This is a genomic window from Agromyces sp. NPDC029043, assembly GCF_055564615.1.
In genome coordinates this window covers 146090-201917 of record NZ_JBVHVX010000006.1, presented here as the reverse complement: position 1 = coordinate 201917, position 55828 = coordinate 146090, and the positions used below count along the sequence as shown (strand labels likewise).

Annotated in this window: 57 protein-coding genes (2 of these 57 cut by a window edge); 10 read left to right on the top strand and 47 right to left on the bottom strand. The window is 72.3% G+C overall.

What is annotated here, in order from left to right:
* The 5 genes in view from ACZ4TW_RS10440 to ACZ4TW_RS10420 are tightly spaced (each overlapping or abutting the next) and all read right to left on the bottom strand, a layout consistent with a single transcriptional unit that may run on beyond the window.
* A protein-coding gene (locus ACZ4TW_RS10440) for a glycosyltransferase family protein (RefSeq protein ID WP_465542645.1) crosses the window boundary here: on the bottom strand, positions 1–957 show its 5' portion. The gene continues 453 nt to the left of window position 1, outside the view; the window shows 957 of its 1410 coding nt (coding positions 1–957); it begins with the start codon at positions 955–957; its stop codon lies beyond the left edge, outside the window.
* The gene (locus ACZ4TW_RS10435) at positions 954–1550 is read right to left on the bottom strand and encodes a hypothetical protein (RefSeq protein ID WP_465542644.1); all 597 of its coding nucleotides are present in this window, start codon (positions 1548–1550) and stop codon (positions 954–956) included. Before ACZ4TW_RS10435 ends, ACZ4TW_RS10440 begins: the two co-directional genes overlap by 4 nt.
* Positions 1547–2731 (bottom strand): glycosyltransferase, encoded by a 1185-nt coding sequence (locus ACZ4TW_RS10430; protein ID WP_465542643.1) that lies wholly within the window; start codon positions 2729–2731, stop codon positions 1547–1549. The genes ACZ4TW_RS10435 and ACZ4TW_RS10430 overlap by 4 nt, the downstream gene beginning before the upstream one ends.
* A complete protein-coding gene (locus ACZ4TW_RS10425) occupies positions 2728–3726 on the bottom strand; it encodes an NAD-dependent epimerase/dehydratase family protein (protein WP_465542642.1) in 999 nt (332 codons plus the stop codon). The genes ACZ4TW_RS10430 and ACZ4TW_RS10425 overlap by 4 nt, the downstream gene beginning before the upstream one ends.
* A complete protein-coding gene (locus ACZ4TW_RS10420; RefSeq protein WP_465542641.1) occupies positions 3719–5128 on the bottom strand; it encodes a F390 synthetase-related protein in 1410 nt (469 codons plus the stop codon). The genes ACZ4TW_RS10425 and ACZ4TW_RS10420 overlap by 8 nt, the downstream gene beginning before the upstream one ends.
* A 535-nt stretch (positions 5129–5663) precedes the next feature.
* Between ACZ4TW_RS10420 and ACZ4TW_RS10415 the strand changes: the two genes are divergently transcribed.
* Positions 5664–6554, top strand: a complete 891-nt coding sequence (locus tag ACZ4TW_RS10415) for a DUF559 domain-containing protein (RefSeq protein ID WP_465542640.1) — start codon at positions 5664–5666, stop codon at positions 6552–6554.
* A gap of 459 nt (positions 6555–7013) precedes the next feature.
* Here ACZ4TW_RS10415 and ACZ4TW_RS10410 read toward each other — a convergent pair whose 3' ends face one another.
* Complete coding sequence (locus ACZ4TW_RS10410) at positions 7014–8093, bottom strand: glycerophosphodiester phosphodiesterase family protein (RefSeq protein WP_465542639.1); 1080 nt, start codon at positions 8091–8093, stop codon at positions 7014–7016.
* 159 nt (positions 8094–8252) lie between these two features.
* Here ACZ4TW_RS10410 and ACZ4TW_RS10405 point away from each other — a divergent pair, with 159 nt between their 5' ends.
* Complete coding sequence (locus ACZ4TW_RS10405; protein ID WP_465542638.1) at positions 8253–9059, top strand: Bax inhibitor-1/YccA family protein; 807 nt, start codon at positions 8253–8255, stop codon at positions 9057–9059.
* A 60-nt stretch (positions 9060–9119) separates the two neighbouring features.
* Here the strand turns inward: ACZ4TW_RS10405 and ACZ4TW_RS10400 are convergent, their stop codons facing one another.
* The 9 genes from ACZ4TW_RS10400 to ACZ4TW_RS10360 all read right to left on the bottom strand — a co-directional run bounded on the left by ACZ4TW_RS10400 (position 9120) and on the right by ACZ4TW_RS10360 (position 18999).
* On the bottom strand, positions 9120–10421 hold the full coding sequence (locus ACZ4TW_RS10400; protein WP_465542637.1) for an RNA polymerase sigma factor: 1302 nt from the start codon (positions 10419–10421) through the stop codon (positions 9120–9122).
* A gap of 10 nt (positions 10422–10431) precedes the next feature.
* Positions 10432–10887 (bottom strand): YciI family protein, encoded by a 456-nt coding sequence (locus tag ACZ4TW_RS10395; protein WP_465542636.1) that lies wholly within the window; start codon positions 10885–10887, stop codon positions 10432–10434.
* 138 nt (positions 10888–11025) lie between these two features.
* Positions 11026–11970: an L-lactate dehydrogenase gene (locus ACZ4TW_RS10390; protein ID WP_465542635.1), complete on the bottom strand. Its 945-nt coding sequence runs from the start codon at positions 11968–11970 to the stop codon at positions 11026–11028.
* An 18-nt stretch (positions 11971–11988) separates the two neighbouring features.
* Positions 11989–13563, bottom strand: coding sequence for a glutamine-hydrolyzing GMP synthase (guaA, locus tag ACZ4TW_RS10385; protein ID WP_465542634.1), 1575 nt, complete (start codon positions 13561–13563; stop codon positions 11989–11991).
* Complete coding sequence (locus tag ACZ4TW_RS10380; protein WP_465542633.1) at positions 13560–14048, bottom strand: DUF3817 domain-containing protein; 489 nt, start codon at positions 14046–14048, stop codon at positions 13560–13562. Before ACZ4TW_RS10380 ends, guaA begins: the two co-directional genes overlap by 4 nt.
* A 63-nt stretch (positions 14049–14111) precedes the next feature.
* Positions 14112–15083 (bottom strand): S1C family serine protease, encoded by a 972-nt coding sequence (locus tag ACZ4TW_RS10375; protein WP_465542632.1) that lies wholly within the window; start codon positions 15081–15083, stop codon positions 14112–14114.
* 62 nt (positions 15084–15145) lie between these two features.
* Positions 15146–15967, bottom strand: coding sequence for an SURF1 family protein (locus ACZ4TW_RS10370; protein WP_465542631.1), 822 nt, complete (start codon positions 15965–15967; stop codon positions 15146–15148).
* Between the two features lie 68 nt (positions 15968–16035).
* Positions 16036–17766: a glycerol-3-phosphate dehydrogenase/oxidase gene (locus ACZ4TW_RS10365; protein ID WP_465542630.1), complete on the bottom strand. Its 1731-nt coding sequence runs from the start codon at positions 17764–17766 to the stop codon at positions 16036–16038.
* A gap of 108 nt (positions 17767–17874) precedes the next feature.
* Positions 17875–18999 carry a GuaB3 family IMP dehydrogenase-related protein gene (locus ACZ4TW_RS10360; protein ID WP_465542629.1) on the bottom strand — a complete coding sequence of 375 codons (1125 nt, stop codon included), beginning with the start codon at positions 18997–18999 and terminating at the stop codon, positions 17875–17877.
* A gap of 87 nt (positions 19000–19086) precedes the next feature.
* Here ACZ4TW_RS10360 and ACZ4TW_RS10355 point away from each other — a divergent pair, with 87 nt between their 5' ends.
* The gene (locus ACZ4TW_RS10355; RefSeq protein WP_465542628.1) at positions 19087–20250 is read left to right on the top strand and encodes a MalY/PatB family protein; all 1164 of its coding nucleotides are present in this window, start codon (positions 19087–19089) and stop codon (positions 20248–20250) included.
* A gap of 30 nt (positions 20251–20280) precedes the next feature.
* Here the strand turns inward: ACZ4TW_RS10355 and guaB are convergent, their stop codons facing one another.
* Positions 20281–21783 carry an IMP dehydrogenase gene (guaB, locus tag ACZ4TW_RS10350; RefSeq protein ID WP_465542627.1) on the bottom strand — a complete coding sequence of 501 codons (1503 nt, stop codon included), beginning with the start codon at positions 21781–21783 and terminating at the stop codon, positions 20281–20283.
* A gap of 247 nt (positions 21784–22030) precedes the next feature.
* Here guaB and ACZ4TW_RS10345 point away from each other — a divergent pair, with 247 nt between their 5' ends.
* Genes ACZ4TW_RS10345 through ACZ4TW_RS10330 form a run of 4 tightly spaced genes read left to right on the top strand, consistent with a single transcriptional unit; the run spans position 22031 to position 26028 of the window.
* Complete coding sequence (locus ACZ4TW_RS10345) at positions 22031–23356, top strand: branched-chain amino acid ABC transporter permease (RefSeq protein ID WP_465542626.1); 1326 nt, start codon at positions 22031–22033, stop codon at positions 23354–23356.
* Between the two features lie 15 nt (positions 23357–23371).
* On the top strand, positions 23372–24352 hold the full coding sequence (locus ACZ4TW_RS10340) for a branched-chain amino acid ABC transporter permease (RefSeq protein ID WP_465542672.1): 981 nt from the start codon (positions 23372–23374) through the stop codon (positions 24350–24352).
* Positions 24342–25256: an ABC transporter ATP-binding protein gene (locus ACZ4TW_RS10335; RefSeq protein WP_465542625.1), complete on the top strand. Its 915-nt coding sequence runs from the start codon at positions 24342–24344 to the stop codon at positions 25254–25256. The genes ACZ4TW_RS10340 and ACZ4TW_RS10335 overlap by 11 nt, the downstream gene beginning before the upstream one ends.
* A complete protein-coding gene (locus ACZ4TW_RS10330; RefSeq protein WP_465542624.1) occupies positions 25243–26028 on the top strand; it encodes an ABC transporter ATP-binding protein in 786 nt (261 codons plus the stop codon). The genes ACZ4TW_RS10335 and ACZ4TW_RS10330 overlap by 14 nt, the downstream gene beginning before the upstream one ends.
* A 435-nt stretch (positions 26029–26463) precedes the next feature.
* On the opposite strand, the gene ACZ4TW_RS10325 is transcribed toward ACZ4TW_RS10330, so the two are convergent.
* The 3 genes from ACZ4TW_RS10325 to groES form a co-directional block, all read right to left on the bottom strand.
* The gene (locus ACZ4TW_RS10325) at positions 26464–27759 is read right to left on the bottom strand and encodes an ABC transporter substrate-binding protein (protein ID WP_465542623.1); all 1296 of its coding nucleotides are present in this window, start codon (positions 27757–27759) and stop codon (positions 26464–26466) included.
* A 274-nt stretch (positions 27760–28033) separates the two neighbouring features.
* The gene (gene rarD, locus ACZ4TW_RS10320) at positions 28034–28987 is read right to left on the bottom strand and encodes an EamA family transporter RarD (RefSeq protein ID WP_465542622.1); all 954 of its coding nucleotides are present in this window, start codon (positions 28985–28987) and stop codon (positions 28034–28036) included.
* 164 nt (positions 28988–29151) lie between these two features.
* Positions 29152–29448 carry a co-chaperone GroES gene (groES, locus tag ACZ4TW_RS10315; protein ID WP_465542621.1) on the bottom strand — a complete coding sequence of 99 codons (297 nt, stop codon included), beginning with the start codon at positions 29446–29448 and terminating at the stop codon, positions 29152–29154.
* Between the two features lie 129 nt (positions 29449–29577).
* Here groES and ACZ4TW_RS10310 point away from each other — a divergent pair, with 129 nt between their 5' ends.
* Complete coding sequence (locus ACZ4TW_RS10310; RefSeq protein ID WP_465542620.1) at positions 29578–30765, top strand: class I SAM-dependent methyltransferase; 1188 nt, start codon at positions 29578–29580, stop codon at positions 30763–30765.
* A gap of 51 nt (positions 30766–30816) precedes the next feature.
* Here ACZ4TW_RS10310 and ACZ4TW_RS10305 read toward each other — a convergent pair whose 3' ends face one another.
* From ACZ4TW_RS10305 to glmS, 10 genes are all read right to left on the bottom strand, one after another.
* Positions 30817–31374 (bottom strand): hypothetical protein, encoded by a 558-nt coding sequence (locus ACZ4TW_RS10305; RefSeq protein WP_465542619.1) that lies wholly within the window; start codon positions 31372–31374, stop codon positions 30817–30819.
* Positions 31375–31384: 10 nt separating this feature from the next.
* Positions 31385–32134: a DUF4190 domain-containing protein gene (locus ACZ4TW_RS10300; RefSeq protein WP_465542618.1), complete on the bottom strand. Its 750-nt coding sequence runs from the start codon at positions 32132–32134 to the stop codon at positions 31385–31387.
* 28 nt (positions 32135–32162) lie between these two features.
* A complete protein-coding gene (locus ACZ4TW_RS10295) occupies positions 32163–32537 on the bottom strand; it encodes a DUF4190 domain-containing protein (RefSeq protein WP_465542617.1) in 375 nt (124 codons plus the stop codon).
* Between the two features lie 187 nt (positions 32538–32724).
* Entirely contained in the window at positions 32725–33774 is a 1050-nt protein-coding gene (tsaD, locus tag ACZ4TW_RS10290; RefSeq protein ID WP_465542616.1) for a tRNA (adenosine(37)-N6)-threonylcarbamoyltransferase complex transferase subunit TsaD, read from the bottom strand.
* The gene (rimI, locus tag ACZ4TW_RS10285; protein ID WP_465542615.1) at positions 33771–34301 is read right to left on the bottom strand and encodes a ribosomal protein S18-alanine N-acetyltransferase; all 531 of its coding nucleotides are present in this window, start codon (positions 34299–34301) and stop codon (positions 33771–33773) included. Before rimI ends, tsaD begins: the two co-directional genes overlap by 4 nt.
* Positions 34298–34921, bottom strand: a complete 624-nt coding sequence (gene tsaB / locus ACZ4TW_RS10280) for a tRNA (adenosine(37)-N6)-threonylcarbamoyltransferase complex dimerization subunit type 1 TsaB (RefSeq protein WP_465542614.1) — start codon at positions 34919–34921, stop codon at positions 34298–34300. Before tsaB ends, rimI begins: the two co-directional genes overlap by 4 nt.
* Before the next feature lie 53 nt (positions 34922–34974).
* Entirely contained in the window at positions 34975–35496 is a 522-nt protein-coding gene (gene tsaE / locus ACZ4TW_RS10275) for a tRNA (adenosine(37)-N6)-threonylcarbamoyltransferase complex ATPase subunit type 1 TsaE (RefSeq protein ID WP_465542613.1), read from the bottom strand.
* The gene (alr, locus tag ACZ4TW_RS10270) at positions 35496–36620 is read right to left on the bottom strand and encodes an alanine racemase (protein WP_465542671.1); all 1125 of its coding nucleotides are present in this window, start codon (positions 36618–36620) and stop codon (positions 35496–35498) included. Before alr ends, tsaE begins: the two co-directional genes overlap by 1 nt.
* Before the next feature lie 11 nt (positions 36621–36631).
* The gene (locus ACZ4TW_RS10265; protein ID WP_465542670.1) at positions 36632–37045 is read right to left on the bottom strand and encodes a holo-ACP synthase; all 414 of its coding nucleotides are present in this window, start codon (positions 37043–37045) and stop codon (positions 36632–36634) included.
* Positions 37046–37118: 73 nt separating this feature from the next.
* Entirely contained in the window at positions 37119–38969 is a 1851-nt protein-coding gene (gene glmS / locus ACZ4TW_RS10260; RefSeq protein WP_465542612.1) for a glutamine--fructose-6-phosphate transaminase (isomerizing), read from the bottom strand.
* Positions 38970–39037: 68 nt separating this feature from the next.
* On the opposite strand from glmS, the gene coaA reads away from it, so the two are divergent.
* Complete coding sequence (coaA, locus tag ACZ4TW_RS10255; protein ID WP_465542611.1) at positions 39038–39994, top strand: type I pantothenate kinase; 957 nt, start codon at positions 39038–39040, stop codon at positions 39992–39994.
* Between the two features lie 64 nt (positions 39995–40058).
* Here coaA and glmM read toward each other — a convergent pair whose 3' ends face one another.
* The 16 genes from glmM to ACZ4TW_RS10175 form a co-directional block, all read right to left on the bottom strand.
* Positions 40059–41420 (bottom strand): phosphoglucosamine mutase, encoded by a 1362-nt coding sequence (gene glmM, locus ACZ4TW_RS10250; protein ID WP_465542610.1) that lies wholly within the window; start codon positions 41418–41420, stop codon positions 40059–40061.
* Between the two features lie 17 nt (positions 41421–41437).
* Complete coding sequence (gene rpsI / locus ACZ4TW_RS10245) at positions 41438–41923, bottom strand: 30S ribosomal protein S9 (protein WP_465542609.1); 486 nt, start codon at positions 41921–41923, stop codon at positions 41438–41440.
* Between the two features lie 38 nt (positions 41924–41961).
* Entirely contained in the window at positions 41962–42408 is a 447-nt protein-coding gene (gene rplM, locus ACZ4TW_RS10240) for a 50S ribosomal protein L13 (RefSeq protein WP_465542608.1), read from the bottom strand.
* A gap of 137 nt (positions 42409–42545) precedes the next feature.
* Entirely contained in the window at positions 42546–43478 is a 933-nt protein-coding gene (locus ACZ4TW_RS10235) for a tRNA pseudouridine synthase A (protein WP_465542669.1), read from the bottom strand.
* Between the two features lie 84 nt (positions 43479–43562).
* On the bottom strand, positions 43563–44114 hold the full coding sequence (rplQ, locus tag ACZ4TW_RS10230) for a 50S ribosomal protein L17 (protein WP_465542607.1): 552 nt from the start codon (positions 44112–44114) through the stop codon (positions 43563–43565).
* Positions 44115–44160: 46 nt separating this feature from the next.
* Positions 44161–45147: a DNA-directed RNA polymerase subunit alpha gene (locus ACZ4TW_RS10225; RefSeq protein ID WP_465542606.1), complete on the bottom strand. Its 987-nt coding sequence runs from the start codon at positions 45145–45147 to the stop codon at positions 44161–44163.
* Positions 45148–45322: 175 nt separating this feature from the next.
* The gene (gene rpsK, locus ACZ4TW_RS10220; RefSeq protein WP_092668574.1) at positions 45323–45721 is read right to left on the bottom strand and encodes a 30S ribosomal protein S11; all 399 of its coding nucleotides are present in this window, start codon (positions 45719–45721) and stop codon (positions 45323–45325) included.
* 32 nt (positions 45722–45753) lie between these two features.
* Entirely contained in the window at positions 45754–46134 is a 381-nt protein-coding gene (rpsM, locus tag ACZ4TW_RS10215; RefSeq protein ID WP_465542605.1) for a 30S ribosomal protein S13, read from the bottom strand.
* A gap of 136 nt (positions 46135–46270) precedes the next feature.
* Entirely contained in the window at positions 46271–46384 is a 114-nt protein-coding gene (rpmJ, locus tag ACZ4TW_RS10210) for a 50S ribosomal protein L36 (protein WP_056734976.1), read from the bottom strand.
* A 70-nt stretch (positions 46385–46454) separates the two neighbouring features.
* A complete protein-coding gene (gene infA / locus ACZ4TW_RS10205) occupies positions 46455–46676 on the bottom strand; it encodes a translation initiation factor IF-1 (protein ID WP_011186713.1) in 222 nt (73 codons plus the stop codon).
* A 150-nt stretch (positions 46677–46826) separates the two neighbouring features.
* A complete protein-coding gene (locus ACZ4TW_RS10200) occupies positions 46827–47975 on the bottom strand; it encodes a mannitol-1-phosphate 5-dehydrogenase (RefSeq protein WP_465542602.1) in 1149 nt (382 codons plus the stop codon).
* On the bottom strand, positions 47972–48412 hold the full coding sequence (locus ACZ4TW_RS10195) for a PTS mannitol transporter subunit IIA (protein ID WP_465542600.1): 441 nt from the start codon (positions 48410–48412) through the stop codon (positions 47972–47974). The genes ACZ4TW_RS10200 and ACZ4TW_RS10195 overlap by 4 nt, the downstream gene beginning before the upstream one ends.
* A gap of 130 nt (positions 48413–48542) precedes the next feature.
* Positions 48543–50096 (bottom strand): PTS mannitol transporter subunit IIBC, encoded by a 1554-nt coding sequence (locus ACZ4TW_RS10190; RefSeq protein ID WP_465542598.1) that lies wholly within the window; start codon positions 50094–50096, stop codon positions 48543–48545.
* 18 nt (positions 50097–50114) lie between these two features.
* Positions 50115–51797: a phosphoenolpyruvate--protein phosphotransferase gene (gene ptsP, locus ACZ4TW_RS10185; protein ID WP_465542596.1), complete on the bottom strand. Its 1683-nt coding sequence runs from the start codon at positions 51795–51797 to the stop codon at positions 50115–50117.
* A 45-nt stretch (positions 51798–51842) separates the two neighbouring features.
* Positions 51843–52109: an HPr family phosphocarrier protein gene (locus ACZ4TW_RS10180; protein WP_465542594.1), complete on the bottom strand. Its 267-nt coding sequence runs from the start codon at positions 52107–52109 to the stop codon at positions 51843–51845.
* A 91-nt stretch (positions 52110–52200) separates the two neighbouring features.
* Entirely contained in the window at positions 52201–52509 is a 309-nt protein-coding gene (locus ACZ4TW_RS10175) for a PTS sugar transporter subunit IIB (protein ID WP_465542592.1), read from the bottom strand.
* Positions 52510–52740: 231 nt separating this feature from the next.
* Here ACZ4TW_RS10175 and ACZ4TW_RS10170 point away from each other — a divergent pair, with 231 nt between their 5' ends.
* A complete protein-coding gene (locus tag ACZ4TW_RS10170) occupies positions 52741–54621 on the top strand; it encodes a BglG family transcription antiterminator (RefSeq protein ID WP_465542590.1) in 1881 nt (626 codons plus the stop codon).
* A 12-nt stretch (positions 54622–54633) separates the two neighbouring features.
* Here the strand turns inward: ACZ4TW_RS10170 and map are convergent, their stop codons facing one another.
* Positions 54634–55461 (bottom strand): type I methionyl aminopeptidase, encoded by an 828-nt coding sequence (gene map, locus ACZ4TW_RS10165; RefSeq protein WP_465542588.1) that lies wholly within the window; start codon positions 55459–55461, stop codon positions 54634–54636.
* Positions 55462–55472: 11 nt separating this feature from the next.
* Positions 55473–55828 carry the 3' portion of an adenylate kinase gene (locus ACZ4TW_RS10160; protein WP_465542586.1) on the bottom strand. 277 nt of this gene lie beyond the right edge of the window, so the window shows 356 of its 633 coding nt (coding positions 278–633); its start codon lies beyond the right edge, outside the window — the gene reads right to left on this strand; it ends in the stop codon at positions 55473–55475.

Below are 55828 nucleotides of genomic sequence, written 5' to 3'. Positions count from 1 at the left end.
CAGGGAGAGGTCGAGCGCCACGTCGGGGAGGCGCTCGCCGAGCGCGGCCAGCAGGTCGACGAGGCGCGCCTTCTCGGGCGCGAGGTGGGTGCCGAACGCGACGAGCACGCGCGGGTGCGGGCGCGCATCGGGGTGGGCGTGGGTTCGCGGCTCGGCGTCGCTTCGCGACCGCGCGCCATCCGACCCCGCACCGACCACCGGATGCCGCCCCGCATCGACGCCCCACGCTCCGGGCCGTCCGGGCGGCGAGTACCGCACCGGACCGACGAACCGCACGGCGGACGGCCAGGAACGCGGCAGCTCGAGCTCGGGGAGGCCGAGCGCGAGGATCGTGTCAGGCGAGTACGCCTGCTCGGTGCCGTCGGCGCGGAAGGCGCCCGTGAAGCCCAGCTCTCGCAGGGGGCGGGCGTTGAGCGCGACGACGCCGCGCTTGAAGGCGCGCACGCTCGCGCGGGCGAGCGCGTCGCGGGCGTGACCGGCCGGCCCGCGCGGCGGGAGCAGGCCGCCGCAGTACGACGGCGTGCCATCCGTCGACCCGATCGCGGCCGGCGACGGCATCGCGGTGAACCACCGCGCGCCGTGGCGGACGGCCGCGACGCCGGCGACCGGCAGCGTGAAGTCGGCCGCGACCACCGCGGGCGGGTCGGCCGCGAAGCGCGCGTCGAGCTCGTCGCGGATGGCGCCCAGCACGCCGAGGGTCGCGCGGAACTGGCGGTGCAACCGCACGGGATGTCGACCGATGCGTTCGACGGGGTCGGCGATCGCCGTGACCGTCGCGTCGTCGGCCGACGCGAGGATCTCGGCCTCGAGGCCCGACGCCTCGATGCGCGCCCGCGCGGCGGCGGTGCTCACGACCCGCACCGGGATGCCGCGCCGCGCGAGTTCCACCCCGATGCCGAGCATGGGGTGCAGGTGCCCGGCGAACGGCGGCGCGACGAGCGCGACGTGCCCGCTCACGGCGCGGGCTCCGATGCGGCGGAGAGGGGGTGCAGCGCGTCGGCTTCGCGCAGCCGAGCGACCGCGTGCACCGCGATGGCGCGGAACTGGGTTGAGCGGAGGTAGTCGAGATGCCCCGCGTCGATCACGTGGTCGGGGTGCCGGGCCGACCGCCGAGCGAGGCGGTCGCGGCGCCCCACCACCGTCTCGACGCTCGCGTGCGGGCGCGACCGCGCGACCGGCCCGTAGGCGAGCACGTGCACGCCGGCGAGCGCGCCCTCGGGAAGGCGCAGGTTCGCGAGCAGCTCGAGACCGCAGCTGCCCGCCAGCACGAGCGTGCGGTCGGCCCGCGCGAGCACCTCGCGGACGGCGTCGCCGTGACGGCGCGCGAACGCGGCCCGCCGCGACGCGACGAAGTCGCGGGCGTTGCGCACGCTCGCGAGCGGCAGCGGCGTGCGCCGCCACCCCGCGCTCGCGGCGGCGTACGGGAAGTTGACGTCGAGGCGCTCGTGACCGCTGAGTGGGAGCGCGTCGAGGAAGGCCCGCTGATCGGGCGAGAGCGCCGTGCTCGACGGATCGCTGCGTCCCGTGAGGAAGCACACGAGGAGGCTCATCGGGTCGCCTCCTCGAACCGGTCGTCGGCGTGCACGACGTACCGGCTCGCACGCCAGACGATCCGGCGGTCGACGAGCGCACCAGCGAACTGCACCGGCAGCGCGAGCTCGGCGGCGAGCGACCGCGCCGGATCGTGGCGAACGCGGCCCGCCAGGGCGCGCTGCGCCCCCGCGATCACGCCCGAACGGACGGCCGCGACCGCGAGGGCGACGGCGACGCGCGGCAGGGTCGGCCGGGCGGCGGCGAGCGCGAGGACCGCGGCGAGCAGTGCCGACGGCAGCGCGTACGCGGAGACGAGCGCGGCGCGCCATCCGCTCGGCTCGGCTCGCAGCGCCAGCCGCGCGAAGACCATCCACCGATGCATCAGCTCGCGGTAGCGTCGCCCGTCGGGCACCGTCGTCGAGACGACCTGCGGCACCTCGGTCTGGTCGATGACGCCGCCCGCGGTGCGCACCGCCGTCGCGATCGCGAGGTCGTCGGCGAGCCGGCGCTGCAACGGCGCGAAGCCGCCCAGCCGGGTGAGCGTGCTGCGGCGCATGGCCCACGTCATGCCGTTGACCGCTCGGGCAGATCCGAACGCCGCGATCGGCAGGTAGGTGAGGATCGCCTGGTCGTTCACGAACTGCGCCACGAGCCGCGACCATCTTCCCGGCCCCGCGTCGTAGGCCGGCAGGCCCGTGCTGAGGTCGGCGATGCGCAGCCCGTCGAGCAGCGCCGCGACGCCCGCCGCGGTCACGCGAGTGTCGTCGTCGACCACGGCGAACGCCTCGGTGTCGAGGTGGTCCTCGGCGAGCGCGAGCTTGAACGCCTTCGGCGCGGCGCCGGGCGGGCATGGCGGGCAGTCGACGAGGTCGACCGCGGCGAGCGGATGGCGCGCCCGCGCGGCCTCGGCGGCTCGACGCCCCTCCAGGTCGCGCGCGTCGACGAGCCACAGCACGCGCGACCGCGGACAGGCCTCGAGCGTCGCGGCGAGTGCGTCCTCGAGCTGCGGGTCGCCCGAGAGGATCGGCTGCACGATCGTGAGCTCCTCGGGCGGGATCGGCGCGATCCCCGCCGCCGTCGCGGCCCGGAGCCGGGCGCGGCGACGTCGGACCGCGACCGCGGCGAGGATGGCCTTGGCCGCGAGCACGCCGACGTAGGCCATCCCGGCCCCGGTCGCGACGCGGTCGGCGGTCCTCATCGAGCCCGCCCCGCGATCGGGCTGCGGCGCCGGGCCGCCGCGATCGTGCGCTCGATCGCCTCGTCCATGCCGATCGCGGGCGCGCCGAACAGCCCGCGCGCGAGCGACACGTCGAACGTCTTCGACGACGCCAGCAACCACACGGCGTATCGGGTGAGCGGCGGTTCGCCCCTCAGCCGGCCGAGCCGCCACGCGCCCTCCGCGGCCGCGGCCAGCGCGAGCGCCGCGCCCCGGCCCAGGGTGCGGCGCGGCTCGGGCAGGCCGAGCTCGCGGAGGATGCGCGCGATCGTGGGCATGATCGGCACGGGCTCGCCGCTCGCGAGGTTCACCTCGGTGCGCGCGAGCCCGGGTGCGAGCGCCGCCGCGATCAGCTGGTCGACGAGCACGTCGATGTAGACGAGGTCGCCGACGGCCGGATCGTCGGGGTCGCCGAGGAACGGGAGGCGGCCGCTCGCCGCGGCCTCCACGATCCTGGGCAGCAGCGTCGTGTCGCCGGGGCCGAAGACCGCACGCGGGCGCACGATGACCCAGTCGCCCGGATGGCGCCGCACGAGCTCCTCGCTCTCGTGCTTCGTGCGCGCGTACTCGTTCAGGAAGCGCGGACCGATCGGGCTCGCCTCGCTGATCCCGAACTGGTCGGCGGGCCGATAGAAGACCGAGCTCGACGAGACGTGGACGACGCGTGTCGTGCCGGCCCGGCGGGCGAGGTCGAGCACGTTCGCCGTGGCCTCCACGTTCTGCGCGCGGTACTCGGCGCGCGTGCCCCACTGCGTCGCCCGTGCGGCGGCGTGCACGATCACGTCGGGACGGAACGCCGGGCCGAACGGCAGCTCGACCGGGCGCGACAGGTCGAGGCTCGCGACATCCGGCGCATCGACCCGGCGGCGGCCGATGCCGCGCACCTCGACATCGTCGCGACCGCGCAGCGCGCGCAGGAGCGCACCGCCGACGAAACCGGTCGCGCCGGTCACGAGTACCGTGGTGCGCTCAGGCATGCGCGGCCTCGGCCTCGCTCAACGTCGCGAGCGATGCGACGGGCTCGGCGGGCCGGGCGGCCTCGGCGCGCCGGATCCTGACGAGCTTGTCGCCGGGCGCCGGCGGCGTCCACGCCCCGAAGCGCAGTTCCGGATGTCGCGCCCCCACGGCGTCGAACAGCTCGCCGAGGCTCCGGCTCACGGCCGCCTCGAGCGCGCCATCCCGTTGCGCGTCGCCCGTGCGCCGTACCGCGACGTCGAGCCGGCCGGCCGACCAGCGGATCGCCCAGTCCGCGCCCACGGTGCCGGCGGCGCCGGCGACGCCGGCCGTGAGCGCCATGGCCATCGCCCGGCGGAGGGTGTCGGGGAAGATCCGGATGGCGCGACCGTCGGCGCCGACCACCTCGACGACCTCGTCGGCGCGGCCCTCCACCGCCTCGATCCACCGCGCCGGGTCGCCGCACGCGCACGGCGTCACCTCCGGCGGGAGCCGGAGCACGTCGTCGAGCCGGTATCGCACGACGAGTTGCGTGCGCCGCTCGAGGTCGGTCACGATCGGCGTGAACCGCGTCCGGGCGGCGTCGAGCCATTCGGGTTCGAAGACCGCGCCGTGCTCGTTCAGGTGCAGTCGCCCGTGCGCGCAGTCGATCCCGAGCAGGCCCTCGGTCGCCTGGTAGACGCGGCGCGGGCGCGTCCCCCACGTGCGCTCGACGAGACGCGCGTCGGCATCGTCGAGCACCTCGGCCACGGCGACCACCACGCGCGGCGCGACCGCGAGCTCGCCGCGCTCGGCGGCACGCGCGAGCTCGGCGAGCACGGTCGACGGTGCGACGAGCACGTCGGGCCGGGCGGCCGCGACGGCCGCGAGCACCTGAGCGAACGGGGCCACGAGGTCGACGAACGAGAACGCGAGACGTCGGCTCGCGACCGACTCGTACAGGGTGCTGTTCGCGCGCAGGCAGAACGCGATCCGCAGCGGCGGCCGCCAGGGCGTCACGAGCTGCACGAGGCTCCGCCGGTCGAGCAGGCGGCCGAGCACCGTGCCCGCCCACGCCAGGCGCTCGCGCTCGTCGACGAGGAACACGCCGGGCCGCCCCGACGTGCCGCTCGAGAGCCCGATCGTGAGGCCGCCCGGGAGCAGCCCCGAGAAGTCGCGCGAGCGCTCGGCGGTGCGTGCCGCGGCGAGCGCCGTCTCGAGGTCGATGCCGTGCACGTTGAAGCCCGCGAAGTCGGCGAGCACGGTCGCCTTGTCGACGACCGGCAGGTCGCCGAGCGCCGCGTACCCCGTCGCATACCGAGCCGCCCGCGGCATCCGCTCGCGCAGCAGTCGACGGATGGCTCGGCGCCGGTGTCGCGCGAGACCGCCGGGCGTCTGCAGCCGGACGCCCCAGCGTGCCCGCGCGAACGAGGTCACCGCGCCCATCCGTCCCCCGTCCGCCCGTCGGCGCCGCGGGCGTTCCCGCGCGCTGCTGGATCCTATCGAGCCCCCACCCCCGCCCTCCATCGCGCCCCGCGTGTTTCCGCGGGTCCGTTCCCACCTCTCTCGCGAATCCCGCGTTTCTGCGGGTCCACCCGCACGAACCCGGAACTCGCGAGGCACCACCCGCCCGAGGCGTCGCGTCGGCCTCCCCGCCGGCCTCCCCGCCCCCTCTCCCCTACCGCCTCCTTCGCGAATCCCGCGTTTCTGCGGGTCGACCCGCATCAACTCGGAACTCGCGAGGCACCAATCCGCTCGGAGCGTCGCGGCCGCCTCCCCGCCGCCCTCGCCCCCGCCTCCGCCTCCCCCTACCGCCTCTTTCGCGAATCCCGCGTTTGGGCGGGTTCACCCGCGCAAACGCGGGATTCGCGCGAGGGGTCCTACCGCGACTCGTCCTGCACACGCACATACCCGGTCGACGAAATCCCCGCTTTGGCCGTCCGGACACCAGGGCAGGTGGACGTCCGGGATCGTCGTTGACATGGTGCGCCGCGCTTTCCTCCCCCTCGAGTTCCGCATCGCGCCCTTCCACATCAGCGAAGCCGCCGGCCGGGGCGTTCAGCCGTCACGACTCCGGGCCGCCGACCTCGTGCGCCCCTACCGCGGCGTCCGCGCGATCTCTCCGCCCGCGACGCTGCGGGAACGATGCGACGCCTACCTGAGGCGGATGCCGGGCGAGCACTGGTTCAGCCACGCCACCGCGGCGCAGCTCTGGGGCATGCCGCTCCCGCGTCGCGTCGAGCAGGACCCGCGTCTGCACGTCGGCTCGGCTCGCCGGGAGCCGCAGGCCGTGGGTGTCGTCGGCCACCGTGCGAAGCGGCGCCCCGAGGTGCGCCGACACCTCGGGCTGCCCGTCCTCGCGCCGGCTGAGGCCTGGTGCCAGCTCGGCAGCCTGCTCGCGCTCGACGAACTCGTGGAGGCGGGCGACCGCCTGCTCGGCTGGCCGACCCCGCTGTGCTCGCCTGACGAGTTGGATGCCGCCATCGCGCGGTTCGGGTCGCGCCGCGGCGCGAAGAAGGTCCGGGCGGCGCGGGAACGCCTCCGCGCCGGGTCCGCGTCGCCGCGCGAGACCCGGCTGCGCGAACTGCTCGTCGTCGCCGGCCTGCCCGAGCCGGCGCTGAACCAGCCGATCCGGCTGGCCGACGGCAGCTCGACGCCGGGCGATCTCGTCTACGCGGAGTATCGCGTCGTCGTCGAGTACGACGGCGAGCAGCACCGCGAGGACCCCGCCCAGTTCGGCCGCGACGTCGATCGGCTCAACGCCCTCTCGGTGGCCGGCTGGGTCGTGGTGCGGATCCGGAAGGACATGAGCGATTCGACGGTGGTGGCCTTGGTCACGGCTGCGCTCCAGTCCCGCGGATGGCGCGCCTGACCAGTCGCGCCGGCCCTCTCGGGTGCTCGCCTGCGCACCGCCGACGTGCGCGAATCCCGGGTTTCCGCGGGTGCACCCGCACGAACTCGGTACTCGGGGGAAGACGAGGTGGCTCGAACGCGCCGCCCTCGCGTGCTCGCCTGCGCGGGCCGACGTGCGCGAATCCCGGGTTTCCGCGGGTGCACCCGCACGAACGCGGAACTCGCGGGAGAACGAGGTGACGAGTACCACGCTCCCCACGCGCGAATCCCGAGTTGCTGCGGGTGCACCCGCACGAACGCGGAACTCGCGGGAGAACGAGGTGGCGAGCACCACGCTCCCCCGCGCGAATCCCGAGTTGCTGCGGGTGCACCCGCGCGAACTCGGTACTCGCGGGAGAACGGGGTGGCGCGAACGCGCCGGGATTTGGGAAGCGAGGGTCGCGAGCGAAGGAGCGGACACGCGGGCGGCGACGGCGCGTCACGCGCCGGCGAGCGCGCGACGCGCCTCGATCCCGAGATCGGGGTGGTCGAGGAAGACCCCGTCGACGCCAGTGGACATGATGCGCGTGAATTCGCCGATCCAGTCGCCCCAGGCGCCGCGCGACGCCCCGCGACGGTAGGGCTGCGCGAGGAAGCGGTTCTCGGGGCGCAGGGTCCACGTGAAGACGGCCAGGCCCGCGGCGTGCGCCGCATCGACGAGCTCGGAGCCCCGCAGCGGTGCGCCGGGCGCGACCCGACGGGCGGCCGACGCGACATCCGTCGACGAACGCGGCCCGCCGACGAGGCGACGCTTTCCCACGCTGACCCCGTCGACCACGCCGGCCAGTCCGAGCAGGCCCTCCTCGGTGACGAACGAGTCGTACGTGCGCGCCCGGCCACCGGATGTCGCGGCCGCGGCGACGAGGTCGGCGGGAGCACCGGCATCCTCGACGAGCAGGACCTTGGCGCCCCCGATGCCCCGGTCGCGCAGGCGCTCGAGCAGGGTCGGCTCGAACGACTCGGAGATGAGCCGGTCGTCGCCGCGGCCCCACCCGCCCGCGGCGAGCTCGGCCGCGAACAGCTCGTCGAGCGGCAGTCCGAGCGCGGCGAAGTGGGTCGCGTGCTTGAACTCGGCCACGAGTCCGATCGCGCGGCCCGACTCGTCGGATGCGCCGTCGAGCAGGCCGAGCAGGTCGCGGAACCGGATCACCGGATACCGCCGATCGAACGTCGCGCCGTGCTGTCGCACGGCGCCGAGCCGCTCGGTCGCACGCAGCGTCGCCAGTTCGGCCCACGTGAAGTCCTCGGTGAACCAGCCCGTGAGCGCGGTGCCGTCGACCTCGCGCGTGGTGCGCTTGGACGCGAACTCGGCGCGGGAGGCGACATCCGTCGTACCCGAGATCTCATTCTCGTGCCGAAGCACCAGCACGCCGTCGCGCGTCGCGACGAGGTCGGGTTCGACCGCGTCGGCGCCGAGCGCGAACGCCAGGCGATACGACGCCTCGGTGTGCTCGGGACGGTACCCCGGCGCGCCGCGGTGCCCGATGACCAAGGGACGCTCGGCAGGGCCTGGCAGCATCCCCCCAGCGTAGCCACGGGTGCACGGGCACCCGCGGAATGTCGCGGGAATTCACGGCGTTGACACGGATGAACCCGGTAGGTTGGAGGGACGCGACCAGATCGGTCCGCGTGATTCCCCTCCACCCGACGGAAAGCCGAAAGCAGAGGAACCACAGCAATGGCTCTCAACAACCCCGCCTTCTCACGTAACGAGGCGTTCTCCAACCAGGGGGCGGTGGCTGTCGCACAGGACATGTCCGCCCAGCAACTGCGTGACATGTACAACCAGCCCGCCACGCTCCCCGACCGCGAGGTCATGACGATCGAGGACTCGATCGCCAAGGCGGCCGCGTCGTTCGGCGTGCTGCTCGTCGGCGCGGCGATCGGCTGGCTCACGGTGCAGACGGTGCCGTTCCTCTGGATCGGCGCGGGCATCGCCGGCTTCGTCCTCGCCCTCGTCAACATCTTCAAGAAGGAGCCGTCGCCGGCCCTCGTCCTCGCGTACGCGGGCGTCCAGGGCATCTTCGTCGGCGGCATCTCGGCGTGGTACGAGCTCGCCTACGGCGGCGGCATCGTCGCGCAGGCGGTCATCGCCACGCTCGTCGTCGTCGGCGTGACGCTCGCGCTGTTCGCGTCGGGCAAGATCCGTGCGTCGGCTCGTGCCACGAAGATCTTCCTGATCGCGATGGTCGGGTACGTCGTGTTCTCGCTCGTGAACTTCGGCCTGATCCTGTTCGGCGTGACCGATGATCCCTGGGGCCTCCGGGGAGCCGAGATCATGGGCATCCCGCTGGGCCTCGTCATCGGCGTGCTGGTCGTGATCATGGCCGCCTACTCGCTCGTGCTCGACTTCGACTTCATCCAGCAGGGCGTGCGCAACCGCATCCCGAAGAAGTACGCGTGGACCGGCGCCTTCGGCATCATGGTCACGGTCATCTGGCTGTACCTCGAGATCCTGCGCATCCTCGCGATCACGCGCGACTAGCCCGCGCCGCATCACGCATCGCGAACGGGCCGTCCCTCCGGGGGCGGCCCGTTCCGCGTCTCAGTGCGCGTCCGGCCGCGCGGCCCGCGCGAGCAGCACCGCCCGCTCGCGCTCGTTCGCGGTGAGGCGCGCCGCCTCCGCGAACGCCTCGCGCGCGTCATCCGCCCGCCCGAGCCGCTCGAGCAGCTCGGCCCGCACCGCCTGCAGCGGGTGGTACCGCGCGAGCCGTCCGTCGGCCGCGAGCCCGTCGACGATCGCGAGCCCCGCCCCCGCGCCATCCGCCATCGCGACGGCCACCGCACGGTTCAGGTCGACGACCGGTGACGGCGCCACCTGCCCCAGCGCCTCGTAGAGCGCCACGATGGTCGGCCAGTCGGTGTCGTCGACGGATGCCGCGACGTCGTGCTGCTCGGCGATCGCCGCCTGCAGCGCATAGGGCCCGCGACCGCGCCCGATCGCGTCGGCGCGCGCGAGCGCCGCCCGCCCGCGCGTGATCGCCGAGCGATCCCACCGGCGCCGGTCCTGGTCGGCGAGCAGTACGGGGTCGCCGTGCGGGTCGAGCCGCGCGGGGAATCGTGCTGCGGTGAGCTCCATGAGCGCGACCAGCCCGTGCACCTCGGGCTCGCGGGGCACCAGGCCCGCCAGGACGCGCGCGAGCCTGAGCGCCTCGCGACTGAGCTCGGGCCGCATGAGGTCGGACCCCGCCGACGCCGAGTGCCCCTCGTTGAAGATCAGGTACAGCACGCCGAGCACCGTGCCGAGCCGGGCCGGGAACTCCGAACGCGGCGGCACCTCGAACGGCACCCCGGCGTCGCCGAGCGTCTTCTTGGCGCGCACGATGCGCTGCTGCACCGTCGACACGGGCGTGAGGAACGCCCGCGCGATCTCCTCCGTCGTGAGTCCGCCGACCACGCGCAGCGTGAGCGCGACGCGCGCCTCGCGCGAGAGCACCGGATGGCACGACACGAACACGAGGCGGAGCACGTCGTCGTCGATCGCGTCGGGGTCGTACGGCAGGTCGCCCGTGGCATCCGCCGCCTCGGCCTGCTCGCGTTCGAGGTCGTGCGCGATGGCGGCCAGCCGCTCGTCGTAGCGCTCGCGGCGGCGCCATCCGTCGATCGCCCGGCGCTTGGCGACCGCGGTCAGCCACGCCCCTGGGTTGGCCGGGATGCCCGAGGCGGGCCACTGCGCGAGCGCTTCGGCGAGCGCGTCCTGCGCCAGGTCCTCGGCGAGCGCGAAGTCGCCGACCATGCGGGTGAGCGTCGCGACGATGCGCGCGGACTCGATGCGCCACACCGCCGCGACGGCCCGCCGGGCGGACTCGGGGTCCGCGGGGCGGGCCGTCGCGGCATCCGTCGTCACGGCCGGGGACTCAGGCCTTCGCGGCCGCGCGGCGGGCCTCCTCGGCCAGGCGCTCGGCCTGCTCGGCGCGCCAGCCGACCTCCTTCTGGATCCACTCGTTGTCCTGCGGGAAGTCCTCGATCTCGGACACGCGACGCACCTCGAGCTTCGCGCCGGGACCGAGCGGGCAGCGCTTGGCCCACTCCGCGGCCTCCTCGGCGCTGGAGACGTCGAGGATCCAGAAGCCGTTGAACAGCTCCTTCGTCTCGCCGTAGGGGCCGTCGGTGACGAGCGGCGGCTCGGCCGAGAAGTCGACGACGAAGCCCTCGCTCGCATCGGTCAGGCCCTCGCCGGCGAGCATCACGCCCGCCTTCATCAGCTCCTCGTTGTACCGGCCCATCGCCTCGATGACCTGGTCGAAGGGGATGTCCTGGTAGGCCTCGACGGCTTCGTCGGTGGCCCGCATGATCAGCATGTACCTCGCCATGGTGGTTCGCTCCTCGCGTGTTCGGGTCGCCCTTCGACCCTCTCATTCCTGACGTCGAACGGGAAGGCGCCGGATCGACACGCTCGCGAACATTTCGGCGGATCGGACAAGCGGATGGTGCATCGGCCGGCGACCGCCTCAGATGCCGAGGGTCGCGCCCGCCGCTCTGATCGCGTCGGCGGATGCCGCGAGCAGCCCCTCCTCGTCGGCCGACATCGGCGTCTCGGCGAGCACCGCGGCGCCGTCGCCGCCGACCACGCTCGGGAGCGATAGAGCGACGCCCTCGAGACCGCGCACGCTCGACAGGACGGTGCTCACGGGCAGCACCGCGCGCTCGTCGCGCAGCACGGCCTCGACGATGCGCGCGCCGGTCAGACCGATGGCGTAGTTCGTGGCCCCCTTGCCGCGGATGACCGTGTACGCGGCGTTGCGCACCTCGTGCGCGATGCCGTCGAGCTCGTCGCGCGTGAACGGCTCGCCGCCGCGCCAGTCGAGGATCGGCACCGGCCCGATGCGCGCGTTCGACCACAGCGGGAACTCGGTGTCGCCGTGCTCGCCGACGATGTCGGCATGCACGCTCGCGGTGGCGACCCCGGCCCGGGCGGCGAGCAGCCAGCGCAGGCGGGAGGTGTCGAGCACGGTGCCGGATCCGAACACACGCTCGGGCGGCAGTCCGCTGATGCGCTGCGCGGCGAGCGTCAGCACGTCGACGGGATTCGTGACCAGCACGTAGACCGCGTCGGGCGCGCGCTCGAGCAGGCCAGGCAGCAGCCGCTCGAGGATGCCGACGTTGGTGCCCGCGAGCTCCATCCGGCTCTGCCCGGGCTGCTGCTTCGCGCCGGCGGTGATCACGACGACGTGCGAGCCCGCCACCGCGTCGAGGTCGGCCCCGCCACTCACGCGCGATCGCGTGAACTGGGTGCCGTGCGCGAGGTCGAGCACCTCGGCGTCGACCTTCTCACGGGCGATGTCGTAGAGCGCGACCTCTGATGCGGACTCGCGGATGAGCGCGGCGTACGCGAGGCTCGTGCCCACGCTCCCCGCCCCGACGACCGACAGCTTCGAGTTCTCGACGACGCCCATGCGGCTCAGGCTAGCGAATCACTCCCACTCGATGGTGCCCGGCGGCTTCGACGTGACGTCGAGCACGACGCGGTTGACCTCGCGCACCTCGTTGGTGATGCGGTTCGAGATCTTCGCGAGCACGTCGTAGGGCAGGCGCGTCCAGTCGGCGGTCATCGCGTCTTCCGACGAGACCGGGCGCAGCACGATGGGATGGCCGTAGGTGCGGCCGTCGCCCTGCACGCCCACCGAGCGCACGTCGGCGAGGAGCACGACCGGGCACTGCCAGATCTCCTGGTCGAGGCCCGCCGCGGTGAGCTCGGCGCGCGCGATGGCGTCGGCCTCGCGCAGCACCTCGAGCCGGTCGCGCGTGACCTCGCCGACGATGCGGATGCCGAGGCCGGGCCCGGGGAACGGCTGGCGGCCGACGATGGCCTCGGGCAGGCCGAGCTCGCGGCCGATGGCGCGCACCTCGTCCTTGAAGAGGGCGCGCAGCGGCTCGACGAGCTCGAACTGCAGGTCTTCCGGCAGGCCGCCGACGTTGTGGTGGCTCTTGATGTTCGCGGTCCCGGTGCCGCCGCCCGACTCGACCACGTCGGGGTAGAGCGTGCCCTGCACGAGGAAGCGGATCGGCTCGCCGTCGGCCTCGGCCTCGGCGACCAGGTCTCGCTCGGCGCGCTCGAACGCCCTGATGAACTCGCGGCCGATGATCTTGCGCTTCTCCTCGGGGTCGCTGACCCCGGCGAGCGCGTCGAGGAACGTGTCCCGCGCGTCGACCGTGACGAGGCGGATGCCGGTCGCGGCGACGTAGTCGACCTCGACCTGCTTGCGCTCGTCCTTCCGGAGCAGGCCGTGGTCGACGAACACGCATACGAGCTGGTCGCCGACGGCCTCGTGCACGATCGCGGCGGCGACCGCGGAGTCGACGCCGCCCGAGAGGCCCGCGATGACGCGGCCCGAGCCGACCTGCTCCCGGATGCGCGCGACCTGCTCGGCGATGACGTTGCCGGAGTTCCAGTCGGCGGGGATGCCCGCGGCCTTGTGCAGGAAGTTCTCGATGACATCCTGGCCGAACGGCGAGTGCTTCACCTCGGGGTGCCACTGCACGCCGTAGAAGCCCTGCTCGTCGTTCGCGAACGCCGCGACGGGCGTCGTGGCGGTCGATGCGAGCACCTCGAAGCCGTCGGGCGCGACCGCGACGGAGTCGCCGTGGCTCATCCACACGGTCTGGTGCTCGGGCTGCCCGCCGAGCAGCGCGTTGCCGTCGACGCGGACGGTCGCCGCCGTCGACCCGTACTCGCGGTAGCCGGTGTGCGCGACCTCGCCGCCGAGCTGCTGCGCCATGACCTGGAACCCGTAGCAGATGCCGAGCGTGGGCACGCCCAGCTCGAGGATGCCGGGGTCGAGCGCGGGCGCCCCCTCCTCGTACACCGACGACGGCCCACCCGAGAGCACGATGCCGATCGGGTCCTTCGCGGCCACCTCCTCGGCCGAGATGGTGTGCGGCACGATCTCGGAGTAGACGGATGCCTCGCGCACGCGTCGCGCGATCAGCTGCGCGTACTGCGCGCCGAAGTCGACGACGAGCACCGGGCGCTGCTGGGTCTCGCTCACTGGGCGGCCTCCACGGACTCGGACTCGGACTCAGGGCGCGGGGCCGCGGCATCCGCTTCACGCTCGGCCAGGTACGCGCGCACCTCGCGCCCGATGCGGGCCTCGAGGAAGAAGGACAGGAACGGCACGATGCCGCCGGAGGCCAGGAGGAGCAGGCGCCAGAACGGCCAGCGCATCAGGCTCCACAGCCGGAAGTTGCTGAACAGGTACACGACGTAGAACCAGCCGTGCGCGATGAGGATGCCGGTCGAGAGGTTGACGCCCTGGCCGGTGGACTCGAGGCCCTCGGCGGTCTCGACGACGGGCTCGAACGAGAGCAGGCCGTTCGGGCCGAACGCGTAGAGCTCGAGGTGCCACACGTACTTCAGGAGCATCTCGGCGCACAGCAGCAGCAGCATGACGCCCGTGATGTTCGACGCGATCATGTAGAACTTCAGGGCCCCGCGGATACGCGGGAAATCGGCCGGTTTGGGCTCGAGGGGCATGACGTCCAGTCTACGGGGCGGTGGACTGGGCGATTCCCGAGTCGGATCGCGCGGGGGCGCCGATCAGGCGCCCGAGAGCTCGCGCGGCACCACGAACACGTCCACGAGCGCGCCGCCGCGCCACACGGTCATCTCCACCTCGCGGTCGATCGCGTCCTCGACCATGAGGCGCTGGATCGACGTCGCGGTCACGATGTCGGTGCCGTCGAGGCTCACGGCGATGTCGCCGGGGCGGATGTTCGCGGCCTCCGCCGGGCTCCCCGTCACGACCGCCGTCACCTGCAGCCCGGTGGGCGATCCGATGCGCTCGGCGAGGGCCGGGGCGAGGCGCACCTGCGCGCCGGCGATGCCGAGCCACGCGCGCCGGACGCGGCCGTGCGCGACGAGCGCGTCGATGATCGCGCGCGTCGCCGGGTTGATGGGCACCGCGAGTCCCAGGCCGATGCCGGCGACGGCCGTGTTGACCCCGACCATGCGGCCCTGTCCGTCGGCGAGCGCGCCGCCGCTGTTGCCGGGGTTCAGCGCGGCATCCGTCTGGATCACCTCGTCGACCACCCGGCCCGCGGCCGTCGGCAGGGAGCGGCCGAGGTTCGACACGATGCCCGCGGTCACGCTGCCGGCGAAGCCGAGCGGCGTGCCGAGGGCGACCACGAGCTGGCCGACGCGCAGCTCGCGTGCGTCGCCGAGCGGCACCGGCGCGGGCACGGCACCGTGCGCCCGCAGCACCGCGAGGTCGGAGAGGGGGTCGCGGCCGATCACGTCGGCGGTCATCGCGGTGCCGTCGCCGAACGCCGCCTCCGCGCGGTCGGCGCCCGCGACGACGTGCGCGCTCGTCAGGAGCACGCCGTCGGCGGAGACCACGCTCGCACTGCCGGTGCCCTGCCCGCGCCGCGAGCGCACGGCGAGGCTCGCCATGCTCGGCAGCAGCTCCCGGGCCACGCGGGTGACAACGCGCGAGTACGCGTCGAGGGGGTCCTCGGCGCGGGCGTCGGCGCCGTCCCGGGGGTCGGGTCGCTCGGTCGGATCGTCGCTCACACCGGCATCCTCGCCCCGCGAGCGGATGTCGCGGCCCGAGTTCGCCGCAGGCGGAATGCCGCTCAGCCGTGCGTCGGGTCGCCGCCCGCGCCGGCGCCCGCAGCGGCCGCCGCCTGCTCGGCCTCGAGCTCGGCCTCCTCGCGTTCGCGATGGACCGCGTCCTTCACGAGCCGGTACCAGAGGTACACCGCGAAGCCCGCGAAGACGACCCACTCGATCGCGTAGAAGACGTTGAGCCAGTTCAGCTGGGCCTCCTGCTCCGGCGCGGGCGACGAGATCGCCTCGAGGCCCGCAACGGGGTCGGCTGCGGTGACGTAGCCGAAGTACACGGGGCGATCGTCGTAGTCGGCCCAGATGTTGATGAGGTGGGCGACGGCGACCGTCGTCATCGCGTTCGGGTCGCCGTCGTGATCGGGTGCGACGGGCGCCTCGCTGGGCAGGAAGCGGCCGACGACCTCGACCTCTCCCCCGCCCCGTGCGTCGGCGTCGACCTCGGCGAGCGCGTCGCGCGCCGCCTGCTCGTCGGGCGCCCAGCCGAGCGCGACGGGAAGGCCGCCCGGCGCGGCATCCGTCACCTCGAGGTGGGCGACCACCCACCATCCGGTCACGCCGTCGTTGAGCCGGCCCTGCACGAGCACGGTGTCGCCCGGCACGAGCTCGCCGCGCACCGACACGCGCTGCCCCGTCGCGGCCTGCTCGGTCGGGCCGTCGGGCTGGGCGACGTCGCCGAGCGGGCGCACCTCCTCGGTGGGCCGTTCGACGACGGTGGCCTCGTCGACGGCGCGGCCGACCTGCCACTGCGCGAGGATCGCGAAGCCCGCCGCGACGCCGAGGGCGGCGAGCAGGGCGAGCACCCACCGCGGGCGCAGCATCATCCGGAGCATGTCCCGTGGATTCTATCCGCGCGGGCCGCGCGCTCCCTGCGAGCCCCGGCGCCCGGCCGGGGCCGGAGTCAGTCGACCTTCACGATGTCGGGCGCCTCGAGCCGCACCCGGTCGGCCGACTCGTCGTCGGGCTGCTGCTGCGACGCGCGCTCGGCTGCGACGCGCTGGAGGTAGCGTTCGACCTCGAGCGCCTCGCGATCGGCGTCCCAGCCGAGCACGCCGGCCATGAGCCGCGCCGCGACGGGCGCTGCCGAGACCCCGCGGTCCCAGGCCTCGATCGAGATGCGCGTGCGGCGTGCGAGGACGTCGTCGAGGTGCAGTGCACCCTCGTGCGAAGCCGCGTACACGACCTCGGCGCCGAGGTAGTCGTCGGCGCCCGGCAGCGGCTCGCCGAGCTCGGGCGTCTCCCTGATGAGGTCGAGCAGCTCGTCGGTCAGCGTGCCGTAGCGGTTCAGAAGGTGCTCGATGCGCACCTTGTGCACGCCGAACGCGCGCGCGATCTTGCCTCGCTTGTTCCACGCCGCCTGGTAGCCCTCGGCGCCGAGCAGGGGGATGTCCTGGGTGGTCGAGGGCGGGACCCGGCCGTCGAGCGCGTCGGCGGCCGCGTCGATCGCGTCCTTCGCCATCACGCGGTACGTGGTCCACTTGCCGCCCGCGACGACGACCAGGCCGGGTACGGTGTGCGCGACCACGTGCTCCCGCGAGAGCTTCGAGGTCGACTCGCTCTCGCCCGCGAGCAGCGGCCGCAGGCCGGCGAACACGCCCTCCACGTCCTCCCTCGTGAGCGGGATCGCCATGACGGCGTTGACGTGCTCGAGCAGGTAGTCGATGTCGGCCGCCGTGGCGGCGGGATGCGCCTTGTCGAGGTTCCAGTCGGTGTCGGTCGTGCCGATCAGCCAGTGCCGGCCCCACGGGATGACGAAGAGCACGCTCTTCTCGGTGCGGAAGATCATGCCCATGGCCGACTGGATGCGGTCGCGGGGCACGACGAGGTGGATGCCCTTCGAGGCGCGCACCTTGAACGTGCCGCGCTCGCCGACCATGCGCTGGGTGTCGTCGGTCCACACGCCGGTCGCGTTCACGACCTGCTTCGCGCGGATCTCGAAGTGCTCGTCGGTCTGCAGGTCGTGCGCCTTCACGCCGACCACGCGCTCGCCGACCTTCACGAAGCCCTCGACCTTCACGCGGCTCGCGACGTGCGCGCCGTAGAACGACGCGGTCCGGGCGAGCGACGCCACGTAGCGGGCGTCGTCGACCTGGGCGTCGTAGTAGGTGAGCCCGCCGACGAGCGCGTCGGGCGACAGCGACGGGATGGCGCGGAGCACCTGGCGCTTCGACAGGTGCCGGTGGTGCGGCACGCCCGGCGGCCGACCGCCCGTGTAGCTGAAGATGTCGTAGAGGAGCATGCCCGCGCCGACGTAGAACCGCTCGAACACGCGCTTCTGCAGCGGGTAGAGGAACCGCACGGGCTTCACGAGGTGCGGCGCGATGCGCTGCAGCAGCAGGCCGCGCTCGATGAGCGCCTCGCGCACGAGGCGGAAGTCGAGCTGCTCGAGGTAGCGGATGCCGCCGTGCACGAGCTTCGACGACCGGCTCGAGGTGCCCGACGCCCAGTCCCGGGCCTCGAGGAGCCCGGTCGAGAGCCCGCGGGTGACGGCGTCGAGGGCCGCGCCCGTGCCCACGATGCCGCCGCCGACGACGAGGAGGTCGAGCTCCTTCTCCTTCAGCCGGGCGATCGCCGCCGCTCGTTCCTCGGGTCCGAGCTTGTTCGAACGCGTCACCGACTTCAGTCTCGCCATCGTCGCTCCCCATCCCCGGGCGGACCGCAGCGGAACCGCCCGTCGGCCTCCACGCTACCCGAGCCCCGCGCGCGGGCACCATGGAACCCGCTGGGGGTCCACGGGGAATCAGGCGGACCGGTACGGCGCGACGACGACCTCGACGCGCTGGAACTCCTTGAGGTCGGAGTAGCCGGTGGTGGCCATCGACTTGCGCAGCGCGCCGATGAGGTTCGCGGTGCCGTCGGCCGCGGGCGCGGGCCCGTAGAAGATCTCCTCGAGCGGCGCGACCTGGCCGACCTGGACGCGCTGCCCCCGGGGCAGCTTCGGATGGTGCGCCTCGGCGCCCCAGTGCCATCCGCCCCCGGGCGCATCGGTCGCGCGGGCGAGCGCCGCACCCAGCATGACCGCATCGGCGCCGCAGGCGACCGCCTTGACGATGTCGCCCGACTTGCCGACGCCGCCGTCGGCGATGACGTGAACGTACCGGCCGCCGGACTCGTCGAGGTAGTCGCGGCGTGCGCCCGCGACATCGGCCACCGCCGTGGCCATGGGCGCATGGATGCCGAGCGTGGCGCGCGTGGTCGAGGCCGCGCCGCCGCCGAAGCCGACGAGCACGCCCGCCGCGCCCGTGCGCATGAGGTGCAGCGCTGCGGTGTAGGTGGCCGCGCCGCCAACGATGACCGGCACGTCGAGCTCGTAGATGAACTTCTTGAGGTTCAGCGGCTCGACGCCCTTCGACACGTGCTCGGCCGACACGGTGGTGCCGCGGATGACGAACAGGTCGACGCCGGCCGCGACCACGGTCTCGTACAGCTCCTGCGTGCGCTGCGGCGACAACGCGCCGGCGACCGTGACGCCCGCCGCGCGAATCTCGGCGATGCGCGCCGTGACCAGGTCGGGCTTGATCGGCTCGGCGTACAGCTCCTGCATGCGGGCCGTCGCGCGGTCGTCGTCGAGGTTGCGGATCTCGGCGAGCACGGGCTCGGGGTCTTCGTAGCGGGTCCAGAGGCCCTCGAGGTCGAGCACGCCGAGGCCGCCGAGCTGGCCCATCATGATCGCCGTGCGCGGCGAGACGACCGAGTCCATGGGCGCCGCGAGGAACGGGATGTCGAACTGGTACGCGTCGATCGACCAGCCGACCGAGACGTCTTCCGGGTCGCGCGTGCGCCGGCTCGGCACGATCGCGATGTCGTCGAACGCGTAGACGCGGCGTCCCCGCTTGGAACGGCCGATCTCGATCTCCTGGGTCACCCGTCAACCCTACCGAGCGCGCGCGACACGCGCCTCGTCCGGCTCGAACCGCTGTCGCCGCACGCCGCGGTGGGGCAGGCTGGACCCATGCACCGCGTCGCCGCCGACCCGCTCGACCTGCTCCGCACCCGCACGAGCGCCAAGTGGCGCGCGTACGACGCCGACGTGCTGCCGCTGCCCGTCGCCGAGATGGACTATCCGCTCGCCGAGCCGATCGCGGAGGCGCTGCACGCCGCCGTGCGCCGGTCCGACACGGGCTACAACCCGGGCAGCCGGCCCGTCGCCGACGCGTTCGCCGACTTCGCCGCTGCGCGCCTCGGCTGGGAGCCCGATCCCGCACGCGTCACCTGCACCGCCGACGTGAGCATGGGCATCGTCGAGGTGCTCCGTCGGGTCGTGGAGCCGGGCGAGGGCGTCATCATCAACCCGCCGATCTACCCGCCGTTCTTCGACCTGGTCACCGAGGCGGGCGGCGTCGTGGTCGAGGTGCCGCTCGCCGGCGGCATCGACGAGGGCTGGTCGCTCGACCTGCCGGGCATCGAGTCCGCGTTGGCGACGGGCGCTCGTGCGATGGTGCTCTGCAACCCGCACAACCCCGTCGGACACGTGCACGCCCGCGACGACCTCGCCGCGCTCGCCGAGCTCGCGGCCCGATTCGACGTCACCATCGTCTCCGACGAGGTGCACGGCCCGCTGTCGCAGCCCGAGACGCCGTACACGCCCTTCCTCACCGTGTCGGATGCCGCGCGGGAGCACGGCGTTACCGTCACCGCCGCCTCCAAGGCGTTCAACCTCGCCGGGCTGAAGGCCGCGCTGATGCTGACGGCGAGCGAGCGCGGCGACGCCGTGCGCGCCGGCATGCCCTACGAGGTCGAATGGCGGATGGGACAGTTCGGGTCGATCGCGTCGGTCGCCGCATTCCGGCACGGCGGGTACTGGCTCGACGGCGTGCTCGCCTCGATCGACGACAACCGCCGCCTGCTCGGCGACCTCCTCGCCGACCTGCTCCCCGACGTGCGATACCGGATGCCGCAGGCGAGCTACCTCGCCTGGCTCGACCTCTCCGCGCTCGGGTGGGGCGAGGACCCCGCCGAACGTGCCCTCCACGAGGCGCGCGTGGCGCTCGCCCCGGGGCCGGGATTCGGCCGAGAGGTCGGACGCGGGCACGCCCGGCTCAACCTCGCGTGCTCGCCCGAGGTCCTCTCCGAGGCGATCGCGCGCATCGCCGACGCCCGCTCACCTGTGGAGTAGCACCGGCCGCAGCCCGTTGCGTACCGAGACCTACCGCGTGTAGTTCGGCGCCTCCACGACGAACTGCACGTCGTGCGGGTGCGACTCCTTGAGCCCGGCCGGCGTGATCCGCACGAAGCGGCCCTTGGCCTTGAGCTCGGCCACGGTGCGCGCGCCGACGTAGAACATCGACTGGCGCAGGCCGCCCACGAGCTGGTAGGCCACGGCCGACACCGGGCCGCGATAGGGCACCTGGCCCTCGATGCCCTCGGGGATCAGCTTCTCATCGCTGGGCACGTCGGCCTGGAAGTAGCGATCCTTCGAGTACGAGGTCTTCTTGCCGCGGGTCTGCAGCGCGCCCAGCGAGCCCATGCCGCGGTAGGCCTTGTACTGCTTGCCGTTCTGGAAGACCAGGTCGCCGGGGCTCTCGGCCGTGCCGGCGAGCAGCGAGCCGAGCATGACGGTGTCGGCGCCCGCGACGAGCGCCTTCGCGATGTCGCCCGAGTACTGCAGCCCGCCATCGGCGATGAGCGGAACGCCCGCCGGCCTCGTGGCCTTGGACGCCTCGTACACGGCGGTGACCTGCGGCACGCCCACGCCCGCGACGACGCGCGTGGTGCAGATCGAACCGGGGCCCACGCCGACCTTGACCGCGTCGGCGCCCGCCTCGACAAGCGCCTTCGCGCCCTCGTACGTGGCCACGTTGCCGCCGATCACGTCGATGTGCGCGAACGTCGGGTCGGCCTTGATGCGGCGGATGATGCCCAGCACGCCCGCGGACTCGCCGTTGGCCGTGTCGACCACGAGCACGTCGACGCCCGCGTCGCGCAGCGCCTCGGCCCGCTCCCATGCGTCGCCGAAGAAGCCCATCGCCGCGCCGACGCGCAGGCGGCCCTCGGCATCCTTCGTCGCGTTCGGGTACTGCTCGGACTTGTCGAAGTCCTTGACGGTGATGAGGCCGGTCAGGCGCCCCTCGTCGTCGACGAGCGGCAGCTTCTCGACCTTGTGCTGCGCGAAGATCGCGACGGCCTCGTCGGGGTCCATGCCGACCCGGCCCGTGATGAGCGGCATCTTGGTCATGACATCCGCGACCCTGGTGGCCGGCTTCTCGAAGTCGGAGACGAAGCGCATGTCGCGATTCGTGATGATGCCGACCAGGATGCCGTCGGCGTCGACCACCGGGAGACCCGAGACGCGGTACGTCGCGCAGAGCTGGTCGACCTCGGCGACCGTGGCATCGGGCGTCGTCGTCACCGGGTTCGAGACCATGCCCGACTCGCTGCGCTTGACGCGGTCGACCATCTCGGCCTGCTCGGCGATCGACAGGTTGCGGTGCAGGATGCCGATGCCGCCCTGTCGCGCCATCGCGATGGCCATGCGCGCCTCGGTGACGGTGTCCATCGCGGCGGAGAGGAGGGGCGTGGCCACCGTGATGCGGCGGGTCAGGCGCGAACTGGTGTCGGCCTCGCTCGGGATCACGTCGGTGTGCCCCGGCAGCAGCAGGACGTCGTCGTAGGTGAGTCCCGTGAATCCGAACGGATCGGCGTGATCCATGTCGCCCCTTCGTTTCGAGTCGTGCTCGAACGCGCCGCGCACCGCGGATCACGGGCACGACGCGTCGACGCGGTGGTACACCGAGTTTAAGCGAGTTTGCGCGCCCGGCATTCCCCGGATAACAATCGAGGGCCGTTTGTGAGCCCAGGTGAAACACTTGGGACATAATCGGCACGTACTGTCGACGACGTCGTCGTCAGGAAGCCGGACCCGATCGCAACCCCCGGTCGGGATCTTTGGAGGTGCAGTGGAACCCACGCGAACAGTCCCCACACGATCTCGCGGGAGGTGGCTCCTCCTCTTCGGACTCCTCGTCTCCGCACTCACTCTGTCCGGCATCGCAGCGTCCCCTGCGTTGGCGGACGAAGGGGGTACGGACACGGCGGCCGAAGAGGAGTTCGAGTACTTCCTCAGCGGCAACGTGCAGTTCGAGAACGAGCCCCTGGAGGGCGTCGAGATCGCGGTCGAGGGCAACGGATACGAGGCGTCGACCGAGACCGACGCCGACGGGCGCTGGACGATCGGCGTGCCCGAGAAGGCCGAGTACGAGGTCACGCTCAACGAGGACACGCTCCCCGAGGGCGTCGTCGTCGAGGACGGCCAGTCGACGGTCACGGCCGAGTTCGGGCTCACGAATCGGAAGGCCGTGAACTTCTTCCTCGGCGAAGGGCAGCGCGTCACGACCGACATCGGCGCCCAGGTGCTGATCCGCGTGGTGAACGGCCTGAACTTCGGCCTGCTGCTCGCCCTCGCGGCGATCGGCCTGTCGCTCATCTTCGGAACGACCGGGCTCTCGAACTTCGCCCACGCCGAGATGGTCACGTTCGGTGCGCTCATGATGCTGACCTTCGGCGTCGACCTGGCGCTCCCGGTGTGGCTGGCGCTCATCATCGCGCTCGTGCTGTCGGCCGCCCTCGGGTGGACCCTCGACGCCGCGATCTGGAAGCCGTTGCGACGGCGCGGGGTCGCGTTGATCCCGCTCATGATCGTCAGCATCGGCCTGTCGCTCGCGATCCGGTACACGTACCAGTTCTTCTACGGCGGCGCGACCCGCCAGCTGCCGGGCGCCACGCTCCCCTCCGACATCCGCATCGGGCCGATCGCCCTCTCGTGGATCGACGTGGTCAGCATGGTCACCTCGATCGTGGTGCTCCTCGCCGTCGCCTACTTCCTGCTCCGCACCCGGATCGGCAAGGCGACGCGCGCGGTGTCCGACAACGCCCCGCTCGCGGCCGCGAGCGGCATCGACGTCGACCGCGTCATCCGCATCGTCTGGGTGGTGGGCGGCACGCTCGCCGGCCTCTCCGGCATCCTCTGGGCGTACTTCCGCCCGGGCGTGAGCTGGGACATGGGCTTCCAGATCCTGCTGCTCATCTTCGCCGCGGTCACGCTGGGCGGTCTCGGGACCGCGTTCGGAGCGCTCGTCGGCTCACTGATCGTGGGCCTGTTCGTGGAGCTCTCGACGCTCTGGATCCCGAGCGACATGAAGTACGTCGGCGCGCTCGTCGTGCTCATCCTCGTGCTGCTGTTCCGACCGCAGGGCATCCTCGGTCGCCGCGAGAGAATCGGTTAAGGAGCGACGACCATGATCGACTGGATTGCGATCCTCTCCAACGCGGCGCAGGAGGTCATCAGCCCCACGACCGCCGCGTACGCCCTCGCCGCGCTCGGCCTGGCGATCCACTTCGGCTACACCGGCCTGCTGAACTTCGGCCAGGCGGGCTTCATGGCCCTCGGCGCCTACGGGTACGCGATCTCCACGCTGAGCTTCGGCTTCCCGGTGTGGGCCGCGGTGCTCGTCGGCGTCGCCGCCTCCGTGGTGTTCGCGCTGATCCTCGGCATCCCGACCCTGCGGTTGCGTGCCGACTACCTGGCCATCGTGACGATCGCGGCCGCGGAGATCCTGCGGCTGGTGTTCACCACGAACACGTTCGAGGATGTCACCGGCTCCGCGAGCGGCCTCCAGGGCTACAAGGGCGGGTTCGCCGCGCTGAACCCGATCCCCGACGGCACGTACGGCTTCGGCCCGTTCACGTACAACGCCTACGACTGGTGGATCCGGATCGTCGGCTGGACCGTGGTGATCCTCGCGGCGCTGTTCACGTGGCTGCTCATGCGCAGCCCGTGGGGCCGCGTGATCAAGGGCATCCGCGAAGACGAGGACGCCGTGCGCGCGCTCGGCAAGAACGTCTACTCGTACAAGATGCAGAGCCTCATCCTGGGCGGTGTGTTCGGCACGCTCGCCGGCATGATCTTCATCATGCCGCGCGCGGTGGTGCCGGCGAACTACCAGACGTCGCTGACCTTCTTCATCTACGCGATCCTGCTGCTCGGCGGCGCCGCGACGATCTTCGGGCCCATCATCGGCTCGATGATCTTCTGGGTGCTGCTCTCCTTCTTCTCGGGGTTCATCGCCCGAGGCGTGGAGGCCGGCTGGTTCCCGTTCATGACCCAGGTCCAGGCGGGCCAGCTGCGGTTCATCCTCGTCGGCATCGCCATCATGCTCCTCGTGGTCTTCAGGCCACAGGGCATCTTCGGAAACAAGAAGGAGCTGGCTTTTGTCCGATAGCGTCATTCCCACGGCCAAGCCGGTCAAGTCCACCGGACTCCACGTCGGCGAAGCGGGCCCCGGCTGCAAGAAGGTCGACCCGATCCTCATCGCCGACGGCGTCAAGCGCACGTTCGGCGGCCTCACGGCCGTCGACGTCGCCCACGTCGAGATCCCTCGCGGCGCCATCACGGCGCTCATCGGCCCGAACGGCGCCGGCAAGACCACGTTCTTCAACCTGCTCACGGGCTTCGACAAGCCCGATGAGGGCAAGTGGGAGTTCGACGGTCGCTCGCTGGCGCACGTCCCAGCCTACCGGGTCGCCCGCATGGGCCTCATCCGCACCTTCCAGCTGACGAAGGCCCTCGGCCTGCTCACCGTGCTCGACAACATGAAGCTCGGCGCGAAGAGCCAGACCGGGGAGAACATCTTCCGATCGATCCTGCCCTTCCTGTGGCGCAAGCAGGAGGACGACATCGAGGCCAAGGCGAAGGAGCTGCTCACGCGGTTCAAGCTCGATGCCAAGCAGGAGGACTACGCGGCGAGCCTCTCGGGCGGCCAGCGCAAGCTGCTCGAGATGGCGCGGGCGCTCATGAGCGACCCGACGCTGGTCATGCTCGACGAGCCGATGGCGGGCGTCAACCCGGCGCTCACCCAGTCGCTGCTCGACCACATCCTCGACCTCAAGTCGCAGGGCATGACGGTGCTGTTCGTCGAGCACGACATGCACATGGTGCGCCACATCGCCGACTGGGTCGTCGTGATGGCCGAGGGCAAGATCGTCGCCGAGGGCGACCCGCACACGGTCATGCAGGACCAGGCCGTGATCGACGCGTACCTCGGTGCGCACCACGACACCGATCTCGGCGCGACCGACACCGGCCACGTCGAAGCGCTGAAGGAGCTCATCGATGACGAACAGTGAATCGGCCGCGGCCCCCGAGGCCGCGGGGAGTGCGACGATCGCCCCGCCGGCCGACGCGGTCGTCGAGGTGCGTTCGGTCACGGCGGGATACCTCCCCGGCGTGAACATCCTGAACGCCTGCTCGCTCGTCGCCCGGCAGGGCGAGCTGATCGGCATCATCGGCCCGAACGGCGCCGGCAAGTCGACGCTCCTGAAGTCGATCTTCGGGCTCGTGCGGGTCCGAGAGGGCGGCATCTTCCTCCAGGGCGAGGAGATCACCAACCTGAAGGCGAACAAGCTCGTGGCGAAGGGCGTCGGGTTCGTCCCCCAGACGAACAACGTGTTCCCGTCGCTCACGATCCAGGAGAACCTCGAGATGGGCATCTTCCAGAAGCCCAAGGGCCTCAAGGAGCGTCTCGAGTTCGTCACCGAGATCTTCCCGGAGCTCGGCAAGCGGCTCGCGCAGCGTGCGGGCTCGCTCTCTGGGGGTGAGCGCCAGATGGTGGCGATGTCGCGTGCGCTCATGATGGGCCCGCACGTGCTGCTGCTCGACGAGCCCTCGGCCGGCCTCTCGCCGGTCCGACAGGACGAGGCGTTCCTCCGGGTCAAGGAGATCAACCGCGCGGGCGTCACGACCATCATGGTCGAGCAGAACGCCCGCCGGTGCCTGCAGATCTGCGACCGCGGCTACGTGCTCGACCAGGGCCGCGACGCCTACGAGGGCCCCGGTCGCGACCTGCTGAACGACCCCAAGGTCATCGGCCTGTACCTCGGGACGCTCGGCCAGGACTGAGCCGGTCGCCCGCGAAGGGGGTGGATGCCGCGGCATCCACCCCCTTCGTCATGCCCCGGCCGGCGTCAGGCCGCCGTGTGGCGCGACGGCGGGGCGCAGACGAGGGATGGACCACGCGACCGACCGAGGACTGCCGAGAGGCGCTCCTGCGGATGACGGGTCGGCGCGGCAGACGTCCTGTCGGCGTCGTCGCTTCCGGGTCGACGAGCGGCTGCCGGCGCCCGAGCCGCGCTCTGCAGGAGACGCCGCGATGTGCCGGAGCATCTGCCGGATCCGCTCCTGCGAATCGGGGCGTCTCCTGCGCATCGTGCAGGGAAGCGCGGGCCGCGCCGCGCCGGGCACGGTGCGCGGCCGCGCCGGGCGCGGCGAGCGCCTCCCGCCGGGCACGCGAAAGGGCCCCGGCCGGAGCCGGGGCCCTTCCGTGCGCGTCAGCGACTAGCCGATGCGCGAGTAGGTGTTGTCGTCGGCGTACTCGTAGATGCCGATGGTGGCCTCGGTCGGGTCACCGTTCTCGTCGAGCGTGATCGGACCCGACGCACCGTCGAAGTCGATCTGCTCGCCCTCGGCGAGGAGCGCCGTCGCGTCGGCGAAGGACGTGACCGTCTCGCCGTCGCCCGAACCGCCCGAGACCTGCTGGAGGTACGCGGCGATGTCGGTGCCCTCGACGCTGTTCGCCGCGTAGGCGGCCAGCGCGATGAGCATCAGGGCGTCGTACGACTCGGGCCCGTAGCTGAAGCTGTCGAGTGCCGGGTCGACGCCGAGCAGGCGCTCCTGGAAGTCCTCGTCCAGCTCCGGGCCGGGCAGCGTGCCCTTCGCACCGGCGATGAGGCCGGGCGCGAAGTCCGCGCTGTAGTCGGCCAGGTTGCCGTCGACGAAGTACAGCTGGTCGCCGGGGTAGCCCGAGCCGACGAGCGCCGGCACGACGACCTTGGCCTCGTCGAACGTGATGACCGCGACCGCGTCGGGGTTCGCGGCGTTGATCGCCGAGAGCTGCGCATCAAAGTTGGAGTCACCCGTGTTGAAGAGCTCCTCGGCGACGACCTCGCCGCCCGCCGCCTCGAAGTTCTCCTTCAGCGAGGCCGCGAGGCCGGTGCCGTAGGGGTCGTTCAGGACGAGCATGCCGAGCGTCGACTTGCCCTCCTCGGCGATCAGGTTGCCGAGCACCTCGCCCTGGAGGAGGTCGGACGGAGCGGTGCGGAAGTACAGCCCGTTGTCGTCGTAGTCCGTGAAGTCGGGCGACGTGTTCGCCGGCGAGAAGTGGACGACGCCGGCCGCCGTGATCTGGTCGATGACGGTGAACGACACGCCCGAGGACGCCGCACCGATGATCGCCGAGACATCCTGCGAGAGGAGGTCGGTGACCGAGACGGTCGCGATGTCGGTCGTGGTGTCGCCGGAGTCGCGGTAGACGACCTCGACCTGGATGCCGGCGTCGGCCTCGTTGATCTCCTGCGCGGCCAGCGCGACACCGGCCTCCTCGGGCGGGCCGAGGAAGGCGAGGGTGCCCGACTGCGGCAGGATGGTGCCGACCTTCAGGGTGAGGTCGCGCTCGCCTGCTTCGATGGGCTGGGCGTCACCGGTCTCGGCCGGCTCTTCCGTATCGGCCGGTTCGGTGTCGCCGCCGCCCGTCGCACACGCGGTGAGGAGGAGGGCGGAGACGCCAGCGATGGCGATGCCCGTCCAGGTCGCGCGGGCGGAGCGCGAGGCCTTGGCCTTCGCGAATACGCTCATGTTGCTCCTTGGGACTGAAGGATCGGTACACAATTGCAGCGTCTGACGACGCCGGTGGTTTGACAGTATTGCCCGGGTACAGCCGAAACAAGGGATCCCGATCACAACCCGGTAACGCCGTCCGAATCGTTACCGGCGCGACTCGTGGCGGCCTCGTCGCGCACGAAATCGGCGTCGACCGGCATTTCCGCGCACGGTTCGGGCGTCGGCCCCACGCGCGCTCGAGGCGCCGTGACCCCCGATCACGGGGTGCCCCGGGAGGCGCCCGCCGGGTTCAGAGCGCGGCGAGCGCGGCACGGCGGGCGCTGCGTGCACCGCGGACGAGGTCGAACGTGAGGACCACCAGCGCCAGCCACACGAGCCCGAATCCGATCCATCGCTCGAGGGGCATGCTCTCGCCCAGCACCACCACGCCGACGATGAACTGGATGAACGGCGCGAAGTACTGGATGAAGCCCATGTAGATCAGGGGCAGCCGTCGCGACGCCGCCGCGAACAGCAACAGCGGGATGGCGGTGACGGCGCCGGCGGCGAGCAGCAGCACGGTGTGCCACGCGCCCAGGCTCCCCATCGTGAGCCCGCCCGTCGCGCCGACGACCACGAGCAGGAGGGCGGCGATCGGCGCGAGCCAGGCGGTCTCGAGCGTCAGGCCCGACACGGCGTCGACGCGGGGTCCGACGCGCTTCTTGATGAGCCCGTAGAAGCCGAAGCTGAACGCCAGGACGAGCGCGATCCACGGCAGCTGACCGTACCCGACGGCGAGCACCACCACCGCGACGATCGAGATGCCCACGGCCGTCCACTGCACGGCGTTGAGCCGCTCGCGCAGCACGAGCACCCCCAGGAACACCGTGACGATCGGATTGATGAAGTACCCGAGGGCGGCCTCGACGACCTGCCCCGACGTCGCGGCGTAGACGTACGTGAGCCAGTTGACGAAGATGAGCGCGCCCGCCACGCCCATGACGAGCACGACGCGCCGGTCGCGCAGCAGCGCGCGGAACGGGCGCCACGTGCGCGTCGCGGCGATGAGCACCCCGCAGAACACGAGCGAGAGCAGGATGCGCCACGCGACGATCTCGACGGGACCGGTCGGCGCGAGCGCGATGAAGTAGATCGGGAGGAACCCCCACAGGGCGTACGCGGAGACCGCGTAGGCGAGCCCCGCTCGGTTCACCCCGGCACGCGGGGCGCGCACGGGCGCAGCGGTCGGCGAAGCGGATGGCACCGGATCAGCCTACGCGCGACCTCCGACCGGGAGCCCGCGAGAGCCTGCCGTCCACCGTCGACATCCCGCCGCGCGTCGCCGCGACATCCGCCCCTCGATGCCGCAGACGACGACGCGGCCCGGATGCCGTGGGGCATCCGGGCCGCGGGCGATGTCGGTGTCGACTAGCGGACGACGACCGCGAGCACGTCGCGGGCCGACAGCACGAGGTACTCCTCGCCGCCGAACTTGACCTCGGTGCCGCCGTACTTGGAGTAGATCACCTTGTCGCCGACGGCCACGTCGAGCGGGATGCGGTTGCCGTTGTCGTCGATGCGGCCCGGGCCGACCGCCACGACCTCGCCCTCCTGGGGCTTCTCCTTGGCGGTGTCGGGGATGACCAGGCCCGATGCGGTGGTCTGCTCGGCCTCGACCTGCTTGATGACGATGCGATCCTCGAGCGGCTTGATGGAAACCGACACGGTTGACCTCTTTCTTGACGAAGACTGGGGTTAGCAGCCTCTGAGTGAGAGTGCTAACGAGAGTCTAGGGGGGTTCTGGCACTCGTGCAACGTGAGTGCCAGCGGATGTCGCGGTGCTAGCGTGGCGGCGTGGAACGCGACGAGCTGGTGCAGCTGCTCTCCGCCGAGGGGCTCGACCTGCTCGACTCGCTGCCCGCCTGGACGAGCAGCGACGACATCGTCAAGACGGTCGCCGACCTCCGCCGGCGCGGTCACTCGCCCGGCCTGGTCGCCGCGGTGCTCAGCCAGTCCAAGCTGCGCTCGAAGGCGCGCCCGAAATTCGGCGAGTTCGCCGACCGCATGCTCTTCACCGAGTCCGGCCTCGAGCAGGCCACGCGCCTCCGCGTGGCCGCCCTGCACGCGGGCCGGTACGCTCGCGCCGGACTCCGCCACGTCGCCGACCTCGGCTGCGGCATCGGCGGCGACGCCCTCGCGTTCGCCGCGATCGACCTCGAGGTGACCGCCGCCGAGGCCGATGAGGTCACGGCCGCGATCGCCGCCTTCAACCTCACGCCGTTCCCGCGCGTCCACGTGCTGCACGCGCGGGCCGAGGAGGTGCCGCTCGCGGGCATCGACGCCGCCTGGCTCGACCCCGCGCGTCGCACGACCGCCGGCGGCACCACCACGCGCCTGGCCGACGTCGCCGACTACACGCCGTCGCTCGACTTCGCGTTCGGCCTGGCCGAGCGCATGCCGGTCGGCGTGAAGCTCGGCCCCGGCACCGATCGCGGCGTCATCCCCGCGGGCGCCGAGGCGCAGTGGGTCTCGGTCGACGGCGACGTCGTCGAGCTCGCCGTGTGGACGGGCGCGCTGGCCCGCTCGGGCATCGGACGCGCCGCGCTCGTGATCCGCGGCGACGCCGCCCACGAGCTGGTCGCGCCCGCCGACAGCGAGGATGCGCCGGTCGGGCCGCTCGGCGACTACCTCTACGAGCCCGACGGCGCCGTGATCAGGGCCCGCCTCATCGGCGACCTCGCCCGATCGAACGGCGCATGGATGCTCAGCGAGGGCATCGCCTACTTCACGGGCGACCGACCCGTCGACAGCCCCTTCGCGCGCGGGTTCCGCGTGCTCGAGCGGCTGCCGGCCGACGAGCGGCACCTGCGGCAGGCGCTCCAGGCCCGTGGGGTGGGCGCGCTCGAGATCAAGAAGCGCGGCGTCGACGTCGATCCCGCGGCGCTGCGCACGCGCCTGAAGCTCAGGGGCGACGGATCGGCGACGATCGTGCTCACGCGCGAGGAGGGCCGCCACGTCGCGCTGCTCGTCGAGCGGTTGTGACGCGGGCCGCGTCGCCTGCCGTCACGGTGACGGCGGGCGGATGCCACGGGGTCAGCGCGGCAGGGCGCCGAAGACGATCGCGTAGTAGCCGATCCACACGCACGAGAAGACGAGGCCCGCGATGCCGGCGCCGATGCCGATGAACGCCGGGATGCGACCGTGTTCCTCGCGCCGGAGCCCGAGCACGCCGAAGACGATGGCCGCGATGCAGACGGGCAGCATCCAGCCGACGAAGAGCGAGGCGCCCGCTCCGATCACGCCGAGCACGGCGGCGACGTAGCTGTAGAGCCGGCGCCGTTCCTCCTCCTCCAGCTCGTACGCCGGCGTCTCGGGCTCGGGCCGACCCACCGCGAGCAGCTGGCCGGTCGGCAGCCCGTGCAGCTCCCCCGTGTCGAAGGGCCGGTCGAGCTCGCGCACCGGCGCCGCGGAGGGTCGCCGCTCCGCTCCCTCGTCGTCGACCGGGGCGGCCGGCGGCGGCTCGAGGGCCGTGTGGGGACCGATCGGCGTGGGCGCCGTGTGCGTCGGCACGCCGTGCGGCGCGATCGGGTCGCGCCCGCCGGCCGTGCCGGCGTCGGCGCGGAGCTCCGGAGGCCTCCGGTCGTCGATCACAGGTCGCCGATCAGTACGTGAAGTCGCCGCTGTAGGTGTTGCCGATCGCGAACAGCACGCCCCAGAGGATGAACGAGAGCACGGCGAGCGCGAGGCCGATGAAGCCGAGCACGATGCCCGTGAGCCACATGCCCTTCGCGGCCGGCTCCTTCTTGCGCCCGATGAAGCCCAGGATGACCGCCGCAGCCGGGACGAACAGGCCGAGCACGCCGCCGACGAACGGCACGAACAGGATCGGCGAGCCGACGATGCCGATGATGCCCGCGATCAGCGAGATGAGGCTGAACACCGGCGTCGGCTTCGACGGCGCGGGTGCGTAGGCGCCTGCCGTCGCGGGCGCCGCGCCGTACGCCGGAGGCGCCGCGGGTGGCGCGCCGTAGGCGGTCGGGGCGGTGCCGTACGCCGGCGGAGTGGCGTCGGTCGGTGCGCCGAACGGCGACGACGGAGTGCCGGCCGAGTACGACGGCGGCGCGGGAGGTGCGGACGGCACCGGCGGGGCGGGCGCGGCGGGCGGCGCCGGCGGGCCCGGCGCCTCGGGCACCTCGAGCGGATGGAACGGCTCGGGCGCCTCCGGACCCGGCTCGGCCGGGATCGACGGTTCGCCGGGCTCAGCCGGGATCGTCGGTTCGCCCGGCTCGGCCGGGATCGTCGGTTCGACCGGCTCCGCGGGCACGGGGGGCTCGACGGGTTCCGCGGGGACCGTCGGCTCGGACGGCGTGACCGGCTCGACCGGCTCGTCGGGGTTCCTGGGATCGCTCATGTCGAGCCCCTTCCGTGCTGCGGGTGGATCAGTAGGTGGTGACGGTGCCGCTGTTGATCGCGGCGCCGATGATCGCGAACCAGACGATCGCGAAGATGATGCCGAGCACCAGGCCCACGTAGCCGATGATCAGGCCGGCGATCGCTAGGCCGCGGCCCTGCTCGCCGGTCTTCTTGATCTGGCTGAGCGCGATGTGGCCGGTGATGATGCCGACGATCGAGATGAAGAACGACGACACGAGCGAGACGATCGCGAGGACGTTCGTCTTCTGCGTGGCGGGAGCCCCGTACGAGGGCGTGGTCGCGTTGTAGGCGGGTGCGCCGGTGCCGTACGAGGGCGCGGGCTGAGCGGGCGGAGCCGGAGGAACGTTCGGGACGTTCCGGTCGGCGTTGGGGTCGGTCATGTGAGTTGCTCCCTCAGGTGTGTGCATGGACTGGGCCATGCTGGCAGCGCCGCGGCACGGTGTCAACGACCCGCGGCGCGGGTCGGCACCCCGCATTCGCGGGGTTCTCCGGTCACCATATCGCCCCGCGACATCCCGCCGCATGGGGCAGAAGTCCCCCTCCGCATGCCGGCCCGTCGGGCGTTCGTCAGGTCTGGATCTCGGTGACGGGAAGCGTGGAGTCCGCGCCGAAGTCGAGCGTCGAGGCCGGGTGCCCGGCCATGATGAGGCGCGCCCCGAGCGCGGCGATCATCGCGCCGTTGTCGGTGCAGAGCGAGAGCGGCGGGATGCGCAGCGCGATGCCCGCGGCATCCGCCCGCGCTTCAGCCACCTCGCGGAGGCGCCGGTTGGCGACGACGCCGCCGCCGAGCAGCAGCCTGGGCACGCCGAGGTCGGTGCACGCCGCGATCGCCTTCGACACGAGCACGTCGACGACCGCCTCGCGGAAGCTCGCGGCGACGTCGGCGAGCGGCACCGGCTCGCTCGCGGCCTCGCGCTGTTCGACCCAGCGCGCCACCGCCGTCTTCAGGCCCGAGAACGAGAAGTCGTAGCGGTGGCGTTCGAGGTCCTTCGGACGCGTGAGCCCGCGCGGGAAGCGGATGGCGTCGGGGTCGCCGCCGACCGCGGCCCGGTCGATCTCGGGCCCGCCCGGGTAGGGCAGCCCGAGCAGGCGCGCCACCTTGTCGAACGCCTCGCCGGCGGCGTCGTCGATGGTCTCGCCGAGCAGCTCGACGTCGGAGTCGAGGTCGCGCACGAGCAGCAGCGAGGTGTGCCCGCCGGAGACGAGCAGGGCGACGCTCGGCGTCTCGAGCGGCCGGTCGCCGAGCAGGTCGGCGCCCACATGGCCGACCAGGTGGTTGACCGCGTAGATCGGCTTCTCGAGCGAGAGCGCGAGCGCCTTGGCCGCGCCGACGCCCACCATGAGCGCACCCGCGAGACCCGGACCGCTCGTCACGGCGACGGCGTCGAGATCGGCCAGGTCGACGGATGCCTCGTCGAGCGCGGCCCGGATGGTCGGGCCGAGCGCCTCGAGGTGGGCCCGCGCGGCGACCTCGGGCACGACGCCGCCGTAGCGCGCGTGCTCCTCCATGGACGACGCGATCGCGTTGGCGAGCAGCTCGGTGCCGCGGACGATCCCGACGCCGGTCTCGTCGCACGAGGTCTCGATGCCGAGCACGAGGGGGGCGTCGCGGTTCACGATGTGCCTCCGGCGGGTTCGACGGGTGCGATGACGGCGTCGGATGCCGCGGGCCGGGCGATCGCGGGCGGCACGTCGAGTCGCATCGCGATCGCGTCGACGCCGTCGGGCTGGTAGTAGCCCCGGCGCACGCCGATCTCGGTGAAGCCGAGCGACGCGTAGAGGGTGCGCGCGACGGGGTTGTCGGCGCGCACCTCGAGGAAGAGCTCGGTCGCGCCGCGGCGCCGCGCCTCGTCGATGAGCGCATGCATGAGCGCGCGCCCGAGGCCGCGACCGCGGGCCGCGTCGTCGACCGCGATGGTCTGGATGTCGCCCTGACCCGACCCGCGGGGCGCGAGCAGCCCGGCGTACGCGACGGCCACCTCGGGTCGGGCGTCGTCGACCACGACGAGGTAGTAGGTGTGGGCGTGCTCGAGCTCGGCACGCATGGCGTGCTCGGGCCACGCGTCGCTGGTGAACGTGGCGCGCTCGATCGCCATGATCGCGTCGAGGTCGGCGAGGTGCGCGCGGCGCAGCATGAAGCTCATCCGAGCACCCGCTTCGGCCCGGCCGACGGGGTCACGTCGGGCGCGCGCAGGTAGAGCGGCTCGTCGTCGGCCACGGGCAGTCGGCCGGTCGCGCGGGCCTGCTCGGCGAGCAGGCCGAGGGAACCGGCCGAGACGGTGTCGGCGTCGAAGCGGATGCCGCGCGGCTCGGGAACCGCGTCGCGGGGCTCGAGCCTGGGCGGTGCGAGCCGGACGGGGAGGCCGTCGGCGTCGAGTCCCTCGTAGTCGGACACCGCCGACTCCCGGCGCCGGGCGTCGGTGACGACCTGCAGCCCGCCGCTCCCGCCGCGCGTGTACCACGCGAGGGCGACCGCGTCGTGGCTCACGACGGGCACGACCGGCCGCCCGATGCCGAGCGCGAAGGCGCGGGCGGCCGCGATCCCGACGCGCAATCCGGTGAACGGGCCGGGCCCCATGCCGGCCGCGACCGCCGACAGGTCGGCCGCGCGGAGGCCGGCGCGTTCGAGCACCTCGCGGATGCCGCCGCCGATGGCCTCGGCATGCCGCATCGTGTCGCGGGTGACGCTCTCGGCCAGGATCCCGCCGTCTCGGTCGACCACGGCGACGCTCGTGCCGGTGGAGGTGTCGATCGCGAGGAGCATGCCCCCAAGCCTAGACTCGCGCGCCCGGCGGCCCGCCGCGCCGGGGCCCGGCCTCAGGCTCCCAGTGCGGGCGTCGCCGCGTACGGGCTGGCGGCCCAGCGCGGGCCGTGCCCGACGAGGTCGACCGTTCGCGGCTCGTCGGCGTCGAGGTCGTCGTCCGCTCCGGCGGGCTCCTCGTCGTCGGCCGACTCGTCGCCCCGGCGGCGGGCGATCACGACCTCGAGCCACGAGTCGGCGACGCCGTCGAGCAGTCCCGCGCCCCATTCGACGACGACGACCGAGCGGTCGAAGTCCAGGTCGAGGTCCTCGAGCTCGGCGGCGCCCGAGAGCCGGTACGCGTCCACGTGCACGAGCGGCGCCGCCCCGACGAGGGTGGGGTGCGTGCGCGCGAGCACGAAGGTCGGGCTCTGGACGGGCCCGCGCACCCCGAGGCCCTCGCCGATGCCGCGCGTGAGCGTCGTCTTGCCCGCTCCGAGCGGGCCGGTGAGCACGACGAGGTCGCCCGCGCGCAGCTGCGCTCCGAGCTCCCGGCCGAGCGCCTCCATCGCCTCAGTGTCGGGCACCAAGCGCCGCATCACGGCGACTCCGCGTACGTCCTCGGCACGCGCGGGCCGATCCTCGTGACGATCTCGTACGCGATCGTGTCGGCCGCATCGCCCCAGTCGTCGGCCGAGGGCGCGCCCTCGACCGGGTCGCCGAACAGCACCACCTCGTCGCCCACCGCGATGTCGGCGTCGCCGACGTCGACGAGGAACTGGTCCATCGCGATACGGCCGGCGACGCGGTGCCGCGCGCCCGCGATCGTCACCTCGGCTCGGCCGGAGGCCTGCCTCGGGATGCCGTCGGCGTACCCGAGCGGCACGAGCGCGAGCGTCGTCGGGCGGTCGGCCCGCCAGGCGTAGCCGTACGACGCGCCGGTGCCCGGCTCCACGCGACGCACGGCCGCGACGCGCCCGCGCAGCGTCATCGCCGGGCGCAGCCCGAGCTCGGCCGCGGTCGTCCCGTCGCCGTACGGCGGGATGCCGTAGAGCCCGATCCCGATGCGCACCATGTCGAGGCGCGCCTCGGGGAGGCGGATGGCCGCGGCCGTCGACGCGAGGTGACGCAGCTCGGGCGCGAGCCCCGCACCCTCGGCCGCCGCGACGCCCCGGAGGAACGCCTCCAGCTGCGCGGCATCCTCTTCGGGCGAGGTGTTCGAGAGGTGGCTGAAGACGCCGCGCACGTGCACGCGCCCGTCGCGCTCGAGTTCCGCGGCGCGGGCGACGGCGGCGGGCCAGTCGGACTCGGCGATGCCGTTGCGGCTGAGGCCGGTGTCGAGCTTGAGGTGCACGTTCGCGACCCGCCTGACGGCGGCCGCGGCATCCGACATCGCCTCGAGCTGCGCGATCGAGGAGACCCCGAGGTCGACGCCGCGCGCGATGGCGGGGCCGAATCGTGCGGCGGGGTCGTGCAGCCACGCGACCAGCGGTGCGTCGATGCCGGCCCCGCGCAGCGCGATCGCCTCGTCGAGGTCGGCGACGCCGAGCCATCCGGCCCCGCCCTCGAGCGCCGCGCGCGCGACGGCCTCGGCACCGTGGCCGTAGGCGTCGGCTTTCACGACCGCCATGACGCGGGCCGGGGCGACGATCCCCGCGAGGTGCCGGACGTTGTGCCGGACCGCATCGAGGTCGACGACGGCCTCGCGGAAGGGCGCGAGCATGTGGCGCGAGTTCACCGGGCCTCCTCCTCGCCCGGCTGAGCGAGCAGTTCGCGCGAGGACGACGCGCCACCGACGCCGCGCTCGAGCACGACGAAGGCGCTCGCGATGCCCGCGTCGTGGCTCATGGAGAGGTGCACGCGGTCGATGCCGAGCCGCGCGACGTGCGCCGACAGCGCCCCGGACAGGGCGAAGTCGGGGTTGCCGTCGTCATCCTGCACGATGCGCATGTCGTGCCAGCGTATGACGGCGTGGCCGCCGAGCGCCTTGATGAGCGCCTCCTTCGCGGCGAACCTCGCGGCGAGTGAGCGCGCGGGCCGGTGGCGTTCGCTCTCGGCGAACAATCGGTCGCGCAGCGACGGCGTGCGCTCGAGCGAACGCTCGAACCGAGCGATGTCGACCACGTCGATGCCGATGCCCGCGATCACGCGCTCCTCCACGAATCCACGTCTCGAGTCTCCCCCATCGGGCCCGCCCCGGCACCGGGCGGACCGAGCGGACTCACTCGACGGTGACCGACTTCGCCAGGTTCCTCGGCTGGTCGACGTCGAGGCCCTTGGCCTGCGAGAGCTCCATCGCGAAGATCTGCAGGGGCACGACCGCGAGCAGCGGCTCGAACAGCGGGCCGGCGAGCGGGATGCGGATCACCTCGTCGGCGAACGGCAGCACCGCGGCATCCCCCGCCTCGGCGATCGCGATGACGCGGGCACCGCGCGCGCGGATCTCCTGGATGTTCGAGACGACCTTCGGGTGCAGCGCCGCGGAACCGCGCGGGCTCGGCACCACGACGAACACGGGCTGGCCGGGCTCGATGAGTGCGATCGGGCCGTGCTTCAGCTCGCCCGCCGCGAATCCCTCGGCGTGGATGTAGGCGAGCTCCTTGAGCTTCAACGCTCCCTCGAGCGCGATCGGGTAGCCGACGTGACGGCCGAGGAACAGCACCGAGCGGGTGTCGGACATCCAGTGCGCGAGCTCGCCCACTCGCTCGCCCTGCTCGAGGACCGTCGCGATCTTCTCGGGGACCGCCTGGAGCTCGGCCACCTGCGCCGCGAGCTCGGCGTCGGAGAGCGTGCCGCGCACCCGGGCGAGGTGCAGGCCGAAGAGGTAGAGCGCCGTGATCTGCGCCACGAAGGCCTTGGTCGAGGCGACCGCCACCTCGGGCCCCGCGTGCGTGTAGACCGCCGCGTCGGACTCGCGCGGGATCGTGGACCCCTGCGTGTTGCACACCGAGATCGCCTTCGCGCCCTGCTCGCGCGCGTACTTCACGGCCATGAGCGTGTCCATGGTCTCGCCGGACTGGCTGATCGAGACGACGAGCGTGCCGTCGTCGAGCACCGGCTCGCGGTAGCGGAACTCGTGGCTGAGCTCGACCTCGACGGGGATGCGCGCCCACTGCTCGATCGCGTACTTGGCGACCATGCCCGCGTAAGCCGCGGTGCCGCACGCGATGACCGTGATACGGCGGATGGCGCGCAGCGCCTCGTCGCCGAAGGCATCGAGCTCGGGCACCGAGACGCTGCCGTCGACGATGCGACCGCGGAGCGTGTTCGCCACCGCGTCGGGCTGCTCGGCGACCTCCTTCGCCATGAACGAGGACCAGCCGCCCTTCTCGGCCGCGGACGCATCCCACGCGACGTCGAACGGCTCGACGTCGACGGCGTTGCCGTCGAAGTCGGTCACCGTGACCCCGTCGGCGGTGATCGCGACGATCTGGTCCTGGCCGATCGCGACCGCGCGCTTGGTGAACTCGACGAAGGCCGCCACATCGGACCCCAGGAAGTTCTCGTTCTCGCCGAGCCCGATCACGAGCGGCGAGTTGCGGCGTGCGCCGACCACGAGGCCCGGCTCGTCCTTGTGGACTGCCAGGAGCGTGAACGCGCCCTCGAGGCGGCTGACCGCGCGGCGGAACGCCTCGCGCAGGTCGCCGACCTCGCGGTACTCCTTGCCCAGCAGCACCGCGGCGACCTCGGTGTCGGTCTCGCTGCGGAACGGGAAGCCCTCGGCGACGAGCTCGGCCTTCAGCTCGGCGAAGTTCTCGATGATGCCGTTGTGGATCAGCGCGAGCTTGTCGTCGTCGGCGAGGTGCGGGTGCGCGTTGCGGTCGGTCGGGCCGCCGTGCGTCGCCCAGCGCGTGTGCCCGATGCCCGTGCCACCGCGGTGGATCGGGTGACGGTCGAGTTCGTCGGCGAGCACCTGCAGCTTGCCCGCGCGCTTGGCGAACTCGAGGTCGCCCTCGTCATCGACGACGGCGACGCCCGCCGAGTCGTACCCACGGTATTCGAGGCGGCGCAGGCCGCCCATGAGGACGTCGAGGCTGTTGCGCTCTCCGACGTATCCGACGATTCCACACATGGGGTCGATCCTACCGGCGCGTACCTGAACGCCCGTCCCACGGTCGCGGGCGTGACTAGACTGTCCCGGTGCCCGATCCGCAGAGCCAGTCGACGCACACGGCGAACGTCTCGCCCTTCATCGAGCTCGGCCGGGCCGACTGGGCCGCACTCGCGCCGTCGATGCCGTCGCCGCTCCGCGAGACCGAGATCGTGCAGCTCCGCGGCCTCGGCGAACCGCTCGACCTCAACGAGGTCGCCGAGGTCTACCTGCCCCTGAGCCGGCTGCTCAACCTCTACGTCGGCGGCACCAAGGCGCTCCACGAGGTCACGAGCACGTTCCTCCGCGAGCGGTTCGAGTCGACGCCGTTCGTGATCGGCGTCGCCGGATCGGTGGCCGTCGGCAAGTCGACGATCGCGCGGCTGCTCCGTGAGCTCCTCGCCCGTTGGGAGCACACGCCGCGCGTCGAGCTCGTGACCACCGACGGGTTCCTCTTCCCCAACGCCGAGCTCGAGCGTCGCGGGCTCATGGCGCGCAAGGGCTTCCCCGAGTCGTACGACCGGCGCGCGCTGCTGCGCTTCGTCAGCGCCGTGAAGTCCGGCGCCCCAGAGGTGCGCTCGCCGTTCTACTCGCACCTCGCGTACGACATCGTGCCCGACGCGCAGATCACGGTCCGTCGCCCCGACGTGCTCATCGTCGAGGGCCTCAACGTCCTGCAGCCGCCCGGCCCCGGTCACCGACTGGCGGTGAGCGACCTCTTCGACTTCACGATCTACGTCGACGCGCGCACGAGCGACATCGCGCGCTGGTACGAGGAGCGCTTCCTGAAGCTGCAGCGCGGCGCGTTCGCGAACCCGCGCTCGTACTTCCACCGCTACGCGAGCCTCACCGAAGATGAGGCGCGCGCCCGTGCGCGCTCGATCTGGCAGGCGATCAACGAGCCGAACCTGCTGCAGAACATCCGTCCGACCCGGTCGCGTGCGTCGCTCGTGCTGCGCAAGGGCGCCGACCACGCGGTCTCGAGCGTGCTGCTGCGCAAGCTCTGAGGGTCGGGGGCGAGCGGATGCCGCGGCATCCGCCCGTCGTCGGGTCGGATGCCGCGGCCCTCGATCAGACGGCCAGGCGCTCGCGCACGACGTCGGCGAGCCGATTCGCGTGCGCCTCGGCGGCAGCCTGGTCGGCCGCCTCGACCATGACCCGGACCATGGGCTCGGTGCCCGACGGACGCAGCAGCACCCGCCCGGTCTCGCCCAGCTCTGCCTGGGCGCGCTCGACGGCCGCCGTGATCTCGGCGTCGTCGCCGAGCGCGTGGTGGTCGACGCCGCGCACGTTCACGAGCACCTGCGGGTAGACGGTCATCACGGACGCCAGGTCGGCCAGCGACCGGCCCGTGCGCGCCATCTCGGCCACGAGGTGGAGGCCCGTGAGCACACCGTCGCCGGTGGTGGCGAACTCGGACATGATCACGTGGCCCGACTGCTCGCCGCCGAGCGCGTAGCCGCCCTCGCCGAGCGCCTCGAGCACGTAGCGGTCGCCGACCTTGGTCTCGATGACGCGGATACCGTGCTCGGCCATCGCGCGCTTGAGGCCGAGGTTCGACATGACCGTGACGACGAGCGTGTCATCGGTGAGCGCGCCGCGTTCCTGCATGGCGACGGCGAGGATCGCCATGATGCGGTCGCCGTCGACCACGTTGCCGTCGGCGTCGACCGCGAGGCATCGGTCGGCGTCGCCGTCGTGCGCGATGCCGATGTCGGCGCCGTGCTCGAGCACCGCCTGCTGCAACTGCTCGAGGTGGGTCGAGCCCACGCCGTCGTTGATGTTCATGCCGTCGGGATCGGCGCCGATCACGATCACCTCGGCTCCCGCATCGCGGAAGGTCTCGGGCGAGACGCCGGCAGCGGCGCCGTGCGCGCAGTCGAGCACGACCCGGAGCCCGTCGAGGCGGTTGGGCAGCGTGCCGAGGAGGTGGACGACGTAGCGGTCCTCGGCATCGGCGAAGCGGCGGATCCGGCCCACGCCGCCGCCGGTCGGGGCGAGCTTCTGCTTGCCGAGGTGGGACTCGATGCGGTCCTCGACCTCGTCGGGGAGCTTCGTGCCGCCGAACGAGAAGAACTTGATCCCGTTGTCGGGCGCCGGGTTGTGCGACGCCGACACCATCACGCCGAAGTCGGCGCCGATGCTGTCGATGAGGAACGCCGTCGCGGGCGTGGGGATGACCCCGGCGTCGAGCACATCGACACCGGAGCTGGCGAGCCCGGCCGACACGGCGGCGGTGAGGAATTCGCCCGACACGCGGGGGTCGCGGGCGACGACCGCGACCGGCCGGCGCCCGGCGGCGCGGAGTTCGTCGGCGTGCCGACCCTGCGTGAGCACGGCGGCAGCCGCCTGGGCGAGGCCCAGGGCCAGGTCAGCCGTGAGTTCACGGTTGGCCAGGCCCCGGACCCCGTCGGTTCCGAAGATCCGAGGCATCTGAGCAGCGCTCGCGCTCAGCGCTTCGAGAACTGCGGCGCCTTGCGAGCCTTCTTGAGACCGGCCTTCTTGCGCTCGATGACGCGGGCGTCGCGCGTGAGGAAGCCGGACTTCTTCAGCGTCGGGCGGTTGTTCTCGCGGTCGATCTCGTTGAGCGCACGCGCGATGGCGAGGCGCAGCGCGCCGGCCTGGCCCGACGGGCCGCCACCCGTGATGCGGGCGATCACGTCGTACGAGCCGCCGAGCTCGAGCACGGTGAAGGGGTCGGTGATCAGCTGCTGGTGCAGCTTGTTGGGGAAGTAGTCCGCGAACTCACGGCCGTTGACCGTGATGGTGCCCGCGCCGGGCACGACGCGAACGCGTGCGATGGCCTGCTTGCGGCGGCCGACGGCCGCGCCCGAGACGTTGAGCACGGGGCGGGGGGTGGCCGGAGCCGCGGCGGGCGCGCTCTCGGTCGTGTAGCTCTCGGGAGCCTGGTCGATCTGGTCTGCGATCTTCGCCATGGTGGTGTCTCTGAATCCTTTTCGCGTCGGCGCCGGGCTTACTGGGCGACCTGGGTGAGGGTGTACGGCTTCGGCTGCTGAGCCGCGTGCGGGTGCTCCGGGCCGGCGTAGACCTTCAGCTTCTTCAGCTGGGCACGACCGAGCGAGTTCTTGGGGAGCATGCCGCGGATCGCCTTCTCGACGGCGCGGACGGGGTTCTTCTCGAGGAGCTCGGCGTAGCCGACGGCCTTGAGACCGCCCGGGTAGCCCGAGTGGCGGTAGGCCTTCTTCTGCTCGAGCTTCTGGCCGGTGAGGGCCACCTTCTCGGCGTTGACGATGATCACGAAGTCGCCGGTGTCGACGTGGTTCGCGAAGATCGCCTTGTGCTTGCCGCGCAGGAGCGCGGCGGAGTGGCTCGCGAGGCGGCCGAGCACGACGTCGGTGGCGTCGATGACGACCCAGTCGCGCTGGATCTCGTTCGCCTTCGGGGTGTAGGTGCGCGTCACAGTAGTGCTGCTTTCTGATCGAGTGAGTGGTTCGTGAATCCCGCTCCGGTGGGTGTTCGCCCCGCGATGCGGTCGAACGGCCCGGTGGAGGGCTCAACATCGGGCACCGACGCAGACGGCGGCACCAAAGGGAGAGCTTACCCGACGACTCCGTCGACGTGCAATTCGCGGCGTGCCCGCGTCTGCAGCGCGCGGTCCGCGAGCTCCTCGTCGGGCGGGTAGCCCACCTCGGTGAGCGTCAGCCCCTTCGCGGGCAGCACCTTGAATGCGCTCGTGCGCTGCCGCGCGTGCAGGAGCTCGGCCGGTCCGGCCACGTCGAGTCGCCCCTCGCCCACGGCGAGGCACGCGCCGACGAGAGCCCGCACCATCGAGTGGCAGAACGCGTCGGCCCGCAGCGCGGCCACGAGCACGCCGTCGTCGTCGCGCCGCCAGCGGTAGGACTGCAGGGTGCGGATCGTCGTGGCCTCCTCGCGGGGCTTGCAGTACGCCGCGAAGTCGGCCAGCCCGACGAGCGTCTGCGCGGCCACGCCCATGGCCTCGACGTCGAGCTCGCGCGGGTACCAGACGGTGCGGTGCCGCTGCAGCGGATCGTGTGCAGCGGATGCGTCGGCCACGCGGTACTCGTAACGGCGCCAGGCCGCCGAGAAGCGCGCGTCGAAGCCATCGGCCGCGACCCGCACCGACCTGACCACCACGTCGGCGTCGTGCGCGCCGAGGATGCCGCGCAGCCGCCGGACGAGCACCGCCCCCGGGTCGGCGGCCCGCCCGCTCGACGCGTCGCCGCGCCGGGGACGCGTCACGACCGCGAGCGCGTCGGAGTCGACGTCGAGATGCGCGACCTGACCCGAAGCGTGCACGCCCGCGTCGGTGCGCCCCGCGACCACGAGCCGCGGCGTGACACCCTCGCGCCGGAACAGCGTCGTGAGGGCCGACTCGAGCACGCCCTGCACCGTGCGCAGCCCGGGCTGCCGGCTCCAGCCGGCGAACTCGGTGCCCTGGTAGGCCAGGTCGAGCCGCAGGCGCACGACGGATGCCGCGGCATCCGCCCCGCGATCGCCCCGCTCCGTCATCGCATCGCCCACCCGAACAGCCTAGATGCGAGGAGGGGCCCCGATGCGAACGCATCGGGGCCCCTCGTACGGAAGGCGCGAAGGCTACTTCGCCGCCGCCTCCTCGGTCTCGGCCTGCTCGGCCGACTCCTCGGACGCCTCGGAGCCCGCGGCCTCGTCGACCGCGGCCTCGGACTCGGTCACGACCTCCTCGGGGGTCTCCTCGGCGGCCGGCTCCTCCGCCGGCGCGGCGGGGGCGGCCTCGGCGGCCGGCTTGGCGGCGCGCTGCTTCGGCGTGACGGGCTCGAGGACGAGCTCGATGACCGCCATGGGCGCGTTGTCGCCCTTGCGGTTGCCGATCTTGGTGATGCGGGTGTAGCCGCCCTCACGGTCGGCGACCTGCGGCGCGATCTCGGTGAACAGCTTGTGCACGACCGACTTGTCGCCGATGACGGCGAGCACGCGACGGCGGGCGTGCAGGTCGCCGCGCTTGGCGAACGTGATCAGGCGCTCGGCCAGCGGACGAAGGCGCTTGGCCTTGGTCTCGGTGGTCGTGATCCGCTCGTGCGTGTACAGCGCGGCGGCGAGGTTCGCGAGCAGCAGGCGCTCGTGCGCGGGTCCGCCTCCGAGGCGGGGGCCCTTCGTGGGCTTCGGCATGGTTCGTTATCTCCAGTGGTGGGGGGTTGGTGCGGCCCGTGGCCTGCTAGTTCTCGTCGTCGAAGCCCGTGTAGAAGTGGGCGCCGTCGAAGCCGGGGACCGAGTCCTTCAGCGACAGGCCCATCTCGGTGAGCTTGTCCTTGACCTCGTCGACCGACTTCTGGCCGAAGTTGCGGATGTTCATCAGCTGCGACTCCGACAGGGCGACGAGCTCGGACACCGTGTTGATGCCCTCGCGCTTGAGGCAGTTGTACGAACGCACCGACAGGTCGAGGTCCTCGATCGGGATCGAGAGCTCGCTCGAGAGGACGGCGTCGACCGGCGCCGGGCCGATCTCGATGCCCTCGGCGGCGCTGTTGAGCTCGCGGGCGAGGCCGAACAGCTCGGTGAGCGTGCGACCGGCCGACGCGATCGCGTCGCGCGGGGAGATGGCCGGCTTGGTCTCGACGTCGACCACGAGGCGGTCGAAGTCGGTGCGCTCGCCGGCACGCGTGGCCTCGACCCGGTAGGTGACCTTGAGCACCGGCGAGTAGATCGAGTCGACCGGGATCTGGCCGGCCTCGGAGTACTCGTTGCGGTTCTGCGAGGCCGAGACGTAGCCGCGGCCGCGCTCGATCGTGAGCTCGAGCTCGAACTTCGCCGAGTCGTTGAGCGTGGCGATGACCAGGTCGGGGTTGTGCACCTCGACGCCCGCCGGAGCGGAGATGTCGGCGGCGGTGACCTCACCGGCACCCTGCTTGCGCAGGTAGGCGGTGATGGGCTCGTCGTGCTCGCTGGAGACGACCAGGTTCTTGATGTTGAGGATGATCTCGGTGACATCCTCCTTCACGCCCGGGACGGTCGAGAACTCGTGGAGCACGCCGTCGATGCGGATGCTCGTCACGGCGGCGCCGGGGATCGAGGAGAGGAGGGTGCGACGGAGCGAGTTCCCCAGGGTGTAACCGAAGCCCGGCTCGAGGGGCTCGATCACGAAACGCGAACGGAACTCCGAGATGTTCTCTTCGGTGAGCGTCGGACGCTGTGCGATCAGCACGGTGTGATTCCTTTCGGCAGGGTGTCCGCTATATGACACCTGCGAGTTCGAGGATCTTGAGTTGTGAGAGAGAACGTGTCGTTGGTCGAGCAGGCCCGCCAGGGCCGTACCGGGACCCGCGGATGACGCGGGGGCCCGGTACGGACAGGCGGCCTACTCGACCAACGGTGGAGTGCTAGACGCGGCGACGCTTGGGCGGGCGGCAGCCGTTGTGCGCCTGGGGCGTCACGTCGTTGATGCTGCCGACCTCGAGGCCCGCGGCCTGGAGCGAGCGGATCGCGGTCTCGCGGCCCGAGCCCGGGCCCTTGACGAAGACGTCGACCTTCTTCATGCCGTGCTCCTGCGCCTGGCGCGCGGCCGACTCGGCGGCGAGCTGCGCGGCGAACGGGGTCGACTTGCGCGAGCCCTTGAAGCCGACGCCGCCCGACGAGGCCCAGCTGATCACGGCACCGGTGGTGTCGGTGATCGAGACGATCGTGTTGTTGAACGTCGACTTGATGTGGGCCTGGCCCACGGCGATGTTCTTCTTTTCCTTCTTGCGCGGCTTGCGAGTCGCCGCCTTGGGTGCTGCCATGTTCGAAATCTCCTAGATCTTGGCGCGAGCGGTTACTTGCGGCCGGGCTTCTTCTTGCCGGCGACGGTGCGCTTCGGGCCCTTGCGGGTACGAGCGTTGGTCTTAGTGCGCTGACCGCGGACCGGGAGGCCGCGGCGGTGGCGGATGCCCTCGTACGAGCCGATCTCGACCTTGCGGCGGATGTCGGCGGCCACCTCGCGGCGGAGGTCGCCCTCGACCTTGTAGGTGCCCTCGATGTGGTCGCGCAGCGCGACGAGCTGCTCGTCGCTGAGGTCCTTCACGCGGATGTCGCCGCTGATGCCGGTGGCCTTCAGCGTCTCGAGCGCGCGGGTGCGACCCACGCCGTAGATGTAGGTCAGTGCGATCTCCACGCGCTTCTCGCGCGGGATGTCGACTCCTGCCAGACGTGCCATGGTGGCGTTCTCCTGTTGAGTGAGTCGGAGGTGTGGAGCACTTCCGGTGCCTCGGCCTCCGTCCGAGGGTGTCCCCCGCGCCTCACGGGCGCGGGTTCGTGGAAGTGCCGGTGTTGAGTTCGGCGTCGGCGCGGGACTAGCCCTGGCGCTGCTTGTGGCGGGGGTTCTCGCAGATCACCATGACGCGGCCGTGGCGGCGGATGACCTTGCACTTGTCGCAGATGCGCTTGACGCTGGGGTTGACCTTCACAGTCGTGGATCCTTTTTTCGCTGTCCTCGTACCCGCGGGGTGCCGCGGGTCGTTACTTTCCGAACAGCCCTTACTTGTAGCGGTAGACGATGCGGCCGCGGGTCAGGTCGTACGGGCTCAGCTCCACGATCACGCGGTCCTCGGGGAGGATGCGGATGTAGTGCTGGCGCATCTTTCCGGAGATGTGGGCGAGCACCTTGTGCCCGTTGGTCAGCTCGACCCGGAACATCGCGTTCGGGAGAGCCTCGATGACCGAGCCTTCGATCTCGATGACGCCGTCTTTCTTGGCCATAGCCTCACTATCGCTTGGAGTTTGGGTATTCGGTCGTGCGATGATGATGCACGACCTCGGCAGGGCCCATCGGGCATGCCGAAGCGGGCGTGCAAAACACCAAGGGTCAACTATAGGCGAATCGGGCGCGATTCGCCAGTCGGGCCGCGGTCAGCGTCCGGTCCGACGTGCCACGGTCTCGACGAGGCGGTCGTGCAGCGGATGGTCCGCGCGGATCTCGCACACCTCGTGCACGATCGCGGCCGCGGCATCCGTGCGCAGGCGTTCCTGCAGCTCGACGCTCTCGGGATCGGCGGGCACGTCGAACGCCAGGGCCGCCTCGATCGCCGCGAGCAGCCCGTCGACCGGGAGCCCGCGCTCCGCCAGCTCGGCGGCCGGCGCGACGAACCGCTCGCGACGGCCGAGCTTGCGGATCGGCTGGCGCCCCACGCGCTCGACCGTGTCGGGCAGCGCCTCGTTGCGGAACCGCCCGAGGATCGTCGCCCGGTACGAGGCCTGCTCCTCCTCGGTGAAGCCGTGCTTGGCGACGATGAGCGCCGACGTCTCCTCGAGCACCCGCTCGACCCGCTCGGCGACCGACGGATCGGCCAGCGCCTCCGCGATCGTCGCATGCCCGGCCAGGAAGCCGAAGTACGCGGTCGAGGCGTGCCCCGTGTTCACGGTGAAGAGCTTGCGCTCGATGTACGGGCCGAGCCGGTCGACGAAGTGCGCCCCGGGGATCGGGGGAGGCGCGTCGCCGAACGGCGGCCGCTCGATCGCCCACTCCGAGAACGTCTCCACCGTGACGTCGAGCCCGGCCCCGTCGGGTTGGCCGGGCACGATCCGGTCGACCGCCGTGTTCGCGAAGACCGCGCGCCGCTGCAGCTCGACCCACTCGTCGGGACCTGCGAGGTGCTCGGTCTCGGCGCGCAGCATGCTCGTGGCGTCGATCGCGTTCTCACACGCCATGACCGCCAGAGGGGCCGCATCGGGCGACCGGTCGCGCAGCGCCTGGAGCACGTTCGGCGCGATGAACCGCAGCACGTTGGGCCCGACGGCGGTGGTGAACACGTCGGCGTCGGCGAGCTCGGCGGCGAGCGCGGCGCCATCCGTCTGGCTGTTGATCGCCCGGTACCGGTCGACGACGAGGTCGCGCGCGCCCTCGCCCACCTCGTGCACCGTGTAGCGGTCGGATGCCGCGAGCGCGTCGATGAGCTCGGCGTTGACGTCGGCGAACACCACCTCGTACCCCGCGTCGTGGAGGAGCAGCCCGATGAAGCCGCGCCCGATGTTGCCCGCGCCGAAGTGGACGGCCTTCACGACTCGTTCACCTCGGACAGCAACGCCACGAGCTCGTCGGACGACTGCGCCGCGAGGAGTCGGTTCACCTCGTCCTCGTCGGAGAAGATGATCGCGATCTTCGACAGGATGTCGAGGTGCTCGTTCTCGAGGCCCGCGATGCCGACCACGAAGCGGGCCTGCTCGCCGTTCCAGTCGATCGGCTGCTCGTAGCGCAGCAGCGACATCGCGGAGCGTCGGATCAGCCCCTTGGCCTCATTGGTGCCGTGCGGGATGGCCAGCCAGTTGCCCATGTAGGTCGACACCGACGACTCGCGCTCGAGCATCGAGTCGATGTACGAGGGGTCGACGGCGCCGGCGTCGACGAGCACGCGCCCCGCCTCGCGGATGGCCGCGTCGCGGTCGGCGCCGCCCGGCACGATCCGGACGTTCTCGGGCGGCAGGATCTGGTCGGTCATGGGAGCTCCTTCTTCCTCGTCGTGCTCGTGGCTTCTCGTCGCAGGGGCGGGGGGATGACGCGACCGCCCGGGTCGCGACCGGCAGGTGCGGCCGCGACCCGGGCTCCGATTCATCCCGTCGGCGTCGTCGTCACCGGTCCTCGTGCTGCGCCTTGATCAGGTCGACGACCTCGTCGTACCTCGGCGAGTTCATGAAGTTGTCGACCGAGACGTGGACGGCATCCGGGGTCTGGTGACGTGCCCGGTCCGTCAGCTGGTTCTGCGTGATGACCAGATCGGCCGACGGGTCGAGGCTCGCGATCGCCTTGTTGACGACCGTGACATCCTCGATACCCGCCTTCTTGATCTTGTTGCGCAGCACGCTCGCGCCCATCGCCGACGAGCCCATGCCCGCGTCGCACGCGAACACGACGCTCTTGATCTCCCGCACGGTTCCGGTCGCGGGACCACCGCGCCCGTCCGCCTGGGTCGCCGCGCCGCCGCGGAGGTTCGAGAGGGCGTCGGAGCTCTTGCCCTTGGCCGCCTCGGTCTGCGTGATCGCGGCGCCGAACGCGTCATCCGAGACGGCCATCGCCTCGAGGTCGCGCTTGCGGGACGCCCGCAGGATGAGCGCCGCGATGGTGAACGTCACGCCCGCCGACAGGATCACCGACAGGATGACGGCGAAGTAGGCACCCGGCGCGGTCTGCAACAGGACGGCGATGATGCTCCCCGGCGCGGCCGGAGCCCGCAGGGCGCCGCCGAGCAGCATGTTGGTGGTGACCCCGGTCATGCCGCCCGCGATGAGCGCCAGGATCAGGATCGGCTTCATCAGCGCGAACGGGAAGTACACCTCGTGGATGCCGCCGAAGAACTGGATCACGGCCGCACCCGGTGCCGATGCCCTGGCCGCGCCGATGCCGAAGAACGTGAACGCCAGCAGCAGGCCCACACCGGGGCCGGGGTTCGCCTCGAGCAGGAACAGGATCGACGAGCCCTCCTCGGCCGCCTGCGACAGGCCGAGCGGGGTGAGCACGCCGTGGTTGATGGCGTTGTTCAGGAACAGCACCTTGGCCGGCTCGATGATGATGCTGGTCAGCGGAAGCAGGTTCGTCTCGACGAGCCAGGCCACCGCGCCCGAGAGGGCGTTCATGATGCCGTTCACCAGCCACGCCACCGGGTAGAACCCGACGATGGCCATGACGAAGCCCCAGATGCCGGCCGAGAACATGTTCACGAGCATCTCGAAGCCCGCGCGGACCTTGCCCTCCCAGATCGAGTCGAGCCGCTTCATGGTCCAGGCGGCGAGCGGGCCGAGGATCATGGCGCCGATGAACATGTGGATCTGTCCGAGCTGGTTGTCCTCAGGCAGGGTCGCATTCACCTGGGCGATGAGCAGGTCGGAGCCGGCGATCGCACCGAAGGTCGCGATGCCGCCGACCACGCCGCCGCGGATGCCGTAGACCATCGAGCCGCCGGTGTAGCCGATCAGGATCGGCAGCAGGTAGTGGATGAACGGACCGACGATGGTCGCGAGGTCGGCGTTGGGCGTCCACCCGACCCCGATGAAGAACGCGGTGAAGATGCCCCATGCGATGAGCGCGGGGATGTTCGGCATGATCATGCCGCTCAGGAAGGTTCCGAATCTCTGGACGTGGACGCGGGCTCCCCCGGGTCGCTTCGCCTCAGCTGACGTCGTCGTCATGGCTGCCTCCAGTGCAGGTCACGGCACGGTCGTGCCGGTCGGGGTGGGTGCGGATTCGGCGGCCGCTCGTGCCGCCTGCTTCGCCTCGGCCGCTCCCTCGGCGACCAGGGCTGCCCGGGCGATGCGCTCGGCATCCTCCCGGGTGTACCGCGCGAGGGAGGCGCGGACGTCTGCGAGTGCCGACGGCGACATCGACAGGCTCGTGGCGCCGAGGCCCACGAGGACCACGGCGAGCAGGGGGTCGGCGGCGGCCTCGCCGCAGATCCCGACGGGACGGCCGTCGACGCGTCCGGCGTCGCCGACGTGCTTGACGAGGTGCAGCACCGACGGGTGCCACGCGTCCTGCAGGTTCGCGACCGTGCCGAGGAGCCGGTCGGCGGCCATCGTGTACTGGGTGAGGTCGTTCGTGCCGATCGAGGCGAAGTCGGCGACCTTCAGGATGTGCCCCGCGATGAGCGCGGCCGAGGGCGTCTCGACCATGACCCCGGCGACCTTGATGCCGAGCTCGGCGCACAGCTCGGTGAAGTAGCGGGTCTCGTCGACCGTCGCGATCATCGGCGCCATCACCCACAGGTCGGCGTTGGTCGCGGCGTCGGCCGCCGCCAGCGCGGTGAGCTGCTCGCGCAGGATGACCTCGGAGTGCCGGAGCGCGCGGATGCCGCGCAGGCCGAGCGCGGGGTTCTCCTCGTGCGCGTCGTTGAGGAACGACAGCGGCTTGTCGGCCCCCGCGTCGAGCACCCGCACCACGACCTTCTTGCCCGCGAAGGCGGTGAGCATGCGCGTGTACTGCGCCTGCTGCTCGGTGACGGATGGCGCGGTGTTCGCGTCGAGGAAGAGGAACTCGGTGCGGAACAGGCCGACCCCCTCGGCGCCGAGCTCGAGCGCCTCCGCGGCGCCGTCGGCCGAGCCGAGGTTCGCGAGGAGCGGCACGGGCGTGCCGTCCGCCAGCGCCCCCGGCGTGATGGGCGCGGCCGCGCGCGCGGCGCGTTCGGCGATGCGCTCCTGCGCGGCGGCGACCGCCTCGGGCGAGGGCGCCTGCACGACCAGGTCGTTCGCGGCGTCGACGATGACCGTGTCGCCGTCGGCGAGGCTCGCGGCATCCGCTGCCCCGACCACCGCCACGATCGACTTCTCGCGGGCCAGGATCGCGGTGTGCGAGGTCGGGCCGCCGTCGATCGTGACGAGGCCGAGCACCTGGCCGAGGTCGAGGAGCGCCGTGTCGGCCGGCGCGAGATCGCGTGCGACCAGCACGAACGGGTGCCCCGGATTGGGCACGCCGGGAGCGGGGACCTTGAGCAGGTGGGCCACGACGCGCTGCGAGACGTCGTCGAGGTCGGCTGCGCGCTCACCCATGTACCCGCCCATCGCGGCGAGCATGTCGCGGAACGACGCGAACGCCTCGAACACCGCGCGTTCGGCCGTCTTGCCGCTCGCGAGCCGGGTCACGACGTCGTCCATCAGCGTGGGGTCCTCGGCCATCATGGCCTGCGCCTCGAGCACGTCCTGCGCGGCCCCGCCGGCCTGCTGGCCCTTGCGCTGCAGTTCGGCGGCGACGACCGAGACGGACGCGCGTGCGCGCTCCTCCTCGCGCGCCGGATCGAGGTGGCTCGGCCGGTCGACCGGCTCGGGCAGACGCTCGGCCATGCGCACGACCGGTCCGACGGCCACGCCCTGGCCGATCCCGGTGCCTCTGAACTCCATCACTCGCCCCTCCGATTCGTGTCGATGGGCGACGGATGCCGCGGGCTATTCGTCGTGATCGGTGCTGAGCAGCTCGACCAGCTCGTCGAGCACGCGCTGCTCGTCGCCCCCGTCGACCGCCACGGTGACCTCGTCGCCGTGGTCGATGCCCTGCGCGATGACGGCGAGGATGCTCGCCGCATTGACGGGAGCGCCACCCGATTTCGCGATGGTGACACTCGATCCCGATGCCGCGGCGGCCTGGGTGAACAGCTTCGCGGGCCGCGCGTGCAGCCCGTGGGTCGATCCGACTCGAACAGTGCGCTCCACCATGTCTCCGGCCTCCGTCGCTGGCGTCCGTTCCCGTGATCACCATAGCCCGCCGGATTCGCGCAGGGAACGGGGTTGCGCGGCGTGGGGGCGTTCACGATCGTGCTCCGCTGATCTCGATCGCGAGGTCGAGCGCCGCATCGCCGTCGAGCGTGCGGGTCTCGCCGGGCAGCACCGCGAGCGGCACGGACGCCGCGGCCGCGTCCTGCGCGAGCGACGGCAGCCGCTCGGCGAGGTGCGTGCCCACGAGCAGGGCGTCGGCGCCGGCGAGCGCGTCGGCGAGCGTCTGCTCCCCGGCGGCCTGGACGTCGACGTCGAGTCCGCGGGCCTCGGCGGCCCGGCGGATGCGCAGCGCGGCGAAGGTGCTCGACGCACCCGCTCCGCACACGACGACGATCCGCATCGCCTGCCTCCTCGCCCGGCTCGCCCGGTCTCCTTCGATCGGTCACGGCGGATGCCGCGATCGTTCCGAGTCTGCTCCCGGCGGCGCGCCGTGTGCCAACAGACCTGCTTCCGCACCCCCGGAAGAAGCGATGGGCGCAGGGCCGGAAGCGGGCGCGGAGTGGTTGACTGGACGGCACCCGCCCGGCACCCGCGCCGCGGCGGCGGATCGGGAGATCGGGAGCGAGCTGACGTGCCGGAGAAGTGGGAGCGCCTCGTCGCGGCCCTCGCCGACGACGACGGCTGGGTCACGGCGTCCCGGCTCGCCGACCGGCTCGGGGTGTCGGATCGCACGGTGCGCACATACGCCGCCCAGGCGAACCGGGGCGGCGAGCACGTCGTGGAGTCAGGTCCCGACGGCTACCGCCTCGACCGGGGGGCGTGGGCGCGCCGACTGGAGGCCGGCCCGGCCGCGTCCGACGCCGCGACGCCCGACGGGCGCCGGTCGCGCCTCATCCGCGACCTCGCCGACGCGCCCGACGGCCTCGACGTGCATGAGGCGGCCGCAGCGTCGCACGTGAGCGAGTCCACGATCGAGGCCGACCTCGGCCGCGTCCGCACCCGCCTGCAGGGCACCGGGCTCGCCCTCGAGCGCGACGGCAGCGTGGTGCGGCTCGTCGGGCCGGAGAGCGCGATGCGTCGGCTCGTCGGCTCGCTCGTCCGCGAGGAGGGGCGCCGCGGCATCCGCGACCTGTCCACGCTCCGCGAGGGGTTCGCGCCGATGGACGGCTTCCGGCGGGCCCTGCTCGTCGGGCTCGACGAGGCGGGCTATGCGCCGAACGAGTACGCGCTCGAGGACGTCCTGCTGCACGTCGCGATCGCGCTCGACCGGGTGTCGCGCGACCGCACGCTCGCCGCGCCATCCGCCGACGACGCACCCGACGCCGACGACGGGCTGTCGGGCCTCGTCGACGACCTCGTCCGCCGCGAGTTCGGGGTTCGCCTGCCGCCGGCCGAGGTCGTCCACCTCGCGAGGCTGATCGGCACGCGCGCGGCCACGCGCCGGTCGGGCGCGACGCGCGCGGGGGTGCTTCGCGAGATCGTGGAGCGGATCTCCCGCGACTGGCTCGTCGAGCTCGGTGACGACGAGTTCATCGAACGCCTGGCGCTGCACGTCGACAACCTCGCCGCCCGCGCCGCTGAGCACAGCTACTCCCGCAACCCCCTCACGGCGTCGATCAAGGCGGCCTATCCCCTCATCTACGATCTCGCGGTCTACCTCGCGAGCGAGCTCGCCCGCCTCGAGGGCATCACGGTCAACGACGACGAGATCGCGTACCTCGCGATGCACCTCGGCGCGCAGCTCGAACGCACGCGCGCGCGAGGCGACGTCGTGCGCGTCGCCGTCGTCGCCCCCGAGTACCACGACGCCCGCGCCCTGCTCGTCGAGCGCCTGCGCGGGCGGCTGGGCGACGAGGTCGACCTCGTCGTCGACGAGCCGGCCGGCGCCGACGCGGATGGCGCGACCACCGCCTCCGACGCCGACCTGGTCGTCGCCGTGCTGCCCCCGCGCGCACCGCTCCCCCACGTCGTGACGGTGTCGCCCCTGCCGACCGAGGACGACCTGGAACGCGTCCGCTCCGAGGTCGCCCGCCTCCGCCGCGGGCGTCGACGCGCGCGCCTCGCCTCGACGCTCTCCCGCACGATCGGGCCCGACCTGTTCGTCCGCGGGGTCGGCGGCCGCGAGCGCGAGGACGTCATCCGGCTGCTCGGCGACCGGCTCATCTCGGCCGGAGTCGTCGACGATGCGTACGTCGCCGGCGCCCTCGAGCGCGAGCGGATGTCGTCGACGGCGTTCACCGACCTGCTCGCCGTGCCGCACGCCATGACGATGACCGCCTCACGCAGTGCGATCGCCATCGCGATCGACGAGCACCCCATCGCGTGGGGCGACGCGAACGTGCACGTCGTCGCGCTGATCGCCTTCGCCGAGGGCGGCCGCGCCGAGTTCCAGGCGATGTTCGACCAGTTCGTCGAGGCCTTCTCCGAGCCCGAGAACGTCCGGCGGCTGGTCCGCGGCGCGCTCGACTACCCGGGCCTGCTCGCCGAGCTCTCGGGCATCATGGCGCCCTGACGGCCCTCCGGTTCAGGCGATGCGAGCGGGGCGCACGTCGAACGGCGCCAGGCCCGCGGCGCCGCCGTCGGGCGCGGTGAGCACCCAGATGCCGTCCCGGTGCACGGCGACGCTGTGCTCGGCGTGCGCGCCGTCGCCGCCGTCGGCGGTCGTGACCGTCCAGCCGTCGTCGCGGACGAACGTCTCCGGTGCCCCCGAGGTGATCATCGGCTCGATCGCCACGACGAGACCCGGCGCCACGCGCGGGCCCCGGCCCCGCACCGCGTGGTTGTACACGGTCGGCTCCTCGTGCATCGCCCGGCCGATGCCGTGGCCGCCGTACCCCTCGAGGATGCCGTAGGGCCCCGACGCGGCCACGGACTCCTCGATGGCCTCCCCGACCTCGTTCAGGTGACGCGCGGTCGCGAGCCGCGCGATGCCGGCCCACAGGGCCAGCTCGGCGGCCTCGGCCAGCGCCTGGCGCGCCCGGACCACGCCGGGACGGTCGGGGTCGGGCAGCACCACGGTGAACGCGGCGTCGCCGTTCCATCCGCCGACCTCGGCGCCGCCGTCGACCGACACGATGTCGCCCGGGCGGAACGCGCGCTCCCCCGGCACCCCGTGCACCACGTCGTCGTCGACGGAGACGCACAGCGTGTGCGCGTAGCCGGGCTCGAGCCGGAAGTTCGATCGCCCGCCCCGGCCGCGGATCACCGCGTCGGCGACGGCGTCGAGCTCGAGCGGCGTCGCGCCGACGTGCAGCCGTTCGCGAACGGCGGCCAGGGCGGCCGCGGTCGCCTCGCCGGCCGGGATCATCGCCCGCAGCTCGGCAGGCGAGCGGAGCGGGACCCGGCGGAACATCGAGGTGCGGCCTACGCCGCGCCGGCGCTCGACGCGTCGTCGTGGCCGTCGGGCACGAGCCCGCGCTCGGCGAGCGCCGCGAAGATGCGATCGGTCACCTCGTCGAGCGAGCCGACGCCGTCGACGGCGAGCACCAGGCCGCGCTCGCGGTACACGTCGAGGATCGGCGCGGTCTCGCGCTCGTAGATCTCGAGGCGGTTCGCGATGACCTCTTCGGTGTCGTCGGTGCGGCCCTGGTCGATGGCGCGCTGCCGCAACCGCGCGATGCTCTCGTCGCGCGGGACCGCGAGCTCGATCACGGCGTCGAGCGACTCACCACGCGCGCCGAGGAATTCGTCGAGGTGCTCGACCTGGCCGCGGTTGCGGG

Bases quoted from the DNA above. Each gene is read 5' to 3' on its own strand.
- ACZ4TW_RS10435 (WP_465542644.1), bottom strand. From the start codon at position 1,550: ATGAGCCTCCTCGTGTGCTTCCTCACGGGACGCAGCGATCCGTCGAGC.
- ACZ4TW_RS10430 (WP_465542643.1), bottom strand. From the start codon at position 2,731: ATGAGGACCGCCGACCGCGTCGCGACCGGGGCCGGGATGGCCTACGTC.
- ACZ4TW_RS10425 (WP_465542642.1), bottom strand. From the start codon at position 3,726: ATGCCTGAGCGCACCACGGTACTCGTGACCGGCGCGACCGGTTTCGTC.
- ACZ4TW_RS10420 (WP_465542641.1), bottom strand. From the start codon at position 5,128: ATGGGCGCGGTGACCTCGTTCGCGCGGGCACGCTGGGGCGTCCGGCTG.
- ACZ4TW_RS10415 (WP_465542640.1), top strand. From the start codon at position 5,664: ATGGTGCGCCGCGCTTTCCTCCCCCTCGAGTTCCGCATCGCGCCCTTC.
- ACZ4TW_RS10410 (WP_465542639.1), bottom strand. From the start codon at position 8,093: ATGCTGCCAGGCCCTGCCGAGCGTCCCTTGGTCATCGGGCACCGCGGC.
- ACZ4TW_RS10405 (WP_465542638.1), top strand. From the start codon at position 8,253: ATGGCTCTCAACAACCCCGCCTTCTCACGTAACGAGGCGTTCTCCAAC.
- ACZ4TW_RS10395 (WP_465542636.1), bottom strand. From the start codon at position 10,887: ATGGCGAGGTACATGCTGATCATGCGGGCCACCGACGAAGCCGTCGAG.
- ACZ4TW_RS10390 (WP_465542635.1), bottom strand. From the start codon at position 11,970: ATGGGCGTCGTCGAGAACTCGAAGCTGTCGGTCGTCGGGGCGGGGAGC.
- ACZ4TW_RS10380 (WP_465542633.1), bottom strand. From the start codon at position 14,048: ATGCCCCTCGAGCCCAAACCGGCCGATTTCCCGCGTATCCGCGGGGCC.
- ACZ4TW_RS10370 (WP_465542631.1), bottom strand. From the start codon at position 15,967: ATGCTCCGGATGATGCTGCGCCCGCGGTGGGTGCTCGCCCTGCTCGCC.
- ACZ4TW_RS10365 (WP_465542630.1), bottom strand. From the start codon at position 17,766: ATGGCGAGACTGAAGTCGGTGACGCGTTCGAACAAGCTCGGACCCGAG.
- ACZ4TW_RS10355 (WP_465542628.1), top strand. From the start codon at position 19,087: ATGCACCGCGTCGCCGCCGACCCGCTCGACCTGCTCCGCACCCGCACG.
- guaB (WP_465542627.1), bottom strand. From the start codon at position 21,783: ATGGATCACGCCGATCCGTTCGGATTCACGGGACTCACCTACGACGAC.
- ACZ4TW_RS10330 (WP_465542624.1), top strand. From the start codon at position 25,243: ATGACGAACAGTGAATCGGCCGCGGCCCCCGAGGCCGCGGGGAGTGCG.
- ACZ4TW_RS10325 (WP_465542623.1), bottom strand. From the start codon at position 27,759: ATGAGCGTATTCGCGAAGGCCAAGGCCTCGCGCTCCGCCCGCGCGACC.
- ACZ4TW_RS10300 (WP_465542618.1), bottom strand. From the start codon at position 32,134: ATGAGCGATCCCAGGAACCCCGACGAGCCGGTCGAGCCGGTCACGCCG.
- ACZ4TW_RS10295 (WP_465542617.1), bottom strand. From the start codon at position 32,537: ATGACCGACCCCAACGCCGACCGGAACGTCCCGAACGTTCCTCCGGCT.
- rimI (WP_465542615.1), bottom strand. From the start codon at position 34,301: ATGAGCTTCATGCTGCGCCGCGCGCACCTCGCCGACCTCGACGCGATC.
- tsaB (WP_465542614.1), bottom strand. From the start codon at position 34,921: ATGCTCCTCGCGATCGACACCTCCACCGGCACGAGCGTCGCCGTGGTC.
- tsaE (WP_465542613.1), bottom strand. From the start codon at position 35,496: ATGCGGCGCTTGGTGCCCGACACTGAGGCGATGGAGGCGCTCGGCCGG.
- alr (WP_465542671.1), bottom strand. From the start codon at position 36,620: ATGCTCGCGCCCTTCCGCGAGGCCGTCGTCGACCTCGATGCGGTCCGG.
- glmS (WP_465542612.1), bottom strand. From the start codon at position 38,969: ATGTGTGGAATCGTCGGATACGTCGGAGAGCGCAACAGCCTCGACGTC.
- glmM (WP_465542610.1), bottom strand. From the start codon at position 41,420: ATGCCTCGGATCTTCGGAACCGACGGGGTCCGGGGCCTGGCCAACCGT.
- rpsI (WP_465542609.1), bottom strand. From the start codon at position 41,923: ATGGCGAAGATCGCAGACCAGATCGACCAGGCTCCCGAGAGCTACACG.
- ACZ4TW_RS10235 (WP_465542669.1), bottom strand. From the start codon at position 43,478: ATGACGGAGCGGGGCGATCGCGGGGCGGATGCCGCGGCATCCGTCGTG.
- rplQ (WP_465542607.1), bottom strand. From the start codon at position 44,114: ATGCCGAAGCCCACGAAGGGCCCCCGCCTCGGAGGCGGACCCGCGCAC.
- rpsK (WP_092668574.1), bottom strand. From the start codon at position 45,721: ATGGCAGCACCCAAGGCGGCGACTCGCAAGCCGCGCAAGAAGGAAAAG.
- rpsM (WP_465542605.1), bottom strand. From the start codon at position 46,134: ATGGCACGTCTGGCAGGAGTCGACATCCCGCGCGAGAAGCGCGTGGAG.
- infA (WP_011186713.1), bottom strand. From the start codon at position 46,676: ATGGCCAAGAAAGACGGCGTCATCGAGATCGAAGGCTCGGTCATCGAG.
- ACZ4TW_RS10195 (WP_465542600.1), bottom strand. From the start codon at position 48,412: ATGACCGACCAGATCCTGCCGCCCGAGAACGTCCGGATCGTGCCGGGC.
- ACZ4TW_RS10190 (WP_465542598.1), bottom strand. From the start codon at position 50,096: ATGACGACGACGTCAGCTGAGGCGAAGCGACCCGGGGGAGCCCGCGTC.
- ptsP (WP_465542596.1), bottom strand. From the start codon at position 51,797: ATGGAGTTCAGAGGCACCGGGATCGGCCAGGGCGTGGCCGTCGGACCG.
- ACZ4TW_RS10180 (WP_465542594.1), bottom strand. From the start codon at position 52,109: ATGGTGGAGCGCACTGTTCGAGTCGGATCGACCCACGGGCTGCACGCG.
- ACZ4TW_RS10175 (WP_465542592.1), bottom strand. From the start codon at position 52,509: ATGCGGATCGTCGTCGTGTGCGGAGCGGGTGCGTCGAGCACCTTCGCC.
- map (WP_465542588.1), bottom strand. From the start codon at position 55,461: ATGTTCCGCCGGGTCCCGCTCCGCTCGCCTGCCGAGCTGCGGGCGATG.